Annotated in this window: 34 protein-coding genes, 1 tRNA gene and 2 pseudogenes (1 of these 37 running past the window's edge); 25 read left to right on the top strand and 12 right to left on the bottom strand. The window is 69.0% G+C overall.

Annotated elements, in window-relative coordinates; all coding sequences use genetic code 11:
• Window positions 1–2,912 carry the 3' portion of a CARDB domain-containing protein gene (locus tag ACZ6S6_RS09335; protein WP_469704563.1) on the top strand. 487 nt of this gene lie to the left of the window's left edge, so the window shows 2,912 of its 3,399 coding nt (coding positions 488–3,399); its start codon lies beyond the left edge, outside the window; the stop codon is at window positions 2,910–2,912.
• Window positions 2,913–3,017: 105 nt separating this feature from the next.
• On the opposite strand, the gene ACZ6S6_RS09330 is transcribed toward ACZ6S6_RS09335, so the two are convergent.
• Window positions 3,018–3,854 carry an alpha/beta fold hydrolase gene (locus ACZ6S6_RS09330; protein WP_469704561.1) on the bottom strand — a complete coding sequence of 279 codons (837 nt, stop codon included), beginning with the start codon at window positions 3,852–3,854 and terminating at the stop codon, window positions 3,018–3,020.
• Window positions 3,851–4,444, bottom strand: coding sequence for a TetR/AcrR family transcriptional regulator (locus tag ACZ6S6_RS09325; RefSeq protein WP_362966329.1), 594 nt, complete (start codon window positions 4,442–4,444; stop codon window positions 3,851–3,853). The genes ACZ6S6_RS09330 and ACZ6S6_RS09325 overlap by 4 nt, the downstream gene beginning before the upstream one ends.
• A gap of 612 nt (window positions 4,445–5,056) precedes the next feature.
• Here ACZ6S6_RS09325 and ACZ6S6_RS09320 point away from each other — a divergent pair.
• The 6 genes from ACZ6S6_RS09320 to ACZ6S6_RS09295 all read left to right on the top strand — a co-directional run bounded on the left by ACZ6S6_RS09320 (window position 5,057) and on the right by ACZ6S6_RS09295 (window position 21,342).
• Window positions 5,057–5,950, top strand: coding sequence for a sterol desaturase family protein (locus ACZ6S6_RS09320; protein ID WP_362966351.1), 894 nt, complete (start codon window positions 5,057–5,059; stop codon window positions 5,948–5,950).
• A gap of 85 nt (window positions 5,951–6,035) precedes the next feature.
• A complete protein-coding gene (locus tag ACZ6S6_RS09315) occupies window positions 6,036–15,458 on the top strand; it encodes a non-ribosomal peptide synthetase/type I polyketide synthase (protein WP_469704559.1) in 9,423 nt (3,140 codons plus the stop codon).
• Window positions 15,448–17,124, top strand: a complete 1,677-nt coding sequence (locus ACZ6S6_RS09310) for a phytoene desaturase family protein (protein ID WP_469704558.1) — start codon at window positions 15,448–15,450, stop codon at window positions 17,122–17,124. Before ACZ6S6_RS09315 ends, ACZ6S6_RS09310 begins: the two co-directional genes overlap by 11 nt.
• 50 nt (window positions 17,125–17,174) lie before the next feature.
• On the top strand, window positions 17,175–18,872 hold the full coding sequence (locus ACZ6S6_RS09305; RefSeq protein ID WP_469704981.1) for a phytoene desaturase family protein: 1,698 nt from the start codon (window positions 17,175–17,177) through the stop codon (window positions 18,870–18,872).
• Entirely contained in the window at window positions 18,869–19,924 is a 1,056-nt protein-coding gene (locus ACZ6S6_RS09300) for an MDR family NADP-dependent oxidoreductase (protein WP_362966335.1), read from the top strand. Before ACZ6S6_RS09305 ends, ACZ6S6_RS09300 begins: the two co-directional genes overlap by 4 nt.
• A gap of 224 nt (window positions 19,925–20,148) precedes the next feature.
• Window positions 20,149–21,342, top strand: a complete 1,194-nt coding sequence (locus tag ACZ6S6_RS09295) for a cytochrome P450 (protein WP_362966337.1) — start codon at window positions 20,149–20,151, stop codon at window positions 21,340–21,342.
• Between the two features lie 5 nt (window positions 21,343–21,347).
• Here the strand turns inward: ACZ6S6_RS09295 and ACZ6S6_RS09290 are convergent, their stop codons facing one another.
• Window positions 21,348–22,265 (bottom strand): hypothetical protein, encoded by a 918-nt coding sequence (locus ACZ6S6_RS09290; protein ID WP_469704556.1) that lies wholly within the window; start codon window positions 22,263–22,265, stop codon window positions 21,348–21,350.
• Between the two features lie 265 nt (window positions 22,266–22,530).
• On the opposite strand from ACZ6S6_RS09290, the pseudogene ACZ6S6_RS09285 reads away from it, so the two are divergent.
• The 9 genes and pseudogenes from ACZ6S6_RS09285 to ACZ6S6_RS09245 all read left to right on the top strand — a co-directional run.
• Window positions 22,531–24,006, top strand: a pseudogene (locus tag ACZ6S6_RS09285) (class I adenylate-forming enzyme family protein); the annotation flags it as partial.
• 153 nt (window positions 24,007–24,159) lie between these two features.
• Window positions 24,160–29,258: pseudogene (locus tag ACZ6S6_RS09280) on the top strand (type I polyketide synthase); the annotation flags it as partial.
• Window positions 29,256–30,638, top strand: coding sequence for a thioesterase domain-containing protein (locus tag ACZ6S6_RS09275; protein ID WP_469704979.1), 1,383 nt, complete (start codon window positions 29,256–29,258; stop codon window positions 30,636–30,638). The pseudogene ACZ6S6_RS09280 and the gene ACZ6S6_RS09275, both read left to right, overlap by 3 nt.
• A 521-nt stretch (window positions 30,639–31,159) precedes the next feature.
• Complete coding sequence (locus tag ACZ6S6_RS09270; protein WP_469704977.1) at window positions 31,160–31,828, top strand: glyoxalase; 669 nt, start codon at window positions 31,160–31,162, stop codon at window positions 31,826–31,828.
• 61 nt (window positions 31,829–31,889) lie between these two features.
• Entirely contained in the window at window positions 31,890–32,375 is a 486-nt protein-coding gene (locus ACZ6S6_RS09265; RefSeq protein ID WP_469704554.1) for an iron chaperone, read from the top strand.
• 179 nt (window positions 32,376–32,554) lie between these two features.
• Window positions 32,555–33,145 carry an ankyrin repeat domain-containing protein gene (locus ACZ6S6_RS09260; protein ID WP_469704553.1) on the top strand — a complete coding sequence of 197 codons (591 nt, stop codon included), beginning with the start codon at window positions 32,555–32,557 and terminating at the stop codon, window positions 33,143–33,145.
• Between the two features lie 72 nt (window positions 33,146–33,217).
• Window positions 33,218–33,985, top strand: a complete 768-nt coding sequence (locus tag ACZ6S6_RS09255) for a transposase (protein ID WP_469704551.1) — start codon at window positions 33,218–33,220, stop codon at window positions 33,983–33,985.
• Complete coding sequence (locus tag ACZ6S6_RS09250; RefSeq protein ID WP_469704549.1) at window positions 33,951–35,531, top strand: ATP-dependent nuclease; 1,581 nt, start codon at window positions 33,951–33,953, stop codon at window positions 35,529–35,531. Before ACZ6S6_RS09255 ends, ACZ6S6_RS09250 begins: the two co-directional genes overlap by 35 nt.
• A 114-nt stretch (window positions 35,532–35,645) precedes the next feature.
• A complete protein-coding gene (locus ACZ6S6_RS09245; protein WP_469704548.1) occupies window positions 35,646–36,374 on the top strand; it encodes a methyltransferase domain-containing protein in 729 nt (242 codons plus the stop codon).
• 1 nt (window position 36,375) lies between these two features.
• Here the strand turns inward: ACZ6S6_RS09245 and istB are convergent, their stop codons facing one another.
• Both istB and istA read right to left on the bottom strand, forming a co-directional pair.
• On the bottom strand, window positions 36,376–37,173 hold the full coding sequence (istB, locus tag ACZ6S6_RS09240) for an IS21-like element helper ATPase IstB (RefSeq protein WP_469704547.1): 798 nt from the start codon (window positions 37,171–37,173) through the stop codon (window positions 36,376–36,378).
• A complete protein-coding gene (gene istA, locus ACZ6S6_RS09235) occupies window positions 37,170–38,816 on the bottom strand; it encodes an IS21 family transposase (RefSeq protein ID WP_469704545.1) in 1,647 nt (548 codons plus the stop codon). Before istA ends, istB begins: the two co-directional genes overlap by 4 nt.
• A gap of 84 nt (window positions 38,817–38,900) precedes the next feature.
• Between istA and ACZ6S6_RS09230 the strand changes: the two genes are divergently transcribed.
• From ACZ6S6_RS09230 to ACZ6S6_RS09215, 4 genes are all read left to right on the top strand, one after another.
• Window positions 38,901–39,263, top strand: coding sequence for a hypothetical protein (locus tag ACZ6S6_RS09230; RefSeq protein ID WP_469704544.1), 363 nt, complete (start codon window positions 38,901–38,903; stop codon window positions 39,261–39,263).
• Between the two features lie 266 nt (window positions 39,264–39,529).
• Window positions 39,530–40,936, top strand: a complete 1,407-nt coding sequence (locus tag ACZ6S6_RS09225) for an IS1380 family transposase (protein WP_469704543.1) — start codon at window positions 39,530–39,532, stop codon at window positions 40,934–40,936.
• Between the two features lie 666 nt (window positions 40,937–41,602).
• The gene (locus ACZ6S6_RS09220; protein ID WP_469704542.1) at window positions 41,603–41,986 is read left to right on the top strand and encodes a hypothetical protein; all 384 of its coding nucleotides are present in this window, start codon (window positions 41,603–41,605) and stop codon (window positions 41,984–41,986) included.
• Between the two features lie 3 nt (window positions 41,987–41,989).
• The gene (locus tag ACZ6S6_RS09215; RefSeq protein WP_469704541.1) at window positions 41,990–42,451 is read left to right on the top strand and encodes a hypothetical protein; all 462 of its coding nucleotides are present in this window, start codon (window positions 41,990–41,992) and stop codon (window positions 42,449–42,451) included.
• 116 nt (window positions 42,452–42,567) lie between these two features.
• Here the strand turns inward: ACZ6S6_RS09215 and ACZ6S6_RS09210 are convergent, their stop codons facing one another.
• The 3 genes from ACZ6S6_RS09210 to ACZ6S6_RS09200 form a co-directional block, all read right to left on the bottom strand.
• The gene (locus tag ACZ6S6_RS09210; RefSeq protein WP_469704540.1) at window positions 42,568–44,922 is read right to left on the bottom strand and encodes an nSTAND3 domain-containing NTPase; all 2,355 of its coding nucleotides are present in this window, start codon (window positions 44,920–44,922) and stop codon (window positions 42,568–42,570) included.
• Between the two features lie 5 nt (window positions 44,923–44,927).
• Window positions 44,928–45,761 carry a hypothetical protein gene (locus ACZ6S6_RS09205; protein ID WP_114625064.1) on the bottom strand — a complete coding sequence of 278 codons (834 nt, stop codon included), beginning with the start codon at window positions 45,759–45,761 and terminating at the stop codon, window positions 44,928–44,930.
• 465 nt (window positions 45,762–46,226) lie between these two features.
• Complete coding sequence (locus ACZ6S6_RS09200; RefSeq protein WP_469704537.1) at window positions 46,227–48,455, bottom strand: hypothetical protein; 2,229 nt, start codon at window positions 48,453–48,455, stop codon at window positions 46,227–46,229.
• Between the two features lie 343 nt (window positions 48,456–48,798).
• Here ACZ6S6_RS09200 and ACZ6S6_RS09195 point away from each other — a divergent pair, with 343 nt between their 5' ends.
• The 4 genes from ACZ6S6_RS09195 to ACZ6S6_RS09180 all read left to right on the top strand — a co-directional run bounded on the left by ACZ6S6_RS09195 (window position 48,799) and on the right by ACZ6S6_RS09180 (window position 51,379).
• Window positions 48,799–49,131: a hypothetical protein gene (locus ACZ6S6_RS09195; RefSeq protein WP_114627583.1), complete on the top strand. Its 333-nt coding sequence runs from the start codon at window positions 48,799–48,801 to the stop codon at window positions 49,129–49,131.
• A gap of 13 nt (window positions 49,132–49,144) precedes the next feature.
• A complete protein-coding gene (locus ACZ6S6_RS09190) occupies window positions 49,145–50,674 on the top strand; it encodes a helix-turn-helix domain-containing protein (RefSeq protein ID WP_469704535.1) in 1,530 nt (509 codons plus the stop codon).
• Window positions 50,675–51,247: a helix-turn-helix domain-containing protein gene (locus ACZ6S6_RS09185; RefSeq protein ID WP_469704533.1), complete on the top strand. Its 573-nt coding sequence runs from the start codon at window positions 50,675–50,677 to the stop codon at window positions 51,245–51,247.
• Between the two features lie 58 nt (window positions 51,248–51,305).
• Window positions 51,306–51,379, top strand: a tRNA-Met gene (locus tag ACZ6S6_RS09180).
• A gap of 163 nt (window positions 51,380–51,542) precedes the next feature.
• On the opposite strand, the gene ACZ6S6_RS09175 is transcribed toward ACZ6S6_RS09180, so the two are convergent.
• From ACZ6S6_RS09175 to ACZ6S6_RS09160, 4 genes are all read right to left on the bottom strand, one after another.
• Window positions 51,543–52,538: a hypothetical protein gene (locus ACZ6S6_RS09175; protein WP_469704531.1), complete on the bottom strand. Its 996-nt coding sequence runs from the start codon at window positions 52,536–52,538 to the stop codon at window positions 51,543–51,545.
• 414 nt (window positions 52,539–52,952) lie between these two features.
• Window positions 52,953–54,977 carry a transposase family protein gene (locus tag ACZ6S6_RS09170; RefSeq protein ID WP_469704530.1) on the bottom strand — a complete coding sequence of 675 codons (2,025 nt, stop codon included), beginning with the start codon at window positions 54,975–54,977 and terminating at the stop codon, window positions 52,953–52,955.
• Complete coding sequence (locus ACZ6S6_RS09165; protein WP_469704528.1) at window positions 54,974–55,702, bottom strand: TnsA-like heteromeric transposase endonuclease subunit; 729 nt, start codon at window positions 55,700–55,702, stop codon at window positions 54,974–54,976. Before ACZ6S6_RS09165 ends, ACZ6S6_RS09170 begins: the two co-directional genes overlap by 4 nt.
• A 176-nt stretch (window positions 55,703–55,878) precedes the next feature.
• The gene (locus tag ACZ6S6_RS09160; protein ID WP_469704527.1) at window positions 55,879–56,862 is read right to left on the bottom strand and encodes a hypothetical protein; all 984 of its coding nucleotides are present in this window, start codon (window positions 56,860–56,862) and stop codon (window positions 55,879–55,881) included.
• Window positions 56,863–57,105: 243 nt separating this feature from the next.
• Here ACZ6S6_RS09160 and ACZ6S6_RS09155 point away from each other — a divergent pair.
• Window positions 57,106–57,671: DEAD/DEAH box helicase family protein (locus tag ACZ6S6_RS09155; protein ID WP_469704525.1), on the top strand; the 566-nt coding region annotated here is incomplete at its 3' end.

Genomic DNA, 57,671 nt, shown 5'->3' with positions numbered 1-57,671 from the left:
CACAGGTGGAGGTCTACGGGGAGGACGGCGGGGACGATCCCGGCCCGCCGACGGCAGTCGGCTCCAACCTGGCACTGAACAAGCCGATCGAGGCGTCCTCGTACACGCAGAACTTCGTGGCGTCCAACGCCAATGACGACAAGCCCGGCACGTACTGGGAGTCGAACGGCTACCCGGCGACGCTGACGGTGAAGCTCGGCGCCGACGCCGACATCGAGGCCGTCGTCGTCAAGCTCTCCCCGGACCAGGCCTGGGCGGCCCGCACCCAGGGGCTCCAGATCCTCGGCCGCTCCCAGTCCGCCACCGGCTTCACCTCGCTGAAGGACCGGGCCGACTACGCGTTCAACCCCACCGGCAACCAGAACACGGTGACGATCCCGGTGACCGGGCGGTACGCGGACGTCCAGCTCAAGTTCTTCTCCAACACCGGTGCTCCCGGTGCACAGGTCGCCGAGATCCAGGTCGTCGGGACCGCCGCCCCCAACCCGGACCTGACGATCTCCGAACTGACGTGGTCGCCCGCCTCGCCGTCCGAGAAGGACGACGTCACCGTGAGCGTCACCGTACGCAACACGGGTACGGCGCCGGCCGCCGCGACAACGGTCGATGTGAGCCTGGAGGGCGTGGTCGCCGGCAGCGCACCGGTGAGCGGCCTTGCCGCCGGTGCCTCGGCCACCGTTCAGGTCGACGTCGGCAAGCGGCCGATGGGCTCGTACAGCGTTTCGGCGGTGGTCGACCCGGCCGACACGGTCATCGAGCAGGACAACAGCAACAACAGCCGCACCGCGTCCTCGAAGCTCGTGGTCGCTCAGAGCCCCGGCCCCGACCTGGAGGTGCTCGGCATCACCTCCAGCCCGGCGAATCCCGCAGTGGGCTCCGCCGTCAGCTTCACCGTCTCCGTGCACAACCGCGGTACCAGTGCGGTGAGTTCACCGACGGTGACCCGTCTTGTCGTGGAGAGCACCACGCTGAACGGCACGACCGGCGCGATTCCCGCCGGCGGCACGGTCAGCGTGCCCATCAGCGGGAGCTGGACCGCGAAGAGCGGTGGTGCGAACCTGACCGCCACCGCGGACGCGACCGATGTCGTCGCCGAGACGAACGAGAACAACAACGTCTTCTCGCGCGCCATCGTCGTCGGCCGCGGGGCGGCGGTTCCGTATACCGAGTACGAGGTGGAAAAGGGCGACTACCAGGGCGCGTTGCTGACGTCCGACAAGAAGCGCACCTTCGGTCACACCAACTTCGCCACCGAGTCCTCGGGCCGCCAGTCCGTGCGGCTCGACTCCACCGGCGAGTACGTCGAGGTCACCTCGACCGTTCCGTCCAACTCGATCGTGGTCCGCAACTCCATCCCCGACGCCCCGGACGGCGGCGGGACGGAGGCCACGATCAGCCTCTACGTCAACGGCACCTTCGCCCGCAAGCTGACCCTCTCCTCCAAGCACAGCTGGCTGTACGGTGACACGGACAGCCCAGAGGGCCTGACCAACCGGCCGGGGGGCGACGCCCGCAGGCTGTTCGACGAGTCCAACGCACTGCTGGGCCAGACCTACCCCGCCGGTACGAAGTTCCGTCTCCAGCGCGACGCGGGCGACTCGGCCTCCTTCTACATCATCGACCTCGTCGATCTGGAGCAGGTGGCACCGGCGGCCGCCCAGCCGGCCGGATGTACCTCGATCACCGCCTACGGAGCCGTCCCGAACGACGGGATCGACGACACGGACGCCATCCAGCGGGCCGTGACGGCGAATCAGAACGGTGACATCGGCTGCGTGTGGATTCCGCCGGGGCAGTGGCGGCAGGAGCAGAAGATCCTGACCGACGATCCGCTGAACCGGGGCCAGTACAACCAGGTGGGTATCCGAGACGTCACGATCCGCGGCGCCGGCATGTGGCACTCCCAGCTGTACACCCTGACCGCGCCGCAGGACGCGGGCGGCATCAACCACCCGCACGAGGGGAACTTCGGCTTCGACATCGACGACAACACCAAGATCTCGGACATCGCGATCTTCGGCTCCGGCACTATCCGGGGCGGCGACGGCAACGCCGAGGGCGGCGTCGGTCTCAACGGCCGCTTCGGCAAGAACACCAAGATCACCAATGTGTGGATCGAGCACGCCAACGTCGCCACCTGGGTCGGCCGCGACTACGACAACATCCCGGACCTCTGGGGACCCGGTGACGGTGTCGAGTTCACTGGCATGAGGATTCGCAACACCTACGCGGACGGCATCAACTTCGCCAACGGCACCCGCAATTCAACGGTGTTCAACTCTTCCTTCAGGAACACCGGTGACGACTCGCTGGCCGTGTGGTCGAGCAAGTACGTGAAGAACCCGTCGGTGGACGTCGGCCATGACAACCACTTCCGCAACAACACGATTCAGATTCCCTGGCGGGCCAACGGCATCGCGATCTACGGCGGTTACGGCAACACGATCGAGAACAACATCATCTCCGACACCATGAACTACCCCGGCATCATGCTGGCGACGGACCACGATCCGCTCCCGTTCTCCGGGCAGACACTGATCGCCAACAACGAGCTCTACCGCACGGGCGGGGCGTTCTGGGGCGAGGCCCAGGAGTTCGGCGCCATCACGCTGTTCGCGGCCAGTCAGGACATCCCCGGCGTCACGATCCGGGACACCGATATCCATGACTCGACCTACGACGGGATCCAGTTCAAGTCGGGCGGTGGATCCGTGCCCGGAGCGCAGATCTCGAACGTCCGCATCGAGAACTCCGTCAACGGGTCGGGGATTCTGGCCCATGGAGGTGCACGGGGCAGTGCGACCCTGACCGATGTGACCATCACCGGTTCGGCCGACGGTGATGTCGTGGTCGAACCCGGATCGCAGTTCGTCATCAACGGCAGCGCCGGCAAGGCGTCCGCCAAGAAGTAGCTCCGGTCCTCGCACCGGACACGACCCGTCCCCCGGCCGGCACGCCATCACGGCGCGCCGGCCGGGGGAGCGGTGTCGGGCCTGCCGCGGCCCGCTGTCGTCGCCTCAGCCGCGGAAGGTCTTGCGGAGGAGTTCACCGAACTCGGTGGGATGCGTGGTCAGGCCGGTGTGCCCGCCGGGGAAGTGCTGGAGTTCCGAGCCGAGGCGCTCGGCCAGGACGGCGGCCGGACGGTAGGGCAGCTCGCCGCGCGAGTCGTCGCCGCAGGCGAGCACGAGCCGGTCCGACAGCGCTTCGAGCCGGTGGATGTCCGGGGCGTAGGACATGAAGGCGGGGACGATACGTCCGACGAAGTACGGCAGATTGGCCATCGTCTGCTCGGCCCGCGCCGCTGCTTGCGGCGGCAGCTCGACCGCGGCTGCCGGCTCGGCCGTTTCACCCTCCTTCTTCAGCCCTGCGGCGAATACCGCCATCGCCGGCATGAGTCCCTCCGTGCGGAACGTCTCGGTCACCCGTGCGATGAGCGCGCGATGCCGGGGGGCGTCCGGAAGGACCTCCACCATCGGCGGCTCGTGTGCCACGACGCGTTCGACGTGTCCGGGATGGGCGGTGAGCAGGTGGACGGCGACGATCGCGCCCGAACTGGCGCCGAAGACGCGGGCGGGCTCACCGGGCGAGAGCAGCTCCAGTACCCGGAACGCGTCATCGGCATGCTCGGCCACTCGTTGCTCGGCCCCGGGGTCGTCAAGCGTGCTGCGGGACATTCCGCGCGGGTCATAGGTCGCGACGGTGTATTCGGCGGCCAGGTCGTCGGCGACCGGGGCGAAGGACGCCGCACCGCCCGTCCCCCCGGGGATCAGCAGCAGAAGCGGACCGTGACCGCGCACCTCGTAGTGCAGGGTCGCACCGTCCACGCGAAGGCTGCCGATGGTCGGTTGCGTCATGCGGAGTCCCCTTCCCGGGACGGCGGCCAGTGTTCCAGCAGGGTGTGCAGGGCATCGAGGGCCCGGACCCAGGAGCGCTGCGGGGAACGTGCGTGCGCGAACCCGCCCGCGGCCTCCAGGGCGACGAATCCGTGAAACGTGCTGCGCAGCAGCCGGACCGCGTCGGTGAGGTCGGGCTCGGCCAGCCCGTAGCCCCGCAGCATGCCGTAGGTCAACTCGACCGCGCGCCGCGGTCCGGGCGCCTTCGCTGCCAGCTCGGGATCGATCTCCATGGGGGTCTGCGTCGCCATGTAGCGGCCCGGATGCTCGTGGGCGTACTCCCGCCAGGCATCCGCGAACGCGACCAGCGCGTCCCTGCCCGCCCGCCCGGCGGTAGCCTCCGCGATGCGCACGGTCTTCTCGTCCGCCGCGAGCAGCGCGATCCGCCCGCGCAGGTCGTCCAGACCGCGGACGTGCGTGTAGAGGCTCGCATCCTTCACCCCGAGCCGCCGTGCCACCTGAGACATGGTCACCCGGTCGAGTCCGACCTCGTCGGCCAGTTCGGCGCCCGCGACCGTCACCCGTTCGACTGTCAGACCAGCCCGCACCATGAAACATCCTCCCCAAGAACCTAGGAGCTCTAGATATAACCTAGGGGTCCTAGGAATGGCAACCGGGGGAGGGCCGCGGTCCCTGTGGCCTGTCGCGGCGACGCCGATGCCGATCGTCGCGAGACGACCAGCGGGAACGGCATGGCCGCGCATGCACGACCTGCCGCGGGGTGCTGGCCCGGCGATCGGGAAAGAAACGAAAAGAATACTAAGTAACCCACATTGGCGACAGCGGGGCCACTTTCTATTTCTTCCGGACCGAACGTCCGGTTCAATGACTGCGAGGTCAGTCACGGCGCTCGGGGGGAATCTCATCAAGTCATCGGCCGAGGATTGAAGCCGCTCAATGCGGAAAAGGATGTAGCGGGCTCGTACGGGACACCCCATGCGAGCTCACCGCATCGGATCAGGTCTCATTCTCGCCTCACCGCATTCACCCTCAAGGGTGCGTGGGTGCTTGGTATCAATTTTCCGTACGCCCCTGGGGCTCTCGGCTTCCGTATGAAGCCGGCAGCCCTGGTTCCCCTTGCAGCGGCGCAGGCGGCGCGGCCGGTCAGCGTTTCCACGGAGGTGTTTCGGGTGTACGAATACGAACGACGCGCCGACGGCTGTATCCGCCCCGCGCGGCGATTATCGGCGAGGTACCACCACCAGAGCGTTCTGCGTGTCCTCGCTTATCCTCTGCTCCTGGCGGCCACCTTCGTGGTGGCTGCCGGTTCGCTGGTTCTGCACTGGGATCCCGGTCGGGTCAGCCCACTCTTCCTGGTGGGTACGCTGCTCTACCTGACCGTCCTCGAAAGGCTGATCCCGCACCGGCGCGACTGGCACCCGAGCAGGACGGAATGGCGCTGGTACGGCGTCTACTTCATCCTCACGATGGCCGGCAGCGCCCTGGCACAGTTCGGGGTGACGACCGCGGTCGGGAGGATTTCGCCGGCCGATCCGGTGCTCCCTCTGTGGGCCGAGATCCCGGCCGCCCTGCTGAGCGGTTCGCTGGCCAGCTACCTGGTGCACCGGATGGGGCACACCAACCCACTGCTGTGGCGGCTGCACGGTGTGCACCACGTACCGCAGAAGGTCAACGTCGCGAACAACGGCGTCAACCACGTCCTGGACATCGCCCTCGCCCAGGGCGCCGTCCAACTCACCCTGTCACTGGCCGGGTTCTCCCGTGAGTCCGTACTCGCCACGGGACTGTTCGTGGCAGCGCAGGGCTACTTCATCCACGCCAACATCGACGTACGCATCGGTCGGCTCAACCACGTCCTGGCGAGCCCCGAACAGCACCGTCTGCACCACAGCGCGGATCTGTCCGAGGCAGGCCACTACGGATCCGACCTGTCGTGCTGGGACCACCTCTTCGGAAGTTTCACCTGGCGGTCGGGCCGTGAGCCGGCCGCGGTCGGTCTCTGTGATCCCACCTCCTTCCCAGGAACCGGCGAGATTCTCGGGAGCCTTCTCCATCCGTGGCGCCGTGTGAAAAGGGCCGGGGGCGAAAGCGTCTGACCCCGGACCCCGGGCCCCGGCCCCTGCACCACGACTTCGGCGCTGCCTCCCGGCAGCGCGACCACCTGATGAGGAGTGTGCGAACTTGGCTGACGCGATCAATGACGCTTCTACGGGCAAAGTTGCGATCATCGGTATCGGCTGCCGCTTTCCCGGCGAAGCATCGGACCACCGGGCCTTCTGGCAGAACCTGCTGGACGGCAAGGACTGCGTCATCCCCACGCCCGCGGACCGCTACGACGTCAACACCCTGAAGAGCCGCCACCGGGACAAGCCCGGTCGCCTGGCGGGCGGCAGGGGTGGATACATTGAGGGTTTCGACGAGTTCGAACCGGCCTTCTTCGGCATCAGCCCCCGCGAGGCCGATCACATGGACCCCCAGCAGCGCAAGCTCCTGGAGGTGGCCTGGGAAGCGCTGGAGGACGGCGGTCAACGGCCCGCCGAGCTGGCAGGCAGCGACACGGGCGTCTACGTCGGTGCGTTCACGCTGGACTACAAGATCCTTCAGTTCGCCGATCTGAGCTTCGGCACGCTCGCCGCTCACACCGCGACCGGCACGATGATGACGATGGTGTCGAACCGGATCTCGCACTCCTTCGACTTCCGCGGCCCCAGCCTCTCGGTCGACACCGCGTGCAGCTCGTCCCTGGTCGCTGTCCACCTGGCGTGCCAGAGCCTGAACAGGGGAGAAAGCGGTCTCGCACTCGCGGGCGGGGTGCTGTTGCACATGGCCCCGCAGTACACCATCGCGGAGACGAAGGGCGGATTCCTGTCGCCCGAAGGGCGTTCCCGCACCTTCGACGCCTCGGCCGACGGCTACGTACGCGCCGAGGGCGTCGGCCTGGTCGCGCTCAAGCGGCTGGAGGACGCGCTGCGGGACGGGGACCCGATCCACGCGGTGATCGTCGGCAGCGGAGTCAACCAGGACGGCCGCACCAACGGCATAACCGTCCCCAACGGAGAGGCCCAGGTCTCACTCGTGCGACGGGTCTGCGCCGAGGCCGGCATCACCCCCGGTGATCTGCAGTACATGGAGGCGCACGGCACCTCGACGCCCGTGGGCGACCCGATCGAGGCCAACGCCCTGTCCCGCGCACTCGCCATCGGGCGCGCGCCGGGCGCCGCCTGCTATGTCGGCTCGGTGAAGGCGAACATCGGGCACACGGAATCGGCTGCCGGGATCGCCGGGCTGATCAAGACCGCCCTGGCCCTCAAGCACCGCCGGATCCCGCCCCACATCAACCTCGAAAGGATCAACCCCGCCATCGACCGGGCCTCTTCGCCGTACGACATCCCCACCCGGGTGACGGACTGGCCCGAGCACGAGGGGCCGGCGCGGGCCGGAGTGAACGCCTTCGGCTTCGGCGGCACCAACGCCCACGCGGTCCTGGAGGAGGCACCCGCGCACACGGCGCACGCGGCACCCTCCCGGCCCTCCCACGCCTCCCGGCCCTCCCGGTCGCAGGAGCGGAGCTGGAGCATTCTTCCGCTGACCACGCGTCACCCGGACGCCCTTCCGCAGATGGCGCAGGGCATCAGCCGCGAACTCGCGGGCGGCCACGGTCCCGCGGTCGCCCTCGACGACCTCGGTCACACACTCGCCCACCGGCGCCAGCACCTCGAATCGCGTCTCTCCGTCGTCTACTCCTCCAAGGAGTCCCTGGACGAGGCGCTGGAGACGTATCTGCGGGGCGATCCGCATCCCCGGGTGGTGCAGGCGCGACAGCTGGACGCCCCGGACCGGCGACTGGTCTGGGTGTTCACCGGCATGGGCCCGCAGTGGTGGGCCATGGGACGCGGGCTGCTGGCGAGCGAACCCGTGTTCCGGGACGCGGTCACCGCGTGCGACCGGGAGATCCGGAAGATCGCGGGATGGTCCCTCATGGACGAGATGGCGGCCGACGAGAGCCGGTCGCGGATGGCGGAGACCTGGCTCGCACAGCCGGCCAACTTCGCTGTACAGATCGCTCTTGCGACCCTGTGGCGTTCGTACGGCGTCCACCCGGACGCGGTGGTGGGGCACAGCACCGGAGAGATCGCCGCCTTCTACGAGGCGGGCGTCTACTCGCTGGAGGACGCGGTCAGGATCGCCGTCCACCGCAGCCGCCTCCAGCACACCCTGTCCGGAACGGGCACCATGCTCGCCGTCGGCCTGCCCGAGGCCGAGGCCGACCGCTGGGTGCGCCCCTACGGGGACCGGATCTCTGTGGCCGCCGTCAACAGCCCCGCCTCGGTCACCCTGGCCGGGGAAGGAACGGCGCTGACCGCGCTGGCCGACGCGTTGCGAACCGAACAGGTCTTCACCAAGTTCCTTGCGGTGGAGGTCCCTTACCACAGCGCCGCGATGGATCACATCAAGGACGAACTGCTCACCGCGCTGGCGGACATCGAGCCCCGTCCGGCGACGGTTCCGGTCCACCTCACGGGCCAGGAGGGCGTAGCCGAGGACGTCGAGCTGGACGCCGGCTACTGGTGGAAGAACGTCCGCGACCGGGTGCGCTTCCGCGCCGCCGTGGACCGGCTCGCCGACGACGGACACCGTCTCTTCCTCGAGATCGGCCCCCACCCGGTCCTCGGGCACTCCATCCGCGAATGCCTGGAGGCCAAGGGGCGCACCGGCGTCTCGGTTCCGTCGGTGCGCCGCGAGGAGGACGAACCCGAGCGCTTCGCCGTGTCCCTGGCGACCCTGCACAACTTCGGGCTCGGCATCGCGTGGGACGTACTCCAGCCCGCCGGGGAGACGGTCCCGCTGCCCCGCTACCCATGGCGCCGCGACCGCCATTGGACGGAGCCGGGCGCCGTCGCGCAGGTCCGTCTCGGGATGCTCGACCACCCGCTGCTGGGCCGCCGCACGGACCACACCGAACCGACCTGGCAGGCCCGGCTCGACACCGAGAGGCTGCCGTACCTCGCCGATCACCGCATTCAGGAATCCGTGGTGTTCCCCGCGGCCGGCTACCTGGAAATGGCCGCACAGGCCGTGCGGGAGCTGACCGGCGGCACGGACGTCGTGCTGGCCGACATCGATCTGCGCAAGGCGCTCTTCCTGGCCGAGGACGACGTCCGCACGGTCCACCTCTCCGTGTCGCTGGAGGACGGCGGCTTCGTCGTCGCGTCCGCGGCGGCCGGCCCCGAGGCGGAGCGGACCGTGCACGCGAGCGGAGTGGTGCGTACAGCGCAGCGCCGCTCGGCCGGGCCGCCGCTGCACGCGGGCCCGATCAGGGAACGGAGCCTGCGCCGGCTGGGCAACCAGGAGTGCTACGCCGCACTGGCCGCGCTGGGCTACCAGTACGGTCCCGCCTTCCAGGCCATCGACGAGGTCTGGATCGGTACCGACGAGGTCCTGGCGCGGATCAGTGCGCCCGCGGTCATCGGGGACGGGGCGGCGGGCCACCACGTTCACCCGGTGCTGCTCGACGCCTGCTTCCAGGCTCTGCTGACGCCGCAGCTCCTGGCCGGGGAGGCACCGTCGCCGGGCACCGGCATCCGGCTACCGCTGTCGCTCGACGAGATGAGCGTTTCGCCCGTCGGTGACCAGCCCCTGTGGGTCCACGGCACGGTGCGCCGCCGCGACGGGGACGAACTGGTCGGCGACCTCGCGCTGTACGCCGAGGACGGGACGGCGCTGGGCCGTATGCGCGGTTTCCGTGCGGCCGACGTGGAGAAGGCCTCGGGGGCCGTCTCCCGGAGCACCGTCGACTCCTGGCTCGCGGAACCCGTCTGGACCGACCGCCCGTGGGCGGCGGCCTCCGCTGAAGCGGTGCGGGATCCCGGCACGGGGGAGCCGCAGGACTGGCTGGTCCTGGCGGACGACGGGGGAGTCGGGGACGCCTTCGCGGAGCTGGTGACCGCGCGCGGCGATCGCTGCCGCACGGTACGCGTGGGCGACCACGACGACCGGTCGGCGAGGACCGGGAACTTATCCGGCGCACCGGACTGCGCCGCCCGGCTGGAGCGGCTCTTCGCCGAGCTGGACCGGGACGGCGAGCCCTTCCGCGGAACCGTCGTGCATCTGTGGAACCTCGACCTGCCCGACATCGCGGCCTGTGAGCGCAAGGACCTGGAGCGGGCCGCGGACAGCGGCGCGTACTCCCTCGTCGCGCTCGCCAGGATCCTCCTCGCCCGGCAGACCGGCGGACGGCTGCACGTGGTCACCCGCGGCGCCCAGCCCGTGTCACCGGGGGAAGGGCCCGAACCGCTCGGGGCGCCCGCCTGGGGTGTGACGCGAGTGCTCCGGCACCAGGAACTGGCCGGTCACCGTGGCAAACTGGTCGACCTCGACCCCGCACAGGAGCCCGGCGCACCCGGGATCCGCGCGGACGCCGAGGCGCTGCTGCGCGAGTTCCTCAGCGACGACGAGGAGGAGATCGGGCTGCGCGGAGGCCGCCGGGCGACCAGCCGCATCCGGCCGGCCGAGGGGCTGACGAGGCCGCTGCCGCTGCGCCTGCGGGCCGACGGAAGCTATCTCGTCACCGGCGCGTTCGGGGCACTGGGCCGGCTGCTGTGCCGGACGCTGGTGAAGCGCGGGGCCCGGCGGCTCATCCTGATGAGCCGGACCCCCGTACCGGGGCGCGACACCTGGCAGGCGACCGACCCGGCCACGGCGCAGGGCAGGGCCGTCGCCCTCCTCAGGGAGCTGGAGGCCGCCGGCGCGCAGACGGTCCTCGCACCGGTCGACGTGACGGATGAGCACGCGCTGACCGCCTGGCTCGACCAGCACCGGCGGGGCGGAGCACCGCCCGTGCGTGGCGTGTTCCACCTGGCCGGCCAGGTGCGGGACAGGCTGGTCGCCGACATGGACCGCCCCACGTTCGACGCCGTGCTCGACCCGAAGGCCGTGGGGGCGTACCTGCTGGACAAGCACCTGCGGGACGAGCCACTCGAACACTTCGTGCTCTTCGCCTCGATCGCCTCACTGCTGACGACCGCGGGCCAGACCAACTACGCCGCGGGCAATGCCTTTCTGGACGCGCTGGCCCATCGGCGGCGTGCGCAGGGCCTGCCGGCGCTAAGTCTTGACTGGGGCCCCTGGGCGACGGGAATGATCGAGGAACTGGGCCTGGTCGATCACTACCTCCACAGCCGGGGAATGAGCTCGCTGTCCCCGGAAGCCGGGATGACCGTACTGGAACGCGTCATCGGACAGGACCGGGCCCAGCTGCTCGTCGCCACGGTCGTCGACTGGCCGACCTTCCTGGCCTGGTACGACTCCCCGCCACCGCTGGTCACCGAATTGGCCGCAGCCGCTCAGGAACACGCGGTGGAGGAGGGCGGCGGATTCCTCGACGCGTTCCGCGACGCCGGGGAGACGGAACGCCGTCGCCTGGTGACCGACCGGTTCACGGCGCTCACCGCCACGGTCCTTCGAGCCGCGGCGCACGAGATCGACCCCGCGGCCGGGCTCACCGGGCTGGGGCTCGACTCACTGCTCGCGATGGAACTCCGCGCCAGGACGCAGGCCGATCTGGGCATCGCCCTGCCCGTGGTCGCCCTGCTGAGCGGTACCTCGGTCGGCGAACTGGCCGGCCGGCTGTACGACGGCCTGGCCGAACGGGTGGCGGCGGGCAGTGCGGGAGAGAGCGACGCGACGGCCGTCGAGGTGTTCACCGACGAGCTGAACCACCCCCTGACCCAGAACCAGAAGGCGCTCTGGTTCCTCAAGCAGCTCAATCCCGACGGCTACGCGTACAACATCGGCGGCGCCGTGGAGGTGCGCGCCGAACTCGAACCCGACCTGATGTTCGAGGCGGTGCGCCGGCTCATCGCGCGCCATCCGGCGCTGCGGGCCAACTTCCATCTGGAGGACGGCCTGCCGGTACAGCGCACGACCTCCGGGACGGAGCCCGACCTCGGCCTGTTCGACGTCCAGGGCCAGGCATGGGAGGACATCCAGCGAACGATCATCCGCGAGTACCGCAAGCCGTACGACCTCGAACACGACCGGCTGGTGCGGTTCCGGCTGTTCAAACGCGGGCCGAGCCGCTGGATCATCATGAAGGCCGTCCACCACATCGTCTCGGACGCGATCTCGACCTTCACCTTCATCGAAGAACTGCTCGCCGTGTACGAGGCACTGAAGCAGGGCCGGGAACCCTCGCTGCCGCCGGTGGGTGCCAGGTACCTGGACTTCCTCAACCAGCAGAACCGGTTCCTGGCAGGCCGCGAGGCCGGCGGAATGCTTGAGTACTGGCGCTCGCACCTGCCCGCCGAGGTCCCGCTCCTGGACCTGCCGACCGACCGGCCCCGGCCGGCCGTGCAGACACACAACGGCGCCTCGGAGTTCTTCGTCCTCGACGACGAGCTCAGTGCCCGGGTCCACGCGCTGGCACAGGAACACGGCGTGACGCCGTTCATGGTGCTGCTCAGCGCCTACTACGTACTGCTGCACCGCTACTCCGGCCAGGACCACGTCATCGTCGGCAGCCCGGTGACCGGCCGTACCCAGCAGGAGTTCGCCCCGGTCTACGGCTACTTCGTCAACCCGCTGCCGTTGCACGCGGACCTGTCCGCGGGCCCCACGGTCGCGGAGTTGCTGGAGCAGGTCCGCAGGACGGTGCTGAACGGCCTGGACAACCAGGAGTACCCGTTCGTCCTGCTGGTCGAGGAGCTGGGGCTCCAGCACGATCCCAGCCGCTCGGCCGTGTTCCAGGCGATGTTCATCCTGCTCACCCACAAGGTGGCCACCGAGCAGTACGGCTACCGGCTGGAGTACATCGAACTCCCCGAAGAGGAAGGACAGTTCGACATCACCCTGTCGGTCTACGAGGACGAGGCGGAGGGGCGTTTCCACTGCGTCCTCAAGTACAACACCGACCTCTTCCTGGCCCGGACCGTGCGCCGCATGGCCGCGCACTACGTCCAGCTGCTCGGCAGCATGACGCGGGCGCCCGCGGAACTGCCCACCCCGAGGCTGGAGATGCTCGGCACCCAGGAGCGCGAACAACTGATCACCGAGTGGAGCGGTGCCTCCCGGCTGCCGGCCGTCACCGGGCGGCAACCGGACCGGGACCGGGCGATCCATCACCTGATCGCAGACATCGCCGCCGCACACCCCGAGGCCGTCGCCGTCTCGGTGCCCGCCCTGCGGGGCGGCACGGCACACCTGACGTACGGGGAGCTCGACCGCAGGGCGAACGCCAGGGCCCGGCGGCTGCGCGAGCTGGGCGTGGTGCCGGGTTCCGTCGTGGGACTGTGCCTCGACAAGTCGCCGGAGCTGGTCGTCACCCTTCTCGCGGTCCTCAGGGCGGGAGGCGCCTACCTGCCGGTCCACCCCGATCAGCCGGCCGACCGCGTCGCCCACGTACTGGGCATCACGGAGGCCGCCCTCATCGTCGTCGACGACACGCGTGCCGCGTGGGCCGAGGGCCTGCCCGTCACCGTGGTGACCCCGGCCGGGCTGCGCCCGACGGAGACCGGGGGACCGGCCCCGCAGGGGACGACCGACCTCGACTCGCCCGCCTACGTCATCAACACCTCGGGATCCACCGGCCGCCCCAAGGCCGTGCGGGTCAGCCATCGCAGCCTGGCCTCCGCGTTCGGGGCGTGGTCCGAGGAGTACCGGCTGGCCGACGAGGCACGCGTCCATCTCCAGATGGCGGAGCCCTCGTTCGACGTGTTCACCGGCGACCTGGTGCGCGCCCTGTGCTCGGGCGGCCGCCTGGTGCTGGCCGACCGGGACCTGATCTTCGACACGGCCCGGCTGTACCGGACGATGCGGACGGAACGGGTCGACTGCGCGGAGTTCGTCCCCGCCGTCGTCCGGGGCCTGATGGACCACTGCGAGCGTGAGGGGGAACGGCTCGACTTCATGAGCCTGCTGGTGGTCGGTTCCGATGCGTGGAAGGTGGCGGAGTACGAGCGGCTGCGCGGTCTGTGCGGTGCGGGCACCCGGGTGATCAACTCCTACGGTGTCACCGAGGCCACCATCGACAGCGCCTTCTTCGAGGGGCCCGCGGACGGCCTCGAGCCCGGCCTGATGGTGCCGATCGGCCGGCCGCTGGCGAACAGCACACTCCATGTCCTCGACGAGCACGGCGAACCGGTCCCGCCCGGCGTGCCGGGCGACCTGTGGATCGGCGGCCAGGGCGTCGCCACCGGGTACGCCGGGGACCCGGAACAGACGGCGCAACGCTTCGTGACGTGGAACCTGAGCCGCGAGCCGGGCGCCGCACCGGTACGGCTGTACCGGACCGGCGACGTGGCGCGCTGGGACACGCACGGCCGGATGCACCTCCTCGGACGCAGCGACCACCAGGTCAAGCTGCGCGGTCACCGGATCGAGATCGCGGAGATCGAATCGCATCTGGCGGGCTGGCCGGGCCTCGCCCGCGCGGTGGTGGCCGTCCGCCCCGACGCCGCGGGGGACGCGACCCTCTGCGCCTACTGCGTGACGGAGCCGGGGGAGACGCTCGACCGACGCGCCCTGCGCCGCCATCTCGCGGGAGCGGTGCCGGCCTTCATGGTGCCCTCCCACGTCGTCGAGCTGCCCGCACTGCCGCTCACCCCGCACGGAAAGGTCGACGTCGCCGCGCTCCCGGTCCCGGCCGGCGCGGACCGGCAGCAGTCGTACGAAGCACCGGTGACCCTCTACGAACGCAGCATGGCCCGGCACTGGGAAGCGCTGCTCGGGATGGAGCGGGCGGGACTCGGGGACGACTTCTTCGAATCCGGCGGAAGCTCGATCAAGCTGATCGAACTCCTCCACCACCTGCGCACGGAGTTCGGCATCGGCGTCCCTGTCAGCCGTCTGTACCAGGCCACGACCCTTCACGGCATGGCCGCGGCCGTGGAGGACCTGGTCAACAGCACGACGTCCGAGGAGCTTCCCTACCTGACCTTCAACCCCGGGCAAGGACAGCCCGTCTTCTGCTTCCCCCCGGCGGGTGGCCACGCGCTCGTCTACCGCGGTTTCGCGGAACAGCTCCGCCCGTACCGGATCGTCGCGTTCAACTATGTGCCCGGTGAGGACAAGGTGGCCCGCTACGCGGACCTGGTGGAGTCCGTCGGGTCCGAGGGCCCCTGCCGGCTCCTCGGGTACTCGCTGGGCGGCAACCTCGCGTTCGAGGTGGCCAAGGAACTCGAATCACGCGGGCGCGAGGTCTCGCACGTCGTGGTGCTGGACTCCCGCCGCACCCTGGAGAGGTACGAGCCGGGCGAGGACGGTGTCAGGACCTTCGAGGCGGAGCTGGGCCGCCACCTGTACCAGCACACCGGCTCCGAGATCGTCGCCAAGACGGTACTCGAACACGCGGCCGAGTACCTGGAGTTCTGCGGCAGAACCCCCAACACCGGGACGGTGGCGGCCTCGGTCGGCGTCGTGACCGACGAGGAGAAGGAAGGCCTCTACGCAGTCGGCGCCCCCGGCGCCTGGCACGGCAGCTCCACCGGCGCGACCCACGTCCTGCGGGGCTCCGGGACCCACGCCGACATGCTCGACCCCAAACACCTCCCGCGCAACGCCGCCCTGGTACGCGCCCTTCTCACGGGGGAGGCGGACCATGCCGGATGAGGACGACTGGGACAGCCCGCACCGCACACCCGGCAGCGCGCCCCGCGTCATCGTCATCGGCGCGGGTATGGCAGGCCTGTCCACCGGCTGCTACGCACAGATGAGCGGGATGCGGACCCGCATCTTCGAGAAACACGTGCTGCCCGGCGGGTGCTGCACCGCCTGGTCCCGCGACGGCTACCTCTTCGACTACTGCATCGAGTGGCTGATCGGCACCGCCGCGGGCAACGACGCCAACCAGGTCTGGCGTGAACTGGGCGCGCTCGACGGCAAGACGGTCAGGAACTTCGACCTGTTCAACAAGGTCGTCGACGAGGGCGGCAGATCGGTGACCTTCTGGAACGATCCGGCACGCCTGGAGGAACACCTGCTGCGCGTCTCGCCCGCCGACGCACGGCTGATCCGCTCCTTCTGCCGTGACCTGAGGCGGTTCACGGAGATCGAGCTCTATCCGTTCCTGACCGCGCCCGCCCTGCGGACCGTACGGGAGAGAGCGGCGACACTGCGCACCGTACTGCCGGCGTTCCGCCTCTTCTGGCGCACCGCGGCCACGCCGATGCACCGGTTCGCGGACCGGTTCGAGGACCCGCTGCTGCGCAGAGCCTTCCGGAACATCTTCTTCCAGGACCCCGAGGGCTTCCCCCTGCTCCCGTACCTGTTCAACATGGCCAGCGCCTACCACGGCAACGCGGGTTTCCCGCAAGGCGGTTCGCTCGGCCTCGCCCGGTCGGTCGAGGAGCGGTACACCGGACTCGGCGGGACGGTGACCTACCGCGCCCGCACCGAGAAGGTACTGGTGGACAACGGCCGGGCCACCGGAATCGAGCTCCGCAACGGCAGGAGGTACTACGCCGACCACATCGTGTCGGCCTGCGACGGACACACCACGGTCTACGGACTGCTGGGGGGCAGATACACCGGCGCGAGGATCGACAAGCTCTACACCGAACTGCTGGAACGCCCCGGAACGCTGTTTCCCGCCGTGGTCTCCGCCTTCGTCGGCATCCGTGGCGGCCTACCCGCCGAGGACGCCCACAGCACCACCTACCTGCTCCCGCCCGAGGAGGCCGCCGAACTGCCCGGCGCGCTCCAGAGCAGCCTGGTGGTCCAACTGCGCTCGCGCTACTCGGACGGCTTCGCCCCGCCCGGGAAGTCGGTGGTCCACTGCACCTACTTCAGCGACTACACCTACTGGAAGGCGCTGCGCCACAGCGACCGCAAGGCCTACTGGGCGCAGAAGCGCAAGGTGGCCGACTTCGTACGGCGCTTCCTGGAGCGGCTCTGGCCGGGCACGGCCGAGCGGATCGACCTGGTGGACGTGGCCTCGCCGGCGACGACCCGGCGCTACACCGGGAACCACAACGGTTCGATCCTGGCCTGGAAGGCGTTCTCGGACGCCGACGACGTGTCCGCCGGCCTGGTCGGCAAGGACCGGATGCGGCTGCCCGGACTCAGCGGTTTCTCCATGGCCGGCCAATGGGTCGGCATGGGCGGCCTGATCCGTGCCGCGTCCACGGGCCGCTTCGCCACCCAGTACCTGTGCGAAGAACTGGGCCTCCCGTTCAGGGCGTGGGAGAGCGGCGGCACCGCCCCCTGGCACCCGGGCAGACTGGGGCAGCTGCCCCAGCTCGACCGGTGGTCCTCCAGGGAGGGAACCGGCGCGTGACGACAGAGAAGAGCAGCCCTGCGGCGCGGGCGCCGCGCGACAGGCAAACCATGATCATCATCGGTGCCGGGCTCGGCGGCCTCTCCACCGGCTGCTACGCCCAGATGAACGGCTACCGGTCCCAGGTGCTGGAGATGCACGAGATCCCGGGAGGCTGCTGCACAGCCTGGGAACGCGGCGACTTCACCCTGGACGCCTGCGTCAGCTGGATGCTGGGCAGCGGCCCCGGCAACGAGATGCACCAGATCTGGCTGGAGCTCGGCGCGTTGCAGGGTAAGGAGGTACGCCACTTCGACGTGTTCAACATCGTGCGCGGGCAGGACGGCAGAGCGGTCTACTTCTACTCCGACCCGGACCGGCTGCAGGACCATCTCACCGAGCTCTCGCCCGCCGACGCGAAACAGATCAGGGAGTTCTGCCGCCGGCTGCGCTCCTTCCGCAAGGCGCTGGCCGTCTACCCCTTCCTCAAACCGGTGGGGCTGATGGGGCGGGTGGAGCGATGGCGCATGCTGGCGTCGTTCGTCCCGTACTTCAACGCGGTGCGCAAGTCGATCTCGGTGCTGATGTCGGACTACTCGGCCCGGTTCAAGGACCCGCTGCTGCGCGAGGCGTTCAACTTCGTCCTCTACGAGAAACACCCGGCGTTCCCCGTACTGCCGACCCACTTCCAGCTCGCCTCGCACGCCAACCTGTCGGCGGGCGTCCCCGAAGGCGGATCGCTCGGCCTCGCCGAGTCGATCGAGCAGCGCTACCGGAGGCTCGGCGGCCGGGTCACCTACAACACCAAGGTCGAGGAGGTCGTCGTCGAGGACGACCGAGCGGTCGGCGTCCGCCTCAGCGACGGCCGGGAACTGCGCGCGGACATCATCGTGTCTGCCTGCGACGGACCCACCACGATGATGAAGCTCCTGGGAGGCCGCTATCTGAACGACGCCTACCGGCGGCTCTACACCGAGACCATCAACGAACCGGGCATGGTGTTTCCCGGCTACTTCACCCTCTTCCTGGGACTCAAGCGGCCCTTCCCCGAGGGCGCCCCGTGCACGACCTACCTGCTGAACGAGGAACAGGCGGCCGAACTGACCGGCATCCGCCATCGGAGCATCAACGTCCAGTTCCGCAGCTGCCACTATCCGGAGCTCTCGCCGAGCGGGACGACCATCGTCTACGCCACCTACTTCTGCGACATCGCCCCCTGGCGCGCCCTGGACGAAGGCCCGGAACAGATCACCCGGAGCCGGGGCGGTCAGGAGCTCCACACGCTCCCCGTGCGGCACGGCCGCGGCTACTACGCGGCCAAACGGCGGGCACGCACGGCGCTCGTGAAGTTCCTGGAGGAGCGCTACCCGGGCCTTCAGGACGCCATCGCGGTGCGCGACGTGTCGAGCCCGCTCACTCAGGTCCGGTACACGGGTAACCACGACGGGACGGTCCTGGGGTGGCAGCCGTTCGTGGAGAGCGGCGAAACCCTGGAGGAACTCGTCAAGAAACACGGCCCCGGCCTCCCGGGCCTGGAGAACTTTTACCTCTCCGGCGTCTGGGCGACGACGGGCGGACTGATCCGGGCGGCCGCGGCGGGCCGGCACGTCATGCAGTTCGTCTGCCGTGACGACGGCAGGACGTTCACCGCTTCCCTCGACGAGACCGGGCCGCCGCCGACCCATCTCGTCATTCCTGTCGGGGGGCGCCCCGACGGCTCCGCCGCGACCCCTCTCGACCTCACCGGTGCGCAAAAGGAGCAGAAGTGAAGATCATGGAGTGGGTCGTCCGCGAACACGTCGAGGGCGCTCCCGACGTGGACCGGATCTACGAGAAGATCGTCCGCGACATCGACGTGGACCTCGCACCCGACGAGATGCTGCTGAAGACGCGGTACGTCTCGGTCGATCCCTATCTCCAGGGCATCGCGCTGGACACCCCGCTCGGCCGGCACATGGGCGCCGACTCGATCATGGAAGTGCTGGAGGCGGGCCCGCGGGCCGCGCACCGGCCGGGTGACCTGGTGCAGGGTTTCGGCGGCTGGCGGTCCCACCTGGTCAGCGCGGGCGAGGAATGGCTGTGGCAGACGGGAACCTTCCCGATGGTGTTCCCCGCCTTCCGCCGCCTCGACCCGTGCTGGTACGACGACGCGCTGCCTTTGGCGACGGCGCTGAGCGCGATGGGGGGTCCGGGCATGACCGCCTGGGGCACGCTCGCCATGTTCCTCGACGCCGGGCCGGGAGACACTCTGGTGATCAGCGGTGCCTCCGGCGCGGTGGGGACACTGGTCGGCCAGCTGGCCGGGCTCGCCGGCGCCCGTGTGGTCGGCACGACATCGAGCCCGCAGAAGGCGGAGTACCTGTCACGGCTGGGGTTCGACGCGGTCGTCGTCTACCGGCAGGGCGACAGCGCCGAGAGCGTGCGCGACGCGCTCGCCCGAGCGGCTCCCGACGGCGTAGACCGCTACTTCGACAACCTCGGCGGCGCCGTGACCGACGCGGTCTTCTCCCTGCTCAACGTGGGCAGCCAGGTGGCGGTGTGCTGGCAGTGGGCGACTCAGGTCGGCCAGGACGCGGTGGGACCCCGGCTCCTGCCGTACATCATGTTCCCGCGCGCCACCGTGCGCGGGATCTTCTCCCTGGAGTGGTTCACCGACGAGAACTGGCAGTCGCTCCACACCGAACTGGGCGGCAGGCTCCGGCGGGGAGAGGTCGTCTGTGACCACACCCTCCACTACGGCTTCGACAGCATTCCCGCAGCCTACGGGAGCCTCTACCACAACCGGGGGGCCAACCTGGGCAAGGTACTGGTCGAGCTGTGACCGGCACGGCGCGGACGGGAGCGCGCCGGCGCACGCAACGACAGGGGGCGACCTGAGTACCCGTCAGCCCACGCCTCCGCTCCCGCTCCCCCTTCCCCACCCCGATCCGTCCAGCAGCCCGTCCCGGTCCCGTCGAACACGCACAGCCAGGAGGTACCGTGTCCGCCGCAGTGAGCACCAGCAAGAATGCTGGTCCCGAACCGTTGTTGGCCCCGCTCCACCGCATGGAATTCGACGTCCCGGGCCCGCCGCGGCTCACCGAGCTGCCGGACGGATCTCCGGCCTGGCTCGTCAGCCGGTACCCCGATGTCAGGCAGGTGCTCAGCGACAGCCGGTTCGGCCGATCCGAGCTGTACGCGCCGGACGGGCCGTCCGTGTCCCAGCAGCCGGGGCTGGTCAACGACCCGGACCTGATGTTCAACCAGGACGGCCCCGACCACCTGCGACTGCGCCGCACCATGCGCCGCGCGTTCACTCCGAGAGCCGTCGCCCGGTGGCAGCCCTGGATCGCTGCGATCGTGGAGCAGTTGCTGGACGGCCTGACCCACGGCGACGGGCCGGTGGACATCGTCACGGAGTTCACGCTGCCGCTGCCGGTGGCCGTGATCAGCCGGCTGATGGGGCTCGACGCGTCCGCGCGTGAGCGGATGCGCCACTGGAGCGACCACGCGTTCACGGACGGTTCCCGCTGCGGTGACGAGGTGGGCGCGGCCATGGCCGAGTTCTCCGCGTTCGGCGCACAACTGCTGGCCGCACGCCGACGCGAGCCCGGGGACGATCTGGTGAGCGGCCTGGTCCTGGCCGCCGACGAGGAGGGAGGCATTCCCGAGGCGCAACTGGTCAGCCTGGTCTGCGGGCTGGTGGTGGGGGGCCACGACAGCACGATGACCATGCTCGGAAACTCGCTCCTCTACTTGCTCACCGAGCGACAGGAGGCCTGGCCGCTCCTCGCGGCCGCGGGGGAGTCGGCCGGCGTGGTGGCCGACCGCCTGCTCCACCTGATTCCCCTGGGCGACGACCGCGGGAGCACGCGTCGCGCGACCGAGGGCGTCGAGGTCGGGGGCGTTCTCATCCCGGCCGGAGCGGTGGTCCTGGCGGACTGCGGGATGGCCAACCGCGACCCCGACGTCTTCCCGCCAAGTACGGCGGACGACCTGTTCGCACCTCTGGAAGCCCCCACCCTGTCCTTCGGCGCCGGACCGCACTACTGCCTGGGCGCCTGGCTGGCCCGGGTGGAACTCCAACTGGCTCTGCACCGCCTGGCGGCCAGATTCCCGGGACTCCGGCTGGCACAGCCGCCGGAATCCGTCCACTGGCGCGTGGGGACCACCTCACGCAGCCCGGAGAGCCTTCTGGTGACCTGGCCGCGGACGGATCCGGCCCAGTGGCCTCCACCCCCTCCGGCTCCGGTCGGGTGAGCGGGTCAGGCCGGCTGCACGAGGCCGCTGACCGGGTACGAGACGGTGTCCTGGGCGGGACGGGACAGATGGAAAGCGGTGTGGAAATGGCCGTCCGTCTCCTTCCCGCGAGGGTCCTCGCCGGCCGCGGTCACCGATTCGACGGCGAACTGCCGCTCCTCGGCACTGGTGAAGCGACGTTGGACGAAAGTAGGGGAAGCCGTCTTCTCCGTGACCAGCCCGAAGGAGTCCAGGCACTGCGCGATGGGCTGGTAGGAGCCGGTACGCAGCACCAACGCCGCTACCCACACCGGGGCGTCGGCCGATTCGAGAAGTGGCCGGAAGGTGCGCGACGACAAGAAGCTGGCTCCGCCGGTGACAGTGATCAGGCGGATACGCCGCGCCGCGCGCAGGAGGGCGTCGGACGGCGGCGCGACCTCCAGGTTCTCGCCGAAGCCCTCGTCCAGCAGACCCACCTCGCGAGCGTAGGCGACGGCATTGGGCGCCGCGTCGAGGCCGAAGACGGGGACGGCGTCCGGACGGCGTCGGGACCGGTAGAACTCACGGTCCCAGGCGGTCAGTTCACTGGTGGTCATCGCCGAAGCCCTGGACGAGGTGTAGTGGCCGTACAGGTCGTCCAGCGTCAGATCGTGGTTCAGCAGGGCCGCGTTGATGCCGTAGGAGCAACAGATGTCCAGTACCGCTCCGGCTCCGGTTGCGCACACGCCGGTTGCGATCAGCCGGCGGTGGATTCCCTGGGCATGGTGCGGGGTCCGGTAGCCCAGCGGCTGGAATGCGCGGAAGAAGGCCCGGGGATCGGGCCGGTCGTAGATCTCGTCGAAGGGCGTCATCGACTCCTGGGCCTCTGCCGCCGCATCTCCCGGCCGGTCGCCTGCCCGCTTCTTGTGATCATCGCCCGCTTCGCCCGATGCCTGAACCGTCACACGCACTCCTCCGCCGTCCTGCCTCGCTCGCCGTCGTTCCGGCCAGCATCGGTCCGAACGAGAAGGAACGGAACAGGCACGGACAGGAACCGGCCAACCACCGGCCCGTCGCCGGGCGATCAGGCTTCTGTGCCGTCGCGGACGGCCCCGACGCCCCTCGTGGCCCGGACGCGCCGGCCGTCAACACGCCCGGTTCGAACATACGACGGACTCACCCGTCCGGGGATCCATACTGGGTCAACATCAACTCCTGTCCGAAGAGGATGTGTTCGTCCCGGTGACATCACGCGTAGCCCCGATCCGGCCACTGCCCGAGCTGCTCCGGGAACATGCGCGCCGCTTCGGCTCCAAGGTCGCGTTCCAGGACCCCACGTCCCGCGTCACTTACGAGGAGTTGGAGCTGCGCACCGGACGGCTGGCCGGCCATCTGGCCGGACTCGGGCTGCGGCACGGCGAGCGTGCGGCGGTACTCCTCGGCAACCGCGTCGAAGCCGTGGAGAGCGTTCTCGCTGTCACCAGAGCGGGCGCGGTCGGTGTGCCGATGGACTCACGGAGCACGCGAGCCGAGCTGGCTCACATGCTGGACGACAGCGGAGCCCGGGTGGTCCTCACCGACCGGTCCCATCTGGGCCTGCTGCGGCCGCTCCTGCCGGAGCGCCCGCAGCTGACCGTGGTGCTCGTCCGGCCGGCGGGCGGCGACGCCGTGACGGATACGGCACCCGGCACGTTCTCCTACGAGGACATGGCCACCACCGAACCCTCCGTTCCCGCCCCGGACGATCTCGGACTCGACGAGGTGGCATGGCTGCTCTACACCTCCGGTTCGACCGGCACCCCCAAAGGCGTGCTGTCCACACAACGCAGCCGCCTGTCGCCGGTGGCCGCCGGTTTCGTCGCCGTCCTCGGTATGTCGGCCGACGACCGGCTGCTCTGGCCGCTGCCCCTCCACCACGCCATGGGTCAGATCCTCTGCGTCATCGGGGTGACCGCGACCGGAGCGTCCGCCGTCATCCTGCCGCGGTTCTCCGCGGCGGACGTGCTGGGTGAACTGCGCCGGACGGAGGACCCGTTCACCCTGCTGGCCGGTGTGCCGGCGACGTACGCCAAGCTCCTCGACGCCGTACGCGCCGAGGGACTGACGGCCCCAGCGCTCCGTGGCTGTGTCAGTGGCGGTGCGGCCGCCGGTCCCGTCTTCCAGCGGGCTTTCGAGGAGGTCTGCGGGGTCCCGTTCCTCGAGCACTACGGGAGCACCGAGGCAGGGCCCGTCACCATGTCGGCGCCGGACGCCGCCCGTGCGGCCGGCTCGTGCGGCCGTGTGCTGCCGGGCACCCGGGCACGTATCGGCGACGGCAGCGCGAGCAGCGGCGAAGCTTCGGGCGAGGGTGAGTTGTGGGTCTCCGGACCTGGCGTCATGGCCGGGTACCACGGCCGCCCCGACGACACTGCCCAGGTCCTGCGCGACGGGTGGTACCGCACCGGTGACCTCGCCCGGATCGATGCCCGCGGCGAACTCACCGTCACGGGCCGGGCCGGCGAGCTGATCATCCGCGCCGGCGAGAACATCCACCCCTCCGAGGTGGAGGCGGTACTGCTGGCGCTGCCGGGCATCAAGGACGCGGCCGTGACCGGCCGGCCCGATGGCGTACTCGGTGAGGTGCCCGTCGCCTACCTGGTCCCGGAGAAGGCCGGCGAACTCGACAGGAGAGCGGTCCTCGCCGCCTGCCGGGAGCATTTGTCACCGTTCAAGGTCCCCGCCGCCCTCTACGAGGTGGACGGGATCCCGCGTACCGCCTCGGGCAAGGCCAAGCGGTACGCGCTCGCCGACTGCCCGGCGAGGCTCCTGGAGGCCGAAGCCCCCTCGCCCGCGGGGACGGGCGCGGTGGATCTGCGGGCTCTGGTACGGGGCGAGGTCGCCGTCGTACTGGGCTGCGCCGTGGACGAGGTGGAGCCGGGGACCGCGTTCCGCGATCTGGGTCTTGACTCGTTGACGTCGACCGCACTGTCCAGCCGTCTGTCGGCGGCGACCGGCCTCTCCCTGTCCGAGGCCGCCGCCTTCGACTTTCCCACCACGACGGACATGGCCGCCCACCTTGCGGCGCGGCTCACCGGTGAACCGGCCGGTGCCGCGCCCACCCGCCCGGACGGGGCCGGCCCGGACGACGACCCCGTGGTGATCGTCGGGATGGCGTGCCGATTCCCGGGCGGAGTGGAGTCCCCGGAGGATCTGTGGCGGCTGGTCGATGACGGTGTCGACGCCATCACCCCGTTCCCCGCCGACCGGGGATGGGACATCGACGGACTGTTCGACCCGGATCCCGGGCGGGCCGGCCGGACGTACGTACGCGAGGGCGGCTTCCTGTCCGGTGTGGACCGTTTCGACCCGGCCTTCTTCGGTATCTCGCCCCGCGAGGCACTGGCGATGGATCCGCAGCACCGGCTGCTGCTCGAAGTCGCCTGGGAGGCCTTCGAACATGCCGGAATCGACCCCGGCACGGTGCGCGGGACCCCCACAGGGGTGTACGCCGGGCTCATGTACAGCGACTACGCAGGCCGGTTGGCCGAGACCCCGAACACGTGGAGGGGCACCTCGGCATCGGGAACGCGGGCAGTGTCGCCTCCGGCCGTATCGCCTACACCCTGGGCCTGGAAGGGCCGGCGATCACCGTGGACACGGCGTGCTCGTCGTCGTTGGTCGCCCTGCACCTGGCCGCCCAGGCGCTGCGCAGAGGCGAGTGTTCGCTCGCGCTGGCCGGCGGTGTCACGGTGATGTCGGGGCCCAACTCCTTCGTGGAGTTCAGCAGGCAGCGCGCGCTGGCCCCCGACGGCCGCTGCAAGGCGTTCGCCGCGTCGGCGGACGGCACCGGGTGGGCCGAGGGCGCGGGAATGCTGCTGATGACCCGGCTGTCCCTGGCCCGGCGGGCGGGACATCGGGTACTGGCCGTGGTGCGCGGCTCCGCGGTGAATCAGGACGGTGCGAGCAACGGCCTCACGGCGCCGCACGGACCGGCCCAGCAACGGGTGATCCGCCAGGCCCTGTCCGACGCGCGGCTGGAGCCCGCGGATGTCGACGCGGTGGAGGCGCACGGCACGGGGACCCGGCTCGGCGACGTCATCGAGGCGGAGGCCTTCCTGGCGGCCTACGGCCGGGCCGGGGCGAGGGAGAACCCGCTGTGGCTGGGCTCGGTCAAGTCGAACTTCGGGCACACACAGGCCGCGGCGGGCATGGCCGGGGTGATGAAGATGGTCCAGGCGATGGAGCACGGTGTGCTGCCCCGTACGCTGCACGCCGACGAGCCCACACCCAGGGTGGACTGGTCCTCGGGCGCCGTGTCGCTGCTGACCCGGGCCGTGCCGTGGCCCCGGACCGGCCGCCCCCGGCGGGCGGGTGTGTCGTCCTTCGGGATCAGTGGGACCAACGCCCACGTGCTCCTCGAACAGGCGCCCGAGGCGGGCCGGCGCGCCCCGGACGACGGCCCCGCGGCCGCACCTGAGCCCTCGGCGACGGCCCTGCCGTTCCCGGTGACGGCGAGGAGCGCCGCCGGACTCCGGGCACAGGCCCGACGACTGCACGACGACGTGGCCGCGCGCCCCGGAACACGCCTGCTGGACCTCGGGTTCTCGCTGGCCACGACCCGCGCCGCCTTCGAGCACCGCGCGGTGGTGGTGGCCGGTGACCGGGACGGACTGCTCGCCTCCCTCGACGCGGTGGCCGAAGGAAAGCAGCGGCCGGGGGTGAGCACGAGCGGCCCCCGCCCCGCCGGCCCGGTCGTCTTCCTGTTCACTGGCCAGGGCAGCCAGCGGGCCGGTATGGGCCGGGAACTGTACGAGACCCATCCCGTCTACGCCCGTTCCTTCGACGAGACCTGCGCGCTGCTGGATCCGCTCCTGCCGAAGCCGCTGCGCGAGGTGGTGTTCGCGGACGACGGAGCCGAAGGACCGGACGAGAGCGGGCTCCTGCACACGACACGGTTCGCGCAGCCCGCGCTCTTCGCCCTGGAAGTGGCCCTGTTCCGGCTGCTTGAGTCCTGGGGTGTACGCCCGGACATCGTGGCGGGGCACTCCGTCGGCGAGGTGGCGGCGGCACACGCCGCCGGGGTGCTGTCCCTGCCTGACGCGTGTGTGTTGGTGGCGGCGCGGGGTCGTTTGATGGACGAGCTGCCGGCGGGTGGGGCGATGGCCGCGGTACGGGCCGATGAGAGCGAGATCGCCGCGTACCTCGCGGGCAGGGAGCGGGAGGTGGACATCGCGGCCCTGAACGGCCGCTGGGTGGTCGTGGCCGGTGACGAGCCGGCGGTGCTGGAGGCTGTGGCGTACTGGCGTGAACAGGGCTGCGAGGCCACGCGGCTGCGGGTGAGTCATGCTTTCCACTCCGCGCGCATGGAACCGATGCTCGACGCGTTCGCCGTGGTGGCGCGGGGGATCACCTACTCCCCGCCCGTGCTCCCCCTGGTGACGGTGGTCAGGGGCCGGCCCGTCACGGACGCGGAAGTGTGCTCGCCCGGCTACTGGGTGGACCACGTACGCCGTCCGGTCCGCTTCACCGACTCGGTGCGGGTTCTGCGGGAGCGGGGCGCGGCCCACTATGTGGAGCTCGGCCCGGACGGTGTGCTCTCGGGCATCACACGGGACTGCCTGTCCGACATGGAGGCAACCGCGCCGACGACGGACGGGGCCGCGTCCGCGCCCCTGGTCGTCCCGACGCTGCGCGGGCCCCGGCCGGAAGCCGAGGCGCTGCTCACCACCGTCGCCGCACTGCACGCCCACGGTGTGAGCGTCGACTGGCACGCCGTCTTCGCCGGACGCGGCGCACTCCGTACGGAACTGCCCAGGTACGCGTTCCAGCGCGGGCGGTACTGGCTCGAAGCCGACCGGCCGGAAGCCCAGGCGGAGCCGGACGCCGAGCCCCACCCGTTCCTGCGCTTCGCCACATCGACAGCGGACGACGACGGCCTTCTGCTGAGCGGCGTGCTGTCACTGCGTGACCATCCCTGGCTGGCCGACCACGCGGTGCTGGGCACGGTGCTGCTGCCCGCGACGGCGTTCGTCGACATGGCGGTGCACGCCGGAGACCGGGTGGGCGCCCCCGTACTGGAGGAACTCACCCTGACGGCACCCCTGTCGCTGCCCTCCGACGAAACGGTCGAGCTACAGGTGAAGGTGGCACGACCGGACGCGGGCGGGCGGCGGAGCGTGGTGTTCCACGCACGGCCGCGCACTCCCGGGTACGACGGTCCCTGGAACCGCCACGCGGCGGGGATCCTCGCATCCCAGGAGCTGCCGGAGCCCGCGGCCGCGCCCGGCCCGTGGCCGCCCGCGGGCGGCGTCCCCCTGCCGCTCGACGCCGGGCCCGGCGAAGGGTTCTACGACCGGCTCGCTCACGGCGGTCTCCGCTACGGCCCGGCCTTCCAGGGTCTGCGGGCCGCCTGGCGGCTGGGCAACGACATCCTCGCTGAGGTTGTGCTGCCGGTGGAGGAGCACGGCAATGCGGGCCGGTTCGTCCTGCATCCGGCTCTGCTGGATTCGGTGCTGCACACCATGATGCTCGGGGGAGTGACGCCGGTGCCGGACGACAGCGGCAGCGGGGTGTCTCTGCCGTTCGCCTGGAGCGGTGTGCGGCTATATGCGTCCGGTGCCCGCCGGCTGCGGGTGCGTGTCTCGCCGGCGGCGGGGAGTGGAGTACGGCTGGAGTTGACTGACGGGTCGGGGGCCCCCGTGGCTACGGTAGGGTCCCTGGTCCTGCGGCCGCTTCCCCGCGAGCAGTTGAAGGACGTCCGGGCGCACGGCGACTGCCTGTTCCGCCAGGACTGGGTGCGCCTGCCCGATTCCCCCGTCCCGGCTCCGGCGCCAGGCGTGTGGGCTCTCCTGGGCGAGCCCGGTCCGGGACTGCGCGGCACACTCCTCCCGTCGGGCGACCGGCCGAAGGCGTACGCGGATCCGGCCTCGGCAGGTTCCGACGCACCGGTCGTCGTCATCGCCTGTCCGCCGCTCACCGGGACGGACGGAGTGGACCGCGCGTCGGCCGCACACCGTATGGCCGGATGGGCACTGCGGCTCGTGCAGGACTGGCTGGCCGAGGAGCGCCTCAGCAACTCCCGTCTGGTCGTCCTCACTTCGGATGCCGTCGTCACAGGGTCGGAGACAGCCGCCGACGCCGCGAACGGTGATGCCGCTCTCGTCTGCGCTCCGGTATGGGGACTGCTCCGCTCGGCACAGACGGAGAACCCCGGCCGGTTCGCACTGGTCGATGTCGACGACTACCCCGCATCCGAAGCGGCCTTGGCCCAGGTTCTGGCGAGCCGGGAGCCGCAGACGGCCGTGCGGGAAGGTGTCGTCCTTGTACCGAGGCTGGTACAGGCCTCCCGCGCAACGACGGACGAGGGCGCAGCGCGCCGGCTGGACCCCGGGGGCACCGTCCTGATCACCGGGGGATCGGGCTCTCTGGGCGTCTCCTTCGCCCGCCACCTCGTGGTCGCGCACGGTGTACGTCACCTGTTGCTCGTCGGACGGCGCGGAGCCGACGCGCCCGGGGCGGTCGAGCTGCGCGCGGAGCTGGCCGGGCTGGGTGCCGAGGTGACGGTGGCCGCGTGCGACGTCGCCGACCGCACCGCGCTCGCCGCGCTCCTCGCGACTGTGCCGCGGGAGCATCCGCTGACCGGCGTGGTGCACACCGCGGGAGTGCTGGACGACGGTGTGATCGCGGCGCTCACACCGGAGCGTATGGATCGCGTGCTGCGGCCGAAGGTGGACGCGGCGCTCGCCCTGCACGAGTTGACCCAGGACAGTGACCTGGCTGTTTTCGCCCTGTTCTCCTCGGTGGCCGGTGTGTTCGGATCCGGCGGGCAGGGCAACTACGCGGCGGCGAACTCGTTCCTGGACGCGCTGGCACAGCACCGCAGGAGCATCGGTCTGCCCGGCACCTCTCTCGTCTGGGGGCCCTGGCAGCAGAGCGGCGGAATGACCGCCGGGCTGGCAAGCGCGGATCTGCGCCGGATGGCCCGCTCCGGTCTCGTTCCGCTGCGGACCGATGAGGGTCTCGCGCTCTTCGACACCGCCGTCGAAAGCGGGGAGGCCGTCCTGGTCGCGGCACGCCTGAACGGGGAGGTGCGCGGGACCGCCGATGCGCCTCTCTCCCGCCTACCGGGCCGCGGGCCCGTCCGCCGGACACCCGCGGAGCCCGAGGCCCGCGATTCCCTGCGGCGGCAGTTGGCCGTCACGCCGTCCGGCGAACTCGGCGCACTGTTTCTGTCGGAAGTACGGACGGAAGCCGCCGCGGCGCTCGGTTACACCGCAGGACAGTCCGCGATCGAGGCGGACCGCCCGCTGGCGGAGCTGGGCCTCGACTCACTGGCCGCGGTCGAGCTGCGCAACCGGCTCGCGACAATGACGGAGCTGGCCCTGCCGGCCACGCTCCTCTTCGACCACCCCACACCTCGCGCGGTCGCCGCCTACCTGGAGGAACGCTATTCCGGGACTGCCCCGGAAACACCCCCCGCCCCGAGCGTGGCGCCGGCCGGCGCGACGGGCGGAGTCCCGGAAGGGACTCCGGTTCCGGGTGGCGCCGACTCCCTGTCCGCTCTCTTCCGTACGGCGTGCGCCCTCGGCAGGGCATGGGACGGCATGGCGCTTCTGACGATCGCCTCCCGCTTCCGTGAGGTCTTCGACAGCGCGGAGGCCCTCGGCACCCGACCCGCGGCCGTCAACGTTGCGAGCGGCCCAGCTCGCCCCCGGCTGATCTGCTTCCCGGCTCTCAGCGCGCTCTCGGGCCCTCATGAGTACGCCCGCTTCGGGTCGTCCCTCCAAGGGCTGCGGGACGTCTCGGTGCTGCCGAATCCGGGATTCCTGCCGCGCGAGGCCCTGCCCGCCACACTGGAGGCCTTCGTGTCGGCGCAGGCCGCCGCCGTTCTCGCGTGCTCGGGCGACGAGCCGTTCGTCCTGCTGGGGCGCTCGGCCGGCGGCTGGGTGGCGCAGGCCGTTGCCGAACACCTGGAACGTACGGGCGTGCGCCCCTCCGCCGTCGTCCTGGTCGACACTTTCCCGGGTGACAGTGTCAGCGGCGCGGAGGACGGGCCCGCGCTTTCTGCCATGACCGTCGGAATGCTCGACAAGGCCGCCCAGTTCGCCTCGGCCGAGACCGACCGGCTCACGGCGATGGCCGGCTATCTGGAGCGGTTCTCCGGCTGGGAACCGTCGGGGCTCTCGGCGCCCACACTCTTCGTCCGGGCCAGGGACGGCCTGCCGGGCATTGAAACGGCGGAGCCGTGGAGTCTTCCGCACTCGGAAGTCACCGTGCCGGGCGACCACTTCACCGTCCTCGAGGAGCACGCCCGTACGACCGCCCACGCGGTCCATGAGTGGCTCTCCGAGCACCACTGACCCTGATACCTGCCCTGACTCTGCCGCTGATTCGGCGTACCGGGCGTACCGGGTCCGGCGTACTGGGTCTGCCGGGTGCGTTGGTGGGGGGTTCCGGGTCGTCTGTGGTGGGGTGCTGTGTGGGTATTTGATGGTGTGTCGTATCGGGTGGGTGGGTGGGTGGTGGTGTTGCTGCGGTGGGGCGGTATCAGTGTCACCGGGGTCGGCTGCGTGGTCTGCTGCGTGGTCTGTTTTGCGGTTGGCTGTGCGTTGTTGGGTACGTTCACCACCCGCTTCAGCGGGCTGGTCGGTGTGCCTCCGGGGGCTTTCCGGTGCTGGGCGGTGGGTGTGGTGTCCGGCCCTGCCAGTGGCGGTGCCGTGGTCGGTGGCGGTGGCGGTGGCGGTGCTGGTGGCGTGGTTGCGGTGGGTGGCGCGGGATTGGGTGGTCGTGGTGGTGGGGGTGCCTGGGTGTGTGTGGGTGGGTGGGTGGGTGTGGGGTTGATCAGGATTCGAGAAGCGTCGGTTGCTGTCCGGTGCCTAGCATGATGGGTATGGCAATCACCGCTTCCTCCGCAGTCCGCACGGTTCTCGCGTCTGTCACTCTTGAGGTGGCCGACTTGGGGGTCGCCCGCCGTTTCTACGATGCTTTCGGTGTGGGGGCGTACATTCGCTTGCGGGCGTCCGGGGCGGATTCGGCGGGGTTCCGTGGTTTCACTCTGGCGCTCACGGTGTCCGGGCCGGCGACGGTCGATGGTTTCGTCGCTGCTGCTGTGGGCGCCGGTGCCACGGTGCTGAAGCCTGCGGTGAAGTCGCTGTGGGGTTACGGCGGTGTGGTCCGGGCGCCGGACGGGACGGTCTGGAAGGTCGCGACGTCGGCGAAGAAGGACACCGGTCCCGCTACCGGTGAGATCGATGAGTTCGTTCTGCTGCTCGGTGTCCAGGATGTGAAGGCGACGAAGCAGTTTTACGTTGACCGGGGTCTGGCCGTGGCCAAGAGCTTCGGGGGTAAGTACGCCGAGTTCGCCTCGGGTCAGTCCAGCCCGGTCAAGCTGGCGTTGTACAAGCACCGTGCGCTGGCCAAGGACCTCGGTGTTCCCGCTGACGGTACCGGCTCGCACCGTATCGTTCTCGGCGGCGCTGTCGAGGCCTTCACCGACCCGGACGGCTTCGTCTGGGAGTGCGTCGCGCCGTCCTCCCCCGCACAGTCCTGACGTCCGGTCCGGCGCTCCTGGACCGCCCTGTCTCACTCTTATGCACGAGAGGAAACCTGCTATGCCGTCGACGAAGTCGTCCGCCGGGGATTCCGGCATGTCCGCAGGGAAGTACGACGGATTCACCGCTGAGGAGCGGGCTGCGATGAAGGATCACGCACGCGACCAGAAGAAGACGGCGGCGCGGCGTGGTTCTTCCCGGGCGGAGAAGGAGGCTGCGGCGGAGCAGGACGTCCTCGCGAAGATCGCCGAGATGCCGGAATCGGACCGGGTCCTTGCCGGGCGGATCCATGAGATCGTCAGGGCCGCCGCTCCCGGCCTCGCGCCCAAGCTCTGGTACGGGATGCCCGCGTATGCCAGGGACGGCAAGGTTGTCTGCCACTTCCAGAGCGCGGAGAAGTTCAAGTCGCGGTACGCCACGCTCGGTTTCAGTGACCAGGCGGCCCTCGACGAGGGCGCGATGTGGCCGACCGCCTATGCCCTGAAGGAGCTGACCGCGGGCGACGAGAAGGTCATCAGCGCCCTCGTGAAGAAAGCGGGGGCCTGATGTCCTGTGCCATTGAACCTGGACCGTTTGCCACTGGAGCTGGACGACCGGTGGTTCTGTGACAGCGAAGTTGGACCGGCCCGGAGTCCGCAGTTCGGGCTCCACCTCGATGGCGGGTGGATCGGACTGTTGGGTGACCCCGGTGTTCCCCCGGCCAGGAGGCCCGGAACGATCGAGGTATGGGCATCGCGGGTCAACTGGTGAGGTCGGCGGGCGACGGCGACGTGATCGAGGTAGCCCGGCTGCTGGAGCGGGGTGCTGTGGTGGATACGCCGAACCGTGATGGGCGTACGGCGCTGGACCGGGCGGTGGAGCAGGGGCATGCCGATGTTGTCCGCCGACTCGTCGGGGCGGGGGCTGATCTGGAGCAGCGGGCGGGTGCGTACCAGGAGTCGACGCCGCTGTGCCTGGCGGCGAGTCAGGGGCACACGGCGGTTGTCGGGGTTCTTCTCGATGCCGGTGCCCGTACCGGGGCCCAGGGCCGGCTGGGCTACGTACCGCTGGTGCTGGCAGCCACGACCGGCGACGAGGGGCACCCGCAAACAGTAGACCTGCTGCTGGACCGTGGGGTGGACATCAACGCGGTGATGAAGCACAGGACCGCCCTGGACTGGGCGGTCGGGTTCGGGCAGGAAGAGATGGTGCAGCGCCTGCTCGGCCGCGGTGCCGTCCCCTCGGCCGAGACCCTGGCCGCCGCGCGCGAGCATCTCGGACGTCATCCGGGGCGTCGGCGTAAGACCGAACTGCTGAGTCTCACGCCGTTATCCTGATTGATTCTCATTCGAGTGTCTCCGGCTAAGACCTGTCCTGTAAGTGCTGGTCACCGGTGAGATGATCTTGCTGTGGCTGGTGTGATCACGGCGTCGGAGCCGTCTTGGATAGCCCCGTTCACGGGGCTGAGCCCGCGCGTCTTCAGTAAGTTGGTGACTGCGCTGCGCCGCGAGGGTGCGGATCCGGTGCGTAAGGGCCGCCCGTGGTCTCTTCCGCTGGAGGACCGGGTGCTGCTGGTAGCGGCGTACTGGCGAACAAACCTGACGTTGCGCCAGCTCGCCCCGCTCTTCGGTGTCTCGAAGTCCGCGGCCGACCGCATCATCGATCACCTCGGCCCATCGCTCGCGCTGCAGCCCCGCAAGCGGTTCCGCAAGGACACCGTGCTCATCGTGGACGGCACCCTGGTACCCACCCGCGACCACACCATCGCCGAGCAGTCCAAGAACTACCGGTACTCCACCAACCACCAGGTCGTCATCGACGCCGACACCCGGCTCGTCGTCCTGGCCGGCCGGCCCCTGCCCGGCAACCGCAACGACTGCAAGGCATGGGAGGAGTCCGGCGCGAAGGCCGCCGTCGGCAAGACCATGACGATCGCCGACGGCGGCTATCCGGGCACCGGGCTCGTGATGCCCCACCGCCGCCGCAAAGGCGAAGAGCTACCCGACTGGAAACAGGCCCACAACACGTCCCACAAACAGGTCCGCGCCCGCGTCGAGCACGTCTTCGCCCGCATGAAGACCTGGAAGATCCTCCGCGACTGCCGACTCAGAGGCGACGGCGTCCACCACGCCATGCTCGGAATTGCCCGCCTGCACAACCTCAACCTCGCCGGATAGGCAAACGGTCGGACTCGTCACCACCCACGTCCACACCAGCCAGAGACCATTTACGGGACAGGTCTTAGGACAGCAGATCCAGGGCTCTCTGCATTGCTCCGCCGACGGTGTCGCGCAGAAATGGTTCAGCGGATTCCAGCGCAACCTCGGCACGGTCCGTGCTCAGGTCGACCGGCACCGAATACAGCAACCGGGTCTGGGGACGGACCCGTTCAAGTTCATCTACCTGCCAGCCTGGCGGCACCCCCTGGATGAGCTGGCTCGTCGCGAGACCCGGATCCTCATCGAGTTGCTGCGTGCTGAGCAGGAACGTCTCGACGGCAGCCGCAGCCTGGTGCCGCTGCGGGTGAAGGCCTCCCGGCTCCTGGAGAACCTCGCCAAGGACGGGCTCATCGAAGCCGTCGAAGAACGCATCAGCACCCATCTCGCCTCTCTCACTTCGGGCGTGCAGCGCCAATGGTCCTACGTGCGGGGACAGGTGATAGACGACTCCTACCTCGCGCGTGTTTTGGAACTGATGCTGGCCGTCATCGAAGGCCGCACATCGGCCCGCCCGCTGGAGGTCTCGGGTTTGGGCTACGTCAACCTGCTCCACATGGCCGTCACGCTGGCCGCGATACCCGACTCCGCCGCACGCGCCGCAGCCGCAGCCGCAGAAGAGGCGTCCGAGACCAGCGACGAACCCGGGGAACTGACACAAGCGGAGGAGGAGCGACTGGCGCGGGAGCGCCGCACGCAGGCCGTGGCGGAAGCCGAATCCGAGGCGGACTCCTTCTTTCCCCGCACCCCCTTCCATGCCACCGTCGTCATCGAGGAGCCCGAAGCCCACCTCCACCCCCAGCTGCAGCACGCCCTCGTGCGCTACCTGCGCAAGACCGTGCGTGAGCGTCCGGAACTGCAGATCGTGCTTTCCAGTCACGCCACCGACATCATCACCTCCTGCGACCCCGAACAACTGGTCGTGCTGCGGCGCACGCCGGACGGCCAGCGCGTCTGCCGCCCGATCGCCACGATTCCGATGACCGAGCGTGACAAGACACTGCGCATGGCCCGCCTGCACATGGACGCCAGCCGCTCGGCCGCGCTGTTCGCCGAGCGGCTCGTCGTGGTCGAAGGCGTGACCGAAGCCGTCATCCTCCGCGACTTCGGCAGGGCCTGGGCCGGTCCGGACGAGGCGAAGCAGGCCTTCATCGAAGCACTCAGCATCATGTACGTCGGGACGAAGGTCGGGCCATGGACCTCACGGCTCCTGGCGACAAAGGACGCCGAAATATGCGCACGGCTGGCCGTTCTGCGCGACAGCGACAAGCCCTTCGACGAAGAGCCCACCCCGCCCTCCTGGCTGGGCGACCACGATCCGGCCGTGGTGCAGGCCTTCATCAGCCACCCGACACTGGAGCCGTCCATTACCCAGGGTAACGAGCAGCTCATCGAGACCGCGCTGAGGGACATCGGCGCAGCACTCATCGGGCCGATCACCCCACAGACTGGCTTCGTTCACTTTCAGCAGCAGCGTTTATCTACTAGTTCGGGCAGCAGTTGGTGATCTCGGGGCTTGTGGATGTTCACGAGAAATGACGTCATCGTGGGAGCCTGGCGTGTTTGACTAGCCCGCATGTCATCGGCTCTTGGTGTGTCCCGACCTGACCAGGCTTCTTACATGCTGCGAGGCGCTGCCAGCGATGCCGGCCGCGCGTACAAGCAGGAGCTACTTGACCTGTTGGACATCCAGGCGGGCCAGATCGCCCTGGATGTGGGGTGCGGCCCAGGCACCGATCTACCGGCGCTGGCGGAACGTGTCGGTGACAGTGGAACCGTGATCGGCGTCGACCGTGACGAAGCCATGCTCACCCGGGCCCGCGAGCGCACGGACGGCCTGCCAGGGGTGGAAATCCGTAAAGGCGACGCGCACGACCTCCCTATCAAACCGGGAACGGTAGACCGAGCCAAGATCGATCGAGTCCTCATGCATGTTGCTGAACCCTCGGACGCTCTTGCACAGCTCCATCTCGCAACCCGGCCAGGTGCCCGGATCGGCCTTGTCGAACCTGACTGGGACACCTTGATCGTCGACGCTGAGGATCTTGAGACAAGCCGCGCCTTCACCCGCTACACCACTGAAGAAGCGGTCCGCAATGCGACCATCGGACGCAGCCTCGCACGCCTCGCCGAACAAGCACGCTTCCGCGTTGAAACAGTGCGCGCCACGGCACCGGTTTTCCGTGACTTCCACGAGGCGGACCACACCCTGGGCCTCGGCCGCAACATGCAGAAAGCGATCAACGGTGGCTGCGTCGACCGAGACCGCGGCCACCGCTGGATCACCAGCCTCTCCGAGGGGCCGTTCTACGCGTCGTTCACTCTCGTCAGCGTGATTTGCTCTCGTTGATTTAGCCGACCTTGGCGGAGTCCTCAGCTCGGGCTCGGGTGGTGGCGAGGCGGTAGGAGTCGGTGCCGGTTTCGATGATGGTGCCGTTGAACGTGAGGCGGTCGACGATGGCCGCGCAGAGTCGGGGATCGGTGAAGGTCTTGGTCCAGCCGCCGAAGGACTCGTTGGACGCGGTGGCGACGCTGTTCTTCTCCTCGCGCTCGGTCAGGACCTGGAAGAGAAGTTCGGCTCCGCGGCGGTCGAGTTCCATGTAGCCGAGTTCGTCGATGCAGAGGAGATCGACGCGGCCGTAGCGGGCAATGGTTTTGTTGAGCTGCTTCTCGTCGGCAGCCTCGACCAGCTCGTTCACCAGTTTCGTGGCGAGCGTGTAGCGGACGCGGTAGCCCTTCATCGCGGCTTCGGTTCCCAACGCGATGAGCATGTGGGACTTGCCGGTGCCGGAGTCGCCGATCAGGCAGAGAGGTTGACTCTTCTTGATCCACTCACAGCTGGCGAGGGTGTGAACGGTGGCTGCGTCGATGTTCGGGTTGGCGTCGAAGTCGAAGGCCCGTAGAGACTTCTCCCGGGGGAAGCCCGCCGCCTTGATCCGCCGCTCCGATCGCCGGCGAGACCGGTCGTCGCACTCGGTCATCAACAGTTCAGCGAGGAAGCCGCGGTAGGTCATCTGGTCCTTCATCGCCCGGTCGGCGATCTCAGTGAACTCGTTGCGGATCGAGGGCAGCCGCAGCAAGCGGCAGGCTGTGTCGATCGCGGCGTCGGCGGCCTGCTCGGTCAAGCCTCGCTGGCGGGGCAGGGTCACTGGGCTTCTCCCTCATGATGGTCGCTGCCGCTGGTGCGGCGGCGTCGGAGCAGTTGGTCATAAGCGGTCACCGAGGGCAGCGGCCTGGTGTCCGGCGGGAGGTGGGCGAGGCGCCACTCGTGCAGCGACGTGACGGTGGCCGGCGTTTGCCCGGGGACCGCCGGGACGGATGCGCTGATGGTTGGCTCATCCTCTGCCTGGGCGGCCTTGCGTGCCTCCAGCGCAACGGCATCGGCGGTCAGAGCGCCGGCCCGCAGGGCGGTGGCCAGGCCCGCAACCACATGCTCGTGGGCGAGGTACCGGTTCAGCAGCAGGATCTCGATCAACGCCCGGGTGCCGTCCCGTTCGCCGTGGACCTTGCGGGCCTGGGCCCACCAGGCGTCGTGGACCGGGGTGAACTTGCCCGCGGATCGGGCCTGTTCCAGGGCCGTGGCGCCGGGGAATGCACCGGGCTTGCGGATGAGGGCTTCGAGGCAGTGGTCCAGGTCCAGGCGGCAGCTGCCCTTGGCGATCAGCCTCTCGTGCCGAGCCACCTCGATGTTCCGGTCGTAAACGACCAGGTGAGAGGCGTGCAGGACAACGCGGACCCGCTTGCCGATCAGGCGGGTCGGGACCGAGTAACGGTTGGTGCGGACGGCGATCTGGCTGTAGCGATCAACGCGCGGAGTGAACAGCCGTCCAGTCTCGAACGGCTCCTGGGGCAGCGGCATCAGCAGCGGCTGTTCGATGGCGAAGTACTCATCGACGGTACGCGGCCGTGATCCGATCCTCCGGTGCCCGTCGTGCAGGTCCCACTGGTCGACCATCTCGTTCAGCTCGGCGAGGGAGGCGACTTCCGGGACCGGGGTGAAGTGATTGCGGCGGAAGTAGCCGATCATCCCCTCGACTCCGCCCTTCTCGTGGGCGCCTTCGATCCCCGGGCGGCAGTAGAAGCTCTCGATGTTGAAGTGCGAGCGGAAGGCGATCCACCGGTCCGTCTCCACCCTCGCTCGGTTCAGTCCCAGCACCTGGGCGACGGCCGACTTCAGGTTGTCGTAGCGGATCTTGCTCCGAGGAACACCGCCCAGCGTGCGAAGCGCGTGCACGTGCCCCTCGAAGAAGGCTTCCTGGCCACACGAGGCGAAGACCCGGTGGACGGCTTTGCCCGAGTAGGACAGACGAAGCGAGAACAAATAGCAGGTCACCAGCTCGCCGGCCAGGCGCACGGTCACATCGCCGAAGTCGACCTCAGCCTCATGGCCCGGCAGATGTGTCTGCGGCACGAACGCTTCTACCGGCGACTTGCCCGAGGCTGTAAGGATCTCCGGCTTCCGGTCCGCAACGTAGCGCCGGACCATCGGGTAGGACACATTCGCACCGTGCTCCTCGATGAGCCGGTGGAAGATCCGCGTGATCGTGTGCCGCTGCTTGCGCGGCGCGTCGAGGTCTGTCCGCAGCATCGCGTCGATCACCGGCTTGTACGGATCCAGCGCAGTCGGCCGCAGCGGCAACTTCTTCCTTGGCTCCGGCCAAACGGAGTCCACGGCCTTCCTGACCGTCCGCCACGACACGTTGTACTTGCGCTCAAGCTCGCGCATCTTCATGCCGGCACGGTGATCACGCCGGATCGCCGCGTACAGCTCGACCTTCGACGTCTGCGGCATGACCAGGCCCTTTCACCAGGAGCATCCCGATGCTGCCCTGGCAAGTACCCCGGTGCTGTCGAAACTCGTGAACATCACTCGACCGTGGACCTGGGTGCCTCCCAAACCCGTGAACATCGGACGGCACTACTCGTGAATAAAGCCACACAGACGGTGCATAACCTGTTCAAGAGCGCCCGTAAAGGCAAGAAGGGCGCCCCCGACGTGCCGGCGGGCCCGCACGCCAAGGACAAGGCGGCCTTCGCCGACGCACTGGCCTTTCTCCTGGCCGATGCAGTCGAACATGGCAAACCGGTCCAGGTCCCCGGCCATCTCAAGAACCTGTTCGACTTCCTCTTTCCGCATCCCGCACAACCCCAGGACGGAGACGCCGCCGAGGAGGAAGAAGTAGAGGAGAGAGACCTCCCGCCCGCTGTGCCGCCCACCGTCCCTATGAGTTCTCACTGATGTTGAGGCAGCGTTGTGTCTCTGGCCTGCGGTGCTGCGGATGCGCTGAGATGTAACGGCAGTTGCCTTCTTCTGTTGGAAGCACCTGTGATCTGCCGTCTTGCGTGTTGGTTGAGAATGCTGCAGATGTAATGAGAATCTTTAGCCTCGCCGTTTCACTTGAGTACGGCTGGCTTTGGGGCGGGACCGCGAAAGTGCCCTCCTGACCTGGGACGATGAAACCTTGCTGAGGGGTTCTGTCGGTCCAGGCGGAGGGCACTTTCTACGTGCAGGCTATCGGGTTGCGTCCCCAGGTCCATGTCAGCGCCGATGGTTCGGGGGTGGTCGGGCATGCCGGGGCACGGTTGCTGGCGGATCTCGCTGATGCCACCGGACTGACCGCCGCGTACTCCGCCGCTCTCAGGCCGCTTCGGCCGCGCGGGACCGGGCATGATCCGGGCCGGGTCGCCACCGACCTGGCGGTGATGCTCGCCGACGGCGGTGAGGCGATAGCGGATCTGGCCGTGCTGCGGGACCAGGCAGGGGTGTTCGGCTCAGTTGCCTCCACACCCACCGCTTGGCGGTTGCTCGCCGACACCGACGAGGCTGCACTCGCTTCGCTGCGGGCGGCTCGCGCTTCAGCCCGGGAAGTCGCCTGGATGCAGGCCGCCGAGACCGGCGAGGGCATACCTGCTGCTCGGGCCGGCGGACGAGAACTACCCGGCCTGGTTCTGGACCTCGATGCCACGCTGGTCACCTGCCACTCCGAAAAAGAGCAGGCCGCACCCACCTATAAGGGCGGCTTCGGCTTCCACCCGCTGCTGTGTTTCCTCGCGAACACCGGCGAGGCCGTGTCGGGGCGGCTGCGGCCCGGGAACTCCGGAGCCAACACTGCCGCCGATCACATCGCGGTGCTCGACCAGGCGCTCGCGCAGATCCCCGACGCTCACCGGCACGGCACCGACATCCTGATCCGCGCCGACAGCGCCGGATCCGCGAAAGCCTTCCTCGCCCACGTCCGCGACCTGCGGAAACGAGGAATTCGTACCTCCTTCTCGGTCGGATACGCCATCACCGAGCCGGTCCGCCGAGCTGTCCGGGCCATGCCCGACCGCCTCTGGCATCCCGCCCTGGACCAGGACGGAACCCTGCGTGATGGCGCCGAGGTCGCCGAGCTGACCGGCATGGTCGACCTGGACGGCTGTCCGACCGGCACCCGCATCATCGTTCGCCGGGAGCGGCCGCACCCCGGAGCCCAGCTGTCCCTGTTCGATCAGGACGAGGGCCTGCGGCATCAGGTGTTCCTCACCGACACCCCGTACTCCGGGGGCGGATCCGCCCAGTTCCTGGAGGTCCGTCACCGCGGGCATGCCACTGTCGAGGACCACATCCGGTGCGGCAAGACCACCGGCTTCGGCCGCTTCCCCTCCCGCGACTTCGCCGTCAACGCCGTCCGGCTCGAACTCAGCCTCGCGGCGATCGATCTGCTGGCCTGGACACGCGTCCTGCTGCTGGACGGGGAGCTGGCCACCGCCGAACCGAAGAAGCTCCGCTACCGACTGCTGCACGTCGCCGCCCGCCTCACCCGCGGCGGCCGACGCCTGCGCTTGCGCATATCGGCGACCTGGCCCTGGAGAAACGAACTGACCGCGGCCTTCCACCGCCTCGCCGCACTGCCCCGTCCCGCCAGCTGACCGGCAAACCCCGACCCACCACGACCCGAAGGACCTCGGAGAACCCGACCAAGCGCCGGGCTTCCCGCCATGCCCAAGCGCCGAGATCCCGCCGGCCACCCGACAACGGCCCCTCAGCGACGCCTCATCGCCTCAACCGAAACAGCGAGGTTAGGACGCGAGTTTGCGCGCCCGCCGTAGCGCGCTCGATAGGTGCGCCAGCCTGTGACCGAAGAGCAGCCCGTTCCCGGGCCGCGCTCGCGTCGTCCAGGACGGCACTGCCTACCCGACGCAGATGCTGCTCATGATTGAGGCCGAACTCCCCCTGGAATGCGCGCCCCCGTACAAAGCGTTCGTCACCGCCGTCCTTGCGCGGAAGGACCCGCCCCTCGAACCCCGCGACTGCGAGCAGCCCCCCCAGCTGACCGGGCACGCCCGCGAGGTCGCCGCCGACATCCGGCGTTACGCCGCTGCCTTGCCGAAGAACGACAGCCGTGGGGCTGCCGGACGCCTGCCCGCGCCGCCGGGGGCACCGCCCACTGCGCCTCCAGAACCGAGCCCGACTCGTGCGCGCGCCTCATTCGCGGCTGGACCGTCTCACAGAAGACCTCCCTACTACCCGTGATCAGGTATGGAGACAGACCGCCTGAGGCCTGGCTTGTCAGTGGCGAGTGGGAGACTTTTCGGATGACACTGAGGTCCCCTAGTTTCCTGGACCTGGAGACGTTGCTGTCCCAGGCGGAGTACCACGACATCGACGTCCCGGTAGCGCAGGACATCGTTGAGACGACTGTGAGCAAGCGGTCTGGCGGCGGTAAGGCTGGCCTCGGCGCGATAGCTCTGAGCGGATCTGCAGGAAGCGACTTTCAGTTCCAATCGACGTACAGCCTGGCACCGCGGGAAAAGGCGACAGTTTCCAAAGTGATCGACGGCCTGATTCGCGAAAAGGCGGTGCAGGTCAATCCTGTCGGTGACTCGGCGCTTTCCAAGGACGCCCTCATCGAGATCGAGGGCACCGCGCGGATCACTGCGGCAAGTGTGATGAGCAAGGTGTTCTTCGTCTTTCGCTGACTCATGCTGGCCCGTGACATCAACGACCTCAGTGAGCTCGCTCACCTGGATCTGGAAGACGCGGACGTCGCCGAGGGGATCCAGCGGGTCTACCTGCAGAACGAACTGCTCCCCCTTCCCATGCTTCTAGAAGTCACAGGGAGTTCGCTGCCGCACAAGGTATACGTCAACGTGCGCCCGGACTTCTTCATTGACGAAGCATCGGCGGACCGTCTCGAAGGAGACTTGCGCGTCCTTGGCAGCGTGTCCCGGCTGATCTCGTCGGTCCAATACAGAGTCACCGACGAATGGCTGCTGCATGGCTGGGAGTTCATGATGCGCCGCATCATGATGGCGCAGATCCAGGACGACCTCGAGGAGGTGACCCGGCAACTGCAGCGGTTGGGCCTGGATGTTCCCGACGACGACGTTCACGCCTATATCTCCGGCCCCGCCATCGTTATCGACGCCATCGCGTTGTACTGAACATCTCTGCTCAGTAGGCGGCGTCACGTACCTACTGAGTGGCCCCATCGGCTGGACTGCTCGCGTCTGTGTACTCCGTCGGACCGACCGTAGCTGTTTACACTGCCCACTGTCTGTCAGTGGTCGATGTCGTCGAAAAGACTGCGTTGTTCCTGGATGGGATGGGTGTTCTGCGGGGTCCTTCGTCGGTGGGGATGAGGCTCGGGAGCCCAGTCGCGGTGGGTTTCGTTCGGATCTTCGCGGACCTGTTGGTAGATGTCGCATGCCTGATCGAACTTACCGGCTGTATCATCGTCTAGCCGTTGCTCGAAGGCCTGGCTGTACCAGAACAGCGCATCTTCGACATGGTCGTTGTCTGGGTCGCCGTCGAACTCCGCTGCCCAGCTGTCTACCCGCTGTTCGAGGCGGGGAACGAGTTCACGACGAACGTGCTCGAACAGCCCCTCACGTTCCTTGTCGCTGAGGAGAACGTGCCACGGCTGCTTCTGCCAGTCGTCGTCCTCGATCCATGAGGCATCGGGTGCCGTGACTGCGAGGTCCGTCATGTGCGCGATCGCCTGCTGCCGGATGTCTTCGGGGAGCAGGCCGGCGCGATGGAGGCGGGCCAGTACCCGCGTCCGGAGATCGTCTCTGGCCGGTGCGCCAAAGTTCAGTAGCACTGTGTGAAGTTCGGAATCTGCCATGAGGTAGGCGCGTAGGAAATCGTCGCTGCCGTCCCCTGACAGGTAGGAGAGGACGCTTTGCCGACGCTCGTACTCCTCCAGCCAGGCTGTCGGAGAGCTGCCGCGATGCCGGCGAAAGGCGGAGATCCGTTGGGCCGTCGCCTGGTACAGAGGGGGCGGAATGCGCAGGAGAGTGCCCTGGCGCTGTTCGCTGTCGACCGGGAGGCAGTCTGTGCGGGAGAGCAGGGCCCGGTCGGTCATGCCGGTGAGGACGATGGGCAGCAAGTGGGTCTGAGTGGTCAGCCAGGTGGCGAAGCCCTCCCGGAGCGTGGGGTGGTGGAACGACCAGTACGTCTGCCCGTCAAGGGCGGTTGCCTCGGTGAGGAAGGTGCCGGTGAGTGTGGCCATGGCCCGGCTGGTGGCGCCGGGTGCGGCGCCGGCCCGTTCGATGATGTCGCGCTGGACCGAATCAAGGGCGAGGGGGCTGGGCAGCCCTTTGTCCTGTCCTGTGGCGTACACGAGGGCAAGAGCTGCGTGGGCGTGCACGTCCAGTTGGTCGTAGACATCGATCAGGAGCTGCCGGGGCCGGGCCATGAAGGACGTGATGCTCTCGCGGTTCAGGGACAGCCCGGTGGTGAACGCCTGGAGTCCAAGACGGCGTGCTGCTTCTGGGCGGAATGGCTCGGCGTCGGCCGCGTCCTCAAGGTGCGGTTTCATCCGGCTGAGCACGTCCGCGGGCTGATCACCCGCAGTGAGATGGTTGTAGAGGATCTGCTGCCGCTCCGCGCGGGCAAGGTCGGAGACATCGACGGTGACCTGCTGTTCGCGCAGCAGGGGGTAGGCATAGGGTTTCAGCAGGGGCCGGGCCTCGTTGTAGATGTAGTTGCGGGAGGTCAGTACGACCCGGGCCCCGTTCTTCACGGCGCTCATCACGTGCGGCAGGTCCCGCGCCCAGGCGTGGGTGAGGATCTCCTCATGGCGGACCGCGCCGAAGGCGTCATCGAGCCAGAAGAACTGACCCTTCTCGTGCGGATTCCAGCGCTGCACCAGTTCGTCGGAGGTACGCGGTTTGACGGCCACGCAGCCCCAGTTGTCGGCGGCACTGATAGCCAGCATCAGGGCGATGACGGATTTACCCACGGCCGGGTCGCCGAGCAGCAGCACGAAGCTGTGGTCGCGCAGTGAGCGGGCGGCCTTGCGGTAGGCGCTGGTGACGACGAACGTGGAAACCTGCTCCGGTGCGGACTTCATCAGCACCGAGGTTTGGGTGTAGGCGCGTTCGTCGAGGATCTGTGACAGATCACCGAGCCCGTAGACACGAGGGACGAACATCCGCAGCCCCCGATGCGAGGCGATGATGTCGCTCAGCCACTGCCCGTCGAGGACAAGGGGATGCGCCACCCCGCAGGCACGCAGGCGACGCCGGATTTCCTCCTCGGACTGGCCGCTGACCCGGGCGTTGGTCAGCAGCACATAGGTCGCGCACACCCCTCGCCCGACCAAGGCGCGAACCTTGGCGAACTCGCCCTCGAGTTCCGACGGGGCAAGTGTGGCATCCGCCTTCTTGGTGTGCTTGCACTGCAGCACAAAGGGTCCCGGCAGCAGCTCTCGCACGCATCCGGGCTCGTCCGGCGGTTGCCAGGTGCCGTAGAAGGCGCCGTCTCTGCCTCCGTCGTTGGAGTCCGCGAACGCCTGCACCGACTGCCCCCACACCTCTCGCAGCACAGCCGCGCACAGGTCCTGGAAGGCACGCCAGCCCAGGGTGTGCAGGGCGAAACGAGGCGATCCGGGAGCGACGGTCTCGCTCATGCTCGTCACTCGCCGTCCCCGTGGCCTTCGTCGGGTGCGTTGTCGGCGAGCGCGGTGAGCGCCTCCCACATTTCCTCGTCGTCGTAGTCCGGTTCGACCAGGTCCGGGGTCAGGGTGTTGCTGTCGGGATCCAGCTCCTCGGACTGGGCCACCACCTCTACCAGGAACTTCTGTGCGGCCTTTATGAGGGCGGGGTCCTGCGTCCACAGCCCGAACTCCAGGCTGCGTCGGGAGCTTTCCGTGCCGTTGGCGCTTCCCAGCCACAGCCGGCTGGGCCTGAAGCCGATGACGTCGGCCACCCCGCCCGACCCGTCTTCGTCGTGCCACCACAGCTCACCCAGCAGCAACATCTTGGTGTGCAGGATCGGAACGAGATGATCGCCGACCTTGCGGTAACCAAGGCTGCGCAGCGCAGGCAGCTGGATGTCCGTTGACGCGAAGCCGGGACCGACTACCGGCGCCGCACCATCCTCATGGAGGCGCAGCCCCTCCAGACCGGGCAGAGCCCGAGCGGGAAAGCCGGCCGCGCCCTTCACCGCATCGGCCACCTTGCGCAGTTTCTCTAGGGACCGTGGGCCCCTCGGCTGCTTACTGACCACCACGCACGCTGATGGGAACTCAGCGATACAGCGCAGCAGTTCAGTATCGTCAACCCACAAGAACGCCCCGAGCATCCCGGGCCCCAGGCTGCGTGAGCGCCGTTTTTGTTGCTCCCACTCGTGCTGAAACGTGTTGATCCCCTCGACGAGGCTGGCCAGCACGTTCGCCCCGAACTGGGCGGGCCCGCCTTCCGCTGTGACCGTATGCACGTTGAACTGGTGAGAAAACGACAGACTCACGACCCCTCCTATAACAGGAGCATTATGGCGTGCAGCCGATCCCCCTGCCGTCCCTGTCGAGGCCAGCCAGGCGGGAGCATGCCGCCGTCGCAGCTGCAGGGACAGGCGTAATCGGCCATGTTGTTCAGGTCGACCTTGACCGGAACCGCCCCGGATTCCTGGCAGCGTCGATGCGCCTCCCGGCGGGCCTGTTGCCCGATCGCCCGGGGCACATGCGCAGCAGGGGCTGGACGACCTGGTCTGTGGTGGTCGGGGTCGGTGCTCGGCTCCGCCGGTCACCGACCCGAAGACTGGCCCAGCCCGCTGTGCAGACCGGCTGCGCCGACTGGTCTGCAGGACAAGAACGTCCGGCTCACAACGCATCGCCCACCGCCATGACCGGCATGACCGGCACCATGGGACAGTGCCTTCGGCATAGCTGGCTTCCCCGACCGACCCTTCTCGGAAGGTGTGCGCCGCCCGCCCTCAAGCTTCAGAGCCGCTGCCAACCCCTTCCTGGCCCTTATTCCACAGGTCCCGGTACACGCGCAGGTCAGCCGTCGAAAGCTCCGGATCCCCGTTGATGACCTGGACAGTGGTATCCCACTCACGGTAGCCGTCCGTTCGGGGAGTGAGGAGGACCCCCACTGATGTGAGGGAGGCAAGGTCCGTGCCCTTCCCTCGTTCGTGGTGGCGCAGTTGCAGCCAAGCGGAGAACGCGGCGCGGGTGTGATCGGTCAAGGCGGAGCAGACGGCGAACCCCAGCTGGTCCTGGTCGGGTCCGGCGATGAACGTGCGCATCCGCCACGCAGTGGCACCCGCTTCTGTGGTTGTGACCGTGTCCAGCCCATTGAGCAGGAAACGGCCCAGGTCCGTGCGGTATCCGACAGGCAGACTGTCGAGAGAAGCAAGGACGATCTGCCAGGGCTCCCACTCGTCAGGCCCGGTCAAGCTGGTAGCCACGTCCTCAAGCATGATGCGGACCATGGTGTGCGCTTTATCGTCGTCGCTACCCGCCGGTGCGGCAGGTAACAGCGGCACGTTGCACGGCTGCCCTCCGCGCCGAATCCAGGATGGATTGATTGGCCCTGGCGACGCCGCGGCGTCCGCGGCCGCGAGCTCGTAATAGCGCTCCGGCTCGCCGCCTAGCACAGGGGTCGAGGTGCCGATCCGATGCAGGTAGCCGACCACGGCATGGGTGGAACGCAGTTGGTTGAACAGGAACTCCCAGTCGCGGCGCAGGAGAGCGATCACCGGCGTTGCGCCAGCCTGGGTGGTGATGGCCAGGTTTGGAGGGGGAGCCGGGTGTTCGATGATGATCACGCCGATCCAGTTCACAGCCGGGCTGTCGATACGGACGCTGCGTCCTCTCCCGGTCGTCATCTGAACGCCCTGCGTCTTCAGCCGCCGTACGGTGCCACTGATCTGCTTGGCTGCCGCAGCCAGCTGCTTGAGAACCCAGGACGACTCCTTCTCGGGCGCGCCTGGCACGCCTTCGCGAGCCTTGATCTGTACGACCACGCCACGACCGCCGACGATCAGTAGCCCATCGCTAATCTCCCTGACCCCGCGGCCCTTGCGTTCCACACTCGGAACCATCACGAAGTCAGGCAGACCCCATGTCGCGGCCGCATCCTGCACAGCCACTTCCGCGGCCGTTCCCCGGCGCGCATGCCCACGTAGAGGTGTCGCGTTCGGAACGACCCGCTCATACACCCCGTCCGCTGCGCTCACCATCAGTATGAGAGTGTCGGCGTCCTCGACCCGCCCCAGGCCGATATCCGATGAGGCCAGGCCGGCAAGTTCCTCAGAGGACCAACGCCGGGACGAGCGCGCGGCCTCCACCCACGTGTCTCCGTCGCCAAGGCCCGGGCCAGGCAGCACTTTTCTGCTGCCCGGAACCTTGCTGGACAGCCAGGCGAAGGAGACGGCGAACCGGGTCACCGCTTCTACCGCATTTGTCAGGCGGCGATCGAAGGTGTCCTCGACGCTGGCGGGAGCGAACCCCTCAGCGAAACACAGGTCGATGTAGGTGCCCGCTTGAGCTTCCACGGTACTGCCAGGACGGAACGAGCCCAGCTGGTAGCGAGCCAGCACCCGCTCGGCGTCCAGAGCTCCCGGCGGTTCAGCCTCCACGCTCTGGACCGCGACGGGCGATTCCACGTGAACCTGCGGCTCGACGGGGGTCGCCCACGCGCCGATCACCGCACCGGCAGCCAGAGCTGCCTCCCACGCGACCAGATAGCCCAGCGACATCCTCAATCGATCGACGATCTCGTTGCTGTCGCCGTTCTGGAAGGGCTGACAGTCCTGCACCATCGCTACGTGAGAACGAAGTGTCCCGTCCATGCAGGACTCCGCAAGCAGTTCCTTCAGCCCTTCTGGCGAATCGGCGATCGGAAAGAAGCGAGGCTGCTCCGGCCGACGTACCCTCTGTAGAACGCTGAATGCCTCGACCGACTCCTCCACTAACGTGTCCAGGCACGCCCAGAGCTCCCGCACGCACCCGCGGAAGAGTTCGGTCAGCTCCTCCTGTCGCCCGGCGGGCCACGCCAGCCAGGCACTGATCGCCCCCGAACCGTCTGGGTGTGTGACCACGCTCTCCTCGGCAAGCCCTCCGTCGAGCAGCGTGCCCCATAGCGACGCCATCTCCGCCTTCGCTTGCTGAGCCTTCTGTAGGTGCCCGTGAGCCTGCGGGTAGTACTCCTCGATCACAGTCCCGACCCTAGCGGGGGCCGCTGACAATGCCGTTCACGTTACCGACCTCACCCGCAACGCAGGCGTGACCGGCCCGAACCCGATACGCCCACTGCAGTCCCGGACAAGAGGCAGCCTGCGCCGGTCCGCTGCGAGCGGAGTGTCCTCTTCGGCAAGCCGTGCCCGTCGCTGATCATCTCGATTTCAGGCTTGTTCCGCCTGGCCTTCGTGTCGAGGGTCGGAGCGGTGAAGTCGTGCTGAGGTCAGGCAAGGTGAATACTTTTTAACTTGTTGTAAAGTTGCATGGTTGGGTGGTGACTTTGGAACAAGTTGAAGAGTTCGGTTTCTGGGAGGTGGGCGGGTGTTGCAGATTCAGATCGGCCCCGAGCGTGAGGCGGACCCCGATGACATGCTCGGGCGGTTGACCATCGGATGGCGCCCCGGCATGAGTGAGGACGAGGCATGGGAGGTTGGTCGCGGTATCTGGAAGTTCAATGCCGACCGTGCCCTGTCCCAGGACGAGGTGCAGATCATCAACGCCGGGGGCACTGTCCTCGCCGTCGCGGAGATCACCGGGATCTCCAAACACGGCGACCGCTACGCCCTCCAGGGGGAGTTGCTGCGGGGCGACGACCGTGTCGGACGGGCCACCAAGAGCCCGCACCTGTCCCGCAACCCCGTCACCTACATCTGAAGGGAGCGTTCCGGTGAGTGACTTCGACGCGATCGACTCGCTCCTCGCCTCCGTCGGCCCGCAGGCCGACCTCCCGGACCCCGAGGCCCGCCGCGCCTTGCGCGAGCAGGCCCAACTGTCCAAGGCACAGGTCGCCCGCGCCCTCGGGGTGAGCCCGTCCACGGTCAGCGCCTGGGAAGCCGGCCGGGTCCCGGCCGGCGAGGTGCGCGTCAAGTACGCCTACCTCCTGGACGGGTTGAGCGCCAAGCTCGCCACCGACACCACGCCCGAAACCGAGCCCGCAGTGGAGTCCACTGCGGCCGAGCCCGTCGCAGCGGATGCTGCCGCTGCAGCCGAGCCCGCTTCCTCCGAGCCCGAGGACGGGGACGAAGTCGAGGTACTCACCGCGCCGGAGCCGTGTGTGCTGTGCGGGCGTCCGGCCGGAGAGCGGGTGGAGGGCTTCGCCCAGCACCTGGACCCAGCCGAATGCCAGGACAGCACAGCCGAGGCGCAGCCCGCCCCTACCGCCCCGGTCGCAGGCCGGCCTGCCCCGGCCTCGAAGCCGTCGGAGCGTGCCAAGGGCCCGGCCCGCCGGGCATTCCAGGAGCCGTCAGGCCCGGTGGGCTTGATCCATGCGGCGGTTGAGGGAGCGCTCGCCGAGCACCAGGGCGACGTGGAAGCGGCCACCGCGGCACTGTTGAAGAAGGCGATCCCGGACACGATGCGCTTGCTGGACGAGACCCGCAAGGGCGCCCGGTACGACGTGATCGCCCACCCCGGGATTCCCGACATCCTGAAGAAGCAGACCTCCCGGGGCGCGGACCAGATCTGGGAGGCCCGCCCCAAGTGGACCCGCGCCGAACTGCCGCCCGGCGTTCATGGGGTGACGGCACTGGACATCAACGGCGCCTACCTGTCCGCCCTCAAGACTCATCTGCCGCTCGGGCAGCTCGAGCACACCGCCGGCATGCCGCACGACCGCCGCCGCGCCGGAGTCCACCTGATCACCCCACCCGCCTGGGAGCACGACGCCGTGCTGCCCAACCCGATCGGCGAGCGCGACGAACCCGGACCCCTGTGGGTCACCGAACCCACCCTGCGTCTCCTGCTGCGCCTGTCCAGCCCGAAATACGGGCTGTGCGAGGCGCCGGAAGTCCACGAGTCCTACACTTCGGGGGCGACGGAGAACCTGCTGGAGAAGTTCCGCATCACGCTCAAGGACGCCCGCGACACCGCCATCGCCGACGGCGACGCGGTCACCCTGGAGTACGTGAAGGCGATGTACTCGAAGTTCGTCTCCACCATGGGGGAGTCGAATTACAACCGGGAGCTGTATCGGCCGGACTGGATGCACATCATCCGCTCCCAGGCCTTCGCCAACCTCTGGATGAAGGCGCTCAAAGCCCACGATGAAGGCCTCGCCGTCGTCCGCGCGATGGGCACCGACGAACTCCACGTCATCGGCGACTGGCGCCGTGTCTTTCCCGAAGGCCGTGGGGTTACCGAGGTCAAGGTCAAAGACCTCTACACCGCGGGCACCGACACGATGGGGGAGGAGCAGTAGATGCCGGAGAGGAACAGTGACTTCGGAAGGTTCGGCGCGAGCGGCGTCAGGGGAAGCGAACTCGTTGGGCGGAAGCTCGACGACCTCGCCGGCGGCATCGCCACCCCCGTCACCGCGAAGCGCGGTCTGATGGCGCGCCTGAACTATCTGACGAGGTCCGAACACGCCCGCCAGGCCGCCAGGGATGCCGGGCTGACGGTGACCGACCGCACGCTCAAGGCGTGGCTGGAGGGCAAGCGCCGCCCCTCGGCGAAGAACCTGAAGAAGATCGACGACGCCTACCGGGTGGTGCGCCGGCAGAACGTGGCCCGGCACCTGCTCAAGCGCCTCAACGCGAACGGCGGCACCCGGGTGGAGATCCACCCCCTCAACCAGTCCGGCGTCGCCCGCCCGCTGCAGCGCGACGTTCCCTTCCGGCACATGAACGTGCGCCGCTGGGACCGGATCGTCGGCGCGTGGGCGGCCGGTGACCACCGCGACTTGGACGCGGCCTGGACCGACGACATCCTGCCTGATCTGGGATCCCAGTACGGAGCGTACGAGTACTGCACCAACGTCGGCTTCGCTGCATAGCCCCTGGCCGGAGGTGGTCTGCGGACCTCGCGGGATGGCGTACGGTTGGCTTCACCGACGCGGGGTGGAGCAGCTCGGTAGCTCGCTGGGCTCATAACCCAGAGGTCGCAGGTTCAAATCCTGTCCCCGCTACTGCCGAGCAGGGTCCGGATCCATTCGAGGATCTGGACCCTGTCGCATTTCAGGGGCGCCCGCTAGCTGCGGGCCCGCTGGGCTACGCGTGCGAGTGTCCGGCACGGCGTGCGAGCGGCCCGCGTACTCGTCGGTGGTGAGAGCCCGGCACCCGCGCTCTGCGTCACCACGCCTCGCCCATCGTGCTTGCCGCGGGCAGATCGAGGTATCGGGCTGCGTCGTGCATGATCTCCGGTGTGATCGCCTCTGTGCCGTCGAGAATGGCGATCTGCGCGGCCATGCTGAGCAGCGGTGTGAGGTTTTCCATGAGCCCGTCGGTGATGTCGTAGAGCTCTTCGGCGAGCTCCAGGAGGCTGTTGGGCCGGTGGTGGCACAGCTGGAGTCTTCCGTCGAAACTGGCCAGGGCGCGGGGCCATTCGTCGGGGTGTTCGGGGCTGCGAGGCGGTAGCCGGTTGACCCACAAGGTGGGTACGGACCGCTGGCGCAGCGGTGCGGCGTCGCTTGTCCGGCGCAGGGCGGGGAAGCGGGCGGTGCGTGCTTCGCGGAGGATGTCGCTGGAGCCGATGCCGCTCCAAAAGACCGTCAGGCTCAGTTCGTCCGCGAGGTAGTCGAAGAAGTCGAAGGTGGGCTGCAGGTCCTCGGTGCGCAGCCGGTCGATCCCGTCGACCAGGCACACCTCTACGTGGTTGGTGCGCATCACGTGCATGGCGGGCCCGGTGAAGTCCTTCATGCGCTGCACGGGCCGGCTGTCGGTGTCGGAGCGGTAGAGGTCCCAGCCCAGGAACGTGGCAAGGGCGGCGGACCAGTCGGCCGGGGTGCCCGGGGTGGGCGGGGCGTTGATGCAGATCACCGGGATGCGGGTGTCGTCGATGCCGTGTAGTTTCTCGCGGCGCCCTTGGTGGCCCATGCCGATGTGGTGCAGCAGCGTGCGTTTGCCTGTGCCGCGGTAGTCGCTGTCGATGGCGATGTGCGGGCCGGGTTGCCGGCGTTCGCCGTTTCGCCGCAGCATCCGCCGTGCGAGGAGCAGTCCGCGCTGGATGTCGGTGGTCTCGACCAGGCCGAGGTCGGCGTGGTAGCGGACGCGGGGATCGTTCTCCCTTTCCTCCCCTTCCTCCTCGCTGTTGGCGGAGGAAGGGTCTTCCGGCGGCAGCGGAACCAAGGATGGGAGCTTGGAGGACGATTGCCGCAGGCGGGTGCGCCACCCCAGCAGGGTGGTCGGCGGGCCGACAGTGTCGGGGGCCGGCGGGGCTGGGGGAGCGGGTGGGGACTGCGGATCACGTACCGGGGCTTTCAACGGTCCTCTCCTTGCTGGCCGTTATAGCCGTCGGTGGGCGGGTGGAGCTCAGGCAGCGAGGCGAGGAAGGCATCGACGCTCTGTCCGCTGTCCTCTACGGGCTCGCCGCCTGTGAAGAGTTCCGCGGCGGGGCGATCGAGACGGCGGAAGGGCCGCACAGATTCCGGATCCAGCGGCGGCATACCGGCGGCATAGGGCTCCTTGGGTGCCGCCGGCCGGCGGCGGGGCGCGGGCAGGGAACGGGCAGAGGCAGCGGGTGCATCGTCGGGCCCGGGCCCCTTAGCAGCTTTGGACAGCAGGCGGTGCGTGGCCCGGGCGATGGCGGCCTCGTCGTGGCGGTGTCCGCCGGCGGCGAGATGGACCTGCAGCCCTTGCTCCCAGCTCTCTTCGGTCCACCGGTCGTGCAGGATCCGCCGGTGGATGAAGGGCACCTCCACCCACGGGTCGCTGTCTGGGGCGGCCCGGTGGTTGAACAGCCAGGCGGCCTCGGGCTGGTTGGGGGAGTAGTGCACCTCCCACCTCCCACCTTCCCTGGAAGGCCGCGAGCCCGGAGGATCCGCGGAAGGGATCCAGGGCTCCCTTGTCCAGGTTGTAGGTGCGGTTGTTGATCTGGAAGCCCTTGCGGTTGATGCGTGCCCACACGGTCGGCAGCAGCTTGCGGTTCTCGCTCTCGGTCAGCGCCGTGGCCCGGTAGCCGCGCAGCGAGATCAGCGCCGCATACATCTGGTTCGGGGTGAGCTTCAGTCCCGGGGTGAACGGGCTGCGCAGCGCGCCGTGTGGGGTCTGCTGCCAGCGCAGCGCCACCCATTGCTCGAACAGGTCCTGCAGCTGGGCGATCGTCCACAGCGGCTGCTTGCGGACGTGTTTGCCGCGCAGGTCCAGACGGTGGTGTGTGTAGGAGGCCAGGTGCTGGCTGAAGCCGGTCTTGATCGCCAGCATGGCGCGCTCGATGATCGCCTTGTCGACGGGGGTGCGCAGCCGGGCCTCGCGGACCTCGATGCCCAGGGAGTTGCAGGAGCGGGTGAAGTCCGCGGAGACGAACGGTGAGCCGTGGTCGACGACGAGCGTCTCGGGTTTGATGACCGGCCGGGCGGCCGCACCGGCGAACCGCTCATCGGCGGCCAGCAGTTCCTCGAAAGGCAGGTCCGAGCCGTCCATGAAGGTTTCCGGGGACCACCCCGGCCGTACCGGCAGCGGTGCGGTGCTCTGCGCCACGACCTGCACCGTGTCGAAGCTGCGTGTGGCCCGCCCGCCCAGCCACCGGCCCGCACCGGCACCACGGCGGAACCGCTTGGGCACGATCAGCGCGCCGACGATGCTGCGGGTGGCCACATCGATCGCGATGGTCAGCTCCACCGAGATGATCTGTCCGTCGTCGCCGATGACCAGGACATCCAGTCCGGTGGTGTCGATCTGCACCAGTTCCCCGGGCCAGCGTGCCGTGGTCGCCCGCCGGCTGCCGGGCCGCAGCGTCGAGAGCGGCGGGCCGGCCGCACGCCGGGCCGCGACAACATGCGCATTGTGTGCCGTGATCCCCAGACGCTGCAGCAGCCGGTAGTACGTGGCCTGGCTGGGCAGCAGCGCAGCCGTGGTGGCCGCATCGGCGTCGGCGAGCTCACGGGCGTAGCGGGCCCGAACCGTCTGCTGCACACGGCCGATCAGCCGCGACAAGGTGCCCGGCGACAGCCCCTGGTCGCGTTCGCCATCCAGGATCTCCCACACCAGGTCGATCACCCGCTGGTCGACGCGTCCGTGCGCAGTGGCCGAGCGCTGGCCACGCCGGTCGATCAACCCCAGCAGGCCTTCCTTGCGCCAGGCGAGGCACTTGCGCTCGATGGTGGCGGGCGAGGTCGGCCAGCCGGCCGCGGTCAGCTGGTCGGCCTTGGTGCGGTAGCGCTGCTTGAGAGTGCGGAGCTTCGGGTCGAAGGCGGGTTTGGGCCGGGCGGTCGCCGGTACGTTCGGGGCCTGCTGGTGCAGCACTTCTTTTACGGTGCGTTCCCATCGCGTGACCTCGCGGCGCAGTGCGGTGGGCAGGGCTTTCAGCTCGTGCCCGCGGTGGGTGATCACCGTGCGGGGAGCCGCCCGGTTAAGGACCGCGAAGTCCTTCGCGGAGGTCAGGACCGGCTGGAGGATGATCAAAGGCTCGGCTGTGGTGTCACCGGGCGCGGTGAGGAAGACCCGCGGACCGTGAAAGGCGGTCACCAGCCAGCGCGCCCCGCTGAAGGTGATGGTGTCGCCGAGGGCCAGGGTGTCGGCGCCGTCCCGTACCGCGCCGTCCGGAACCGCGCCGTGCGGTGCGGTCATCCGTCCTCCCGCAGCCATGCCGTCGATGACGGCGTCAGGAGCCTGGTCATGTCGGTGTGCAGCCGCCGTCTCCAGATCAGGTGATAGGCCAGGTCCACGCCCGCAAACATGGGCAGGCCCGCGGCGCGAACCCCGGAGCAAATGGTGCGTGGGGAAGTGAAGCGGCGGGCCAACGCCTCGGCATCGTCCAAGGCCAGCTGCTGCGGACTACGGACGGCGTACAGCAGCATCAGGTTGTCCAGCTCCACACCATCCGGCGGCCTCAGGACCCGCACCCGCCAGCCCGCCACAGCGGCGGCCTGGGCCAGCAGTTGCTGCCCTGCGTGCCAACGGTCGGTGATCTCCTCTGGAGCCACGCAGATGACCTCCCGCCGCGCTGCCCGTAAGGCGACGAAGTCCGGCCGCAGGCTCTGCGTGCAGCCGCCCTGTGTCCAGTGCAGCTCCATCGGCCCGGCGCTGCGCGCGGCCACCGTCGGATCCCGGTCCAGCAGCATGCCGCAGCGCTGCTGGCGCAGTGAACCGCACGCCAGCGACTGGCTGGTGGCCGAGGCCCAGGCCTTGGTGACGAAGGACTGCCGACCTGGATAGGGCACCGGCATCTGCAAGGGCGCCAGCTGTTCGAACGGCACCTGAGCGGCCTGCTTCACCGGCAGTTCACGCCGGCGTCCGAACCGGTCGAGATAGCAGACGGTGATCGCCTGCTGGTCTAGGGGAGCGTCCGGCACGTACATATCCCTCTGTCAGATCGCTGCCCGGCAGACTCGCTCCATGATCCGCCGACCCGGGTGCCCTCGTGGCCGCTGCCGCAGCCGATCACCCGGACGAAGGGCATGGCGAACGCCGGTCCGAAACCTGCCCGGTTGAGGTCCTGCGGGCGGCGGCCCGCGCTGCCGCTCCGGCGTCACACGGGCACGGACGGGTCGTTCCAGTCCCAGGGCAGACAGCACCGCTCGGCCAGGGATTGCTGCTGCTCGTCGTCGGCGTGTATGAGCGCCGTCACCGGCCTGCCCGGCTTGCCCATCTGCGCTACCGGCGGCATGCACCGGTGATGCTGGTGCAGCCACTGTGCCACTGGGATTCGCCACGTCCCGGGCGGCAGTTCGAGCACATCGGCCATCTGCGCCAGGTGCTCGAGCAGCTGCGCCTCGGCCACAGCCCATGGCCCGCCGGGGCGCATCGCGCGCTGCCGCTCGTAGTCCAGCAGAGCGCGGGCCACTTCGAGTGCCTCCGGGTGCATCCACAGCCACGCCGACTCCAGGTTGCTCTCCGGCTGCCCGGCGAACTGTGCCCGCCGCGCCCAGCACTCCACGACCGTCTTGCGCCACCACCATCCGGTGATCGCGAACGCGTCCGCGATCAGGTATGCCCCAATGGGGCCGTGTCGGTGTTCGAACCGCTGTCGCTGCCGGTGCGCCCGCATCACCTGCGCCAGCGGGGCCAGGTCCATACTGGAGCCGGACTGGCGAACATGGGTGAACTGGCCATGCCGGTCGCAGATCTTCCAGGACTCGGGCCAGACCAGCCAGATCGGCCCCCACCCGCCGCCGCGCAGCGCCACGCATCGGCTGCAGGCCGGGACCAGGTAGTGCTCCATCGGGTACCACGGCCATTCCCACCGGGCCTGCTGCCCGGGCAACAGGTGGGTCTCGCGCAGATGAGGCAGCGCCCATTGCAGCCGTGACAGTTCCACATTCAGCATCGCGGCGAGCCGCTCGGCGGCCGGAGAACTCAAGAAGACCTCGGCCAGATGCGGCTGTACCGCCTGCTGTCCCGGCTCTCCGTCGCCCAACTCATCCAGCAGGAAAGCGATATCCACTCCCTGGGCCGCCGCCACACGCCACAGCAGTGAGCAGTTCGACTCATGGCCGGCCAGCCGCACGGACACACGCGCCAGACTCCGGCCCCACGCCATATGACTCCCGCCCTGTCTGCCAGACATCGGCCTCGCACAGTCTTCACCCGTGCGCTGTACCTGCACAGTTACATGGCGCCTAGGAATAGAACGGGCCTGTTTCGTCTGACAGTTCACCTGATCGTGTGGCGATACCGCAGGCGGGCGGTGCGGGGGCGTCGTGCTGCGCATTCTTCCTGCAGACCCACTGACCTGCCAGAACTGCGGAGTTGGCCCGTGCAGCTTGATCTTCCCGAAGGACGCCTGTCCAGCAAGCTGTGGACCCGTCAGCGTGATGCTGCGGACTGTGTGCTCAACGCCTTCGCGATGGGACGCGCACGACAGCAGGTGATCATGCCGTGCGGTACCGGCAAGACCCACCTCGCCGTCCACGTCGCCCACGAGATCACTACCAACAGCCGCAGCCTGACTCTGCTGCCCACCCTGGAGCTGCTGAACCAGACCGCCCGCGTCTGGTACACCGCCGGCCGCCCGGGCCGCTACCTCGGGGTCTGCTCCGACCGGCAGACCAGCGAGCCCGTCCTCGACGGCATCCTCACCCTGACAGGCGACCCGGCGCAGCTGGCCCATGCCGTGCGAGACGCCGACGGCCCGGTCAACGTCTTCGCCACCTACGCCGCACTGAAGAAGCTCCGTCTGGCCCACCATGATCATCAACTGCCCCGCTGGGACATCGCCATCGTCGATTTTACCAACTGTCACCTGGGTGTGTGGGACGTTCGTGTGGAGTGGTCCGCCGGGGCGGGGGAGGGGTGTGGACTCGCGGGGCGGGAGTGCTGCCA

It is taken from the genome of Streptomyces sp. NPDC048671 (assembly GCF_055587045.1).
The sequence above is the reverse complement of the archived record's forward strand: the minus strand, read 5'-3'. Positions and strand labels throughout refer to the sequence as shown.

Coding starts and splice junctions, on each gene's coding strand:
- ACZ6S6_RS09330 (WP_469704561.1), bottom strand. CDS start 3,854: ATGACGCAACCGACCATCGGCAGCCTTCGCGTGGACGGTGCGACCCTG.
- ACZ6S6_RS09325 (WP_362966329.1), bottom strand. CDS start 4,444: ATGGTGCGGGCTGGTCTGACAGTCGAACGGGTGACGGTCGCGGGCGCC.
- ACZ6S6_RS09310 (WP_469704558.1), top strand. CDS start 15,448: ATGCCGGATGAGGACGACTGGGACAGCCCGCACCGCACACCCGGCAGC.
- ACZ6S6_RS09305 (WP_469704981.1), top strand. CDS start 17,175: ATGATCATCATCGGTGCCGGGCTCGGCGGCCTCTCCACCGGCTGCTAC.
- ACZ6S6_RS09295 (WP_362966337.1), top strand. CDS start 20,149: ATGGAATTCGACGTCCCGGGCCCGCCGCGGCTCACCGAGCTGCCGGAC.
- ACZ6S6_RS09275 (WP_469704979.1), top strand. CDS start 29,256: ATGGCCCGCTCCGGTCTCGTTCCGCTGCGGACCGATGAGGGTCTCGCG.
- ACZ6S6_RS09270 (WP_469704977.1), top strand. CDS start 31,160: ATGATGGGTATGGCAATCACCGCTTCCTCCGCAGTCCGCACGGTTCTC.
- ACZ6S6_RS09265 (WP_469704554.1), top strand. CDS start 31,890: ATGCCGTCGACGAAGTCGTCCGCCGGGGATTCCGGCATGTCCGCAGGG.
- ACZ6S6_RS09260 (WP_469704553.1), top strand. CDS start 32,555: ATGGGCATCGCGGGTCAACTGGTGAGGTCGGCGGGCGACGGCGACGTG.
- ACZ6S6_RS09245 (WP_469704548.1), top strand. CDS start 35,646: ATGCTGCGAGGCGCTGCCAGCGATGCCGGCCGCGCGTACAAGCAGGAG.
- istA (WP_469704545.1), bottom strand. CDS start 38,816: ATGCCGCAGACGTCGAAGGTCGAGCTGTACGCGGCGATCCGGCGTGAT.
- ACZ6S6_RS09220 (WP_469704542.1), top strand. CDS start 41,603: ATGACACTGAGGTCCCCTAGTTTCCTGGACCTGGAGACGTTGCTGTCC.
- ACZ6S6_RS09215 (WP_469704541.1), top strand. CDS start 41,990: ATGCTGGCCCGTGACATCAACGACCTCAGTGAGCTCGCTCACCTGGAT.
- ACZ6S6_RS09210 (WP_469704540.1), bottom strand. CDS start 44,922: ATGAGCGAGACCGTCGCTCCCGGATCGCCTCGTTTCGCCCTGCACACC.
- ACZ6S6_RS09185 (WP_469704533.1), top strand. CDS start 50,675: ATGCCGGAGAGGAACAGTGACTTCGGAAGGTTCGGCGCGAGCGGCGTC.
- ACZ6S6_RS09170 (WP_469704530.1), bottom strand. CDS start 54,977: ATGACCGCACCGCACGGCGCGGTTCCGGACGGCGCGGTACGGGACGGC.